At 67.4% G+C, this 55268-nt stretch carries 59 protein-coding genes and 1 tRNA gene (1 of these 60 running past the window's edge); 41 read left to right on the top strand and 19 right to left on the bottom strand.

Features of this window, described 5'->3' with window-relative positions; all coding sequences use genetic code 11:
- The 3 genes from U4012_RS24465 to mnmC all read right to left on the bottom strand — a co-directional run.
- Positions 1 to 323 carry the beginning of a YbdK family carboxylate-amine ligase gene (locus U4012_RS24465; RefSeq protein ID WP_006490006.1) on the bottom strand. 793 nt of this gene lie to the left of the window's left edge, so only the first 323 of its 1116 coding nucleotides appear in the window; its start codon is at positions 321 to 323; the stop codon falls past the left edge of the window.
- A 14-nt stretch (positions 324 to 337) separates the two neighbouring features.
- Positions 338 to 1552, bottom strand: a complete 1215-nt coding sequence (locus U4012_RS24460) for a cation:proton antiporter (protein ID WP_044845215.1) — start codon at positions 1550 to 1552, stop codon at positions 338 to 340.
- 675 nt (positions 1553 to 2227) lie between these two features.
- Positions 2228 to 4189 (bottom strand): bifunctional tRNA (5-methylaminomethyl-2-thiouridine)(34)-methyltransferase MnmD/FAD-dependent 5-carboxymethylaminomethyl-2-thiouridine(34) oxidoreductase MnmC, encoded by a 1962-nt coding sequence (mnmC, locus tag U4012_RS24455; RefSeq protein ID WP_124571499.1) that lies wholly within the window; start codon positions 4187 to 4189, stop codon positions 2228 to 2230.
- Between the two features lie 14 nt (positions 4190 to 4203).
- Here mnmC and U4012_RS24450 point away from each other — a divergent pair, with 14 nt between their 5' ends.
- Both U4012_RS24450 and U4012_RS24445 read left to right on the top strand, forming a co-directional pair.
- Positions 4204 to 4566 (top strand): hypothetical protein, encoded by a 363-nt coding sequence (locus tag U4012_RS24450; RefSeq protein ID WP_321802025.1) that lies wholly within the window; start codon positions 4204 to 4206, stop codon positions 4564 to 4566.
- A gap of 13 nt (positions 4567 to 4579) precedes the next feature.
- On the top strand, positions 4580 to 4858 hold the full coding sequence (locus U4012_RS24445; RefSeq protein WP_006401505.1) for an HU family DNA-binding protein: 279 nt from the start codon (positions 4580 to 4582) through the stop codon (positions 4856 to 4858).
- Between the two features lie 134 nt (positions 4859 to 4992).
- Here U4012_RS24445 and U4012_RS24440 read toward each other — a convergent pair whose 3' ends face one another.
- The gene (locus U4012_RS24440; protein ID WP_044845213.1) at positions 4993 to 6306 is read right to left on the bottom strand and encodes a GTP-binding protein; all 1314 of its coding nucleotides are present in this window, start codon (positions 6304 to 6306) and stop codon (positions 4993 to 4995) included.
- Positions 6307 to 6478: 172 nt separating this feature from the next.
- Positions 6479 to 6928: a lytic transglycosylase domain-containing protein gene (locus tag U4012_RS24435; RefSeq protein ID WP_044845212.1), complete on the bottom strand. Its 450-nt coding sequence runs from the start codon at positions 6926 to 6928 to the stop codon at positions 6479 to 6481.
- Between the two features lie 368 nt (positions 6929 to 7296).
- On the opposite strand from U4012_RS24435, the gene gspD reads away from it, so the two are divergent.
- From gspD to gspF, 3 genes are read left to right on the top strand one after another with little or no spacing between them, the layout of a single operon-like run.
- Positions 7297 to 9639, top strand: a complete 2343-nt coding sequence (gene gspD / locus U4012_RS24430; protein ID WP_044845211.1) for a type II secretion system secretin GspD — start codon at positions 7297 to 7299, stop codon at positions 9637 to 9639.
- Positions 9636 to 11135 carry a type II secretion system ATPase GspE gene (gene gspE, locus U4012_RS24425; RefSeq protein WP_321802024.1) on the top strand — a complete coding sequence of 500 codons (1500 nt, stop codon included), beginning with the start codon at positions 9636 to 9638 and terminating at the stop codon, positions 11133 to 11135. The genes gspD and gspE overlap by 4 nt, the downstream gene beginning before the upstream one ends.
- 4 nt (positions 11136 to 11139) lie before the next feature.
- Complete coding sequence (gene gspF, locus U4012_RS24420) at positions 11140 to 12357, top strand: type II secretion system inner membrane protein GspF (protein WP_321802023.1); 1218 nt, start codon at positions 11140 to 11142, stop codon at positions 12355 to 12357.
- A 30-nt stretch (positions 12358 to 12387) separates the two neighbouring features.
- Here gspF and U4012_RS24415 read toward each other — a convergent pair whose 3' ends face one another.
- Positions 12388 to 12798, bottom strand: a complete 411-nt coding sequence (locus U4012_RS24415) for a hypothetical protein (RefSeq protein WP_044845208.1) — start codon at positions 12796 to 12798, stop codon at positions 12388 to 12390.
- 177 nt (positions 12799 to 12975) lie between these two features.
- Here U4012_RS24415 and gspG point away from each other — a divergent pair, with 177 nt between their 5' ends.
- Genes gspG through U4012_RS24375 form a run of 8 tightly spaced genes read left to right on the top strand, consistent with a single transcriptional unit; the run spans position 12976 to position 19019 of the window.
- Positions 12976 to 13428, top strand: coding sequence for a type II secretion system major pseudopilin GspG (gspG, locus tag U4012_RS24410; protein ID WP_027783126.1), 453 nt, complete (start codon positions 12976 to 12978; stop codon positions 13426 to 13428).
- 42 nt (positions 13429 to 13470) lie between these two features.
- The gene (locus U4012_RS24405; protein WP_321802022.1) at positions 13471 to 14019 is read left to right on the top strand and encodes a GspH/FimT family pseudopilin; all 549 of its coding nucleotides are present in this window, start codon (positions 13471 to 13473) and stop codon (positions 14017 to 14019) included.
- Positions 14016 to 14501, top strand: coding sequence for a type II secretion system minor pseudopilin GspI (gspI, locus tag U4012_RS24400; protein WP_409364462.1), 486 nt, complete (start codon positions 14016 to 14018; stop codon positions 14499 to 14501). Before U4012_RS24405 ends, gspI begins: the two co-directional genes overlap by 4 nt.
- Complete coding sequence (locus tag U4012_RS24395) at positions 14479 to 15183, top strand: type II secretion system protein J (RefSeq protein ID WP_124486801.1); 705 nt, start codon at positions 14479 to 14481, stop codon at positions 15181 to 15183. Before gspI ends, U4012_RS24395 begins: the two co-directional genes overlap by 23 nt.
- A 2-nt stretch (positions 15184 to 15185) precedes the next feature.
- A complete protein-coding gene (gene gspK, locus U4012_RS24390; RefSeq protein ID WP_321802021.1) occupies positions 15186 to 16298 on the top strand; it encodes a type II secretion system minor pseudopilin GspK in 1113 nt (370 codons plus the stop codon).
- 24 nt (positions 16299 to 16322) lie between these two features.
- Entirely contained in the window at positions 16323 to 17696 is a 1374-nt protein-coding gene (gene gspL / locus U4012_RS24385) for a type II secretion system protein GspL (RefSeq protein ID WP_321802020.1), read from the top strand.
- Complete coding sequence (gene gspM, locus U4012_RS24380) at positions 17693 to 18199, top strand: type II secretion system protein GspM (protein ID WP_044845246.1); 507 nt, start codon at positions 17693 to 17695, stop codon at positions 18197 to 18199. Before gspL ends, gspM begins: the two co-directional genes overlap by 4 nt.
- 31 nt (positions 18200 to 18230) lie before the next feature.
- Positions 18231 to 19019: a type II secretion system protein N gene (locus tag U4012_RS24375; RefSeq protein WP_044845203.1), complete on the top strand. Its 789-nt coding sequence runs from the start codon at positions 18231 to 18233 to the stop codon at positions 19017 to 19019.
- Positions 19020 to 19044: 25 nt separating this feature from the next.
- Here U4012_RS24375 and U4012_RS24370 read toward each other — a convergent pair whose 3' ends face one another.
- A complete protein-coding gene (locus tag U4012_RS24370) occupies positions 19045 to 20592 on the bottom strand; it encodes an efflux transporter outer membrane subunit (RefSeq protein ID WP_321802019.1) in 1548 nt (515 codons plus the stop codon).
- A 273-nt stretch (positions 20593 to 20865) separates the two neighbouring features.
- Complete coding sequence (locus tag U4012_RS24365) at positions 20866 to 21150, bottom strand: multidrug ABC transporter ATPase (RefSeq protein WP_321802018.1); 285 nt, start codon at positions 21148 to 21150, stop codon at positions 20866 to 20868.
- Between the two features lie 175 nt (positions 21151 to 21325).
- On the opposite strand from U4012_RS24365, the gene U4012_RS24360 reads away from it, so the two are divergent.
- The 4 genes from U4012_RS24360 to U4012_RS24345 all read left to right on the top strand — a co-directional run bounded on the left by U4012_RS24360 (position 21326) and on the right by U4012_RS24345 (position 24290).
- A complete protein-coding gene (locus tag U4012_RS24360) occupies positions 21326 to 21814 on the top strand; it encodes a MarR family winged helix-turn-helix transcriptional regulator (protein WP_124486795.1) in 489 nt (162 codons plus the stop codon).
- Positions 21815 to 21989: 175 nt separating this feature from the next.
- A complete protein-coding gene (locus U4012_RS24355; protein WP_257775093.1) occupies positions 21990 to 23552 on the top strand; it encodes a DHA2 family efflux MFS transporter permease subunit in 1563 nt (520 codons plus the stop codon).
- A gap of 106 nt (positions 23553 to 23658) precedes the next feature.
- Positions 23659 to 23907 (top strand): type II toxin-antitoxin system Phd/YefM family antitoxin, encoded by a 249-nt coding sequence (locus tag U4012_RS24350; protein WP_044845198.1) that lies wholly within the window; start codon positions 23659 to 23661, stop codon positions 23905 to 23907.
- The gene (locus tag U4012_RS24345) at positions 23904 to 24290 is read left to right on the top strand and encodes a type II toxin-antitoxin system VapC family toxin (RefSeq protein WP_321802017.1); all 387 of its coding nucleotides are present in this window, start codon (positions 23904 to 23906) and stop codon (positions 24288 to 24290) included. The genes U4012_RS24350 and U4012_RS24345 overlap by 4 nt, the downstream gene beginning before the upstream one ends.
- A gap of 21 nt (positions 24291 to 24311) precedes the next feature.
- Here U4012_RS24345 and U4012_RS24340 read toward each other — a convergent pair whose 3' ends face one another.
- A complete protein-coding gene (locus U4012_RS24340; RefSeq protein ID WP_044845196.1) occupies positions 24312 to 25238 on the bottom strand; it encodes a LysR family transcriptional regulator in 927 nt (308 codons plus the stop codon).
- Positions 25239 to 25377: 139 nt separating this feature from the next.
- Between U4012_RS24340 and U4012_RS24335 the strand changes: the two genes are divergently transcribed.
- The 17 genes from U4012_RS24335 to U4012_RS24255 all read left to right on the top strand — a co-directional run bounded on the left by U4012_RS24335 (position 25378) and on the right by U4012_RS24255 (position 43259).
- Complete coding sequence (locus tag U4012_RS24335; protein WP_321802016.1) at positions 25378 to 25854, top strand: CidA/LrgA family protein; 477 nt, start codon at positions 25378 to 25380, stop codon at positions 25852 to 25854.
- A gap of 13 nt (positions 25855 to 25867) precedes the next feature.
- On the top strand, positions 25868 to 26590 hold the full coding sequence (locus tag U4012_RS24330) for an LrgB family protein (RefSeq protein WP_044845194.1): 723 nt from the start codon (positions 25868 to 25870) through the stop codon (positions 26588 to 26590).
- 200 nt (positions 26591 to 26790) lie between these two features.
- On the top strand, positions 26791 to 27327 hold the full coding sequence (gene fliL, locus U4012_RS24325) for a flagellar basal body-associated protein FliL (RefSeq protein WP_124486793.1): 537 nt from the start codon (positions 26791 to 26793) through the stop codon (positions 27325 to 27327).
- A gap of 22 nt (positions 27328 to 27349) precedes the next feature.
- A complete protein-coding gene (gene fliM / locus U4012_RS24320; RefSeq protein WP_124486792.1) occupies positions 27350 to 28348 on the top strand; it encodes a flagellar motor switch protein FliM in 999 nt (332 codons plus the stop codon).
- Positions 28341 to 28832 carry a flagellar motor switch protein FliN gene (gene fliN, locus U4012_RS24315; RefSeq protein ID WP_124486791.1) on the top strand — a complete coding sequence of 164 codons (492 nt, stop codon included), beginning with the start codon at positions 28341 to 28343 and terminating at the stop codon, positions 28830 to 28832. Before fliM ends, fliN begins: the two co-directional genes overlap by 8 nt.
- A complete protein-coding gene (gene fliO, locus U4012_RS24310; RefSeq protein ID WP_321802015.1) occupies positions 28829 to 29389 on the top strand; it encodes a flagellar biosynthetic protein FliO in 561 nt (186 codons plus the stop codon). Before fliN ends, fliO begins: the two co-directional genes overlap by 4 nt.
- Positions 29390 to 29425: 36 nt before the next feature.
- A complete protein-coding gene (fliP, locus tag U4012_RS24305) occupies positions 29426 to 30187 on the top strand; it encodes a flagellar type III secretion system pore protein FliP (protein ID WP_321802014.1) in 762 nt (253 codons plus the stop codon).
- Positions 30188 to 30203: 16 nt separating this feature from the next.
- Positions 30204 to 30476, top strand: coding sequence for a flagellar biosynthesis protein FliQ (gene fliQ, locus U4012_RS24300; RefSeq protein ID WP_006750427.1), 273 nt, complete (start codon positions 30204 to 30206; stop codon positions 30474 to 30476).
- Positions 30477 to 30505: 29 nt separating this feature from the next.
- Positions 30506 to 31297 (top strand): flagellar biosynthetic protein FliR, encoded by a 792-nt coding sequence (gene fliR / locus U4012_RS24295; protein WP_321802013.1) that lies wholly within the window; start codon positions 30506 to 30508, stop codon positions 31295 to 31297.
- Between the two features lie 134 nt (positions 31298 to 31431).
- Positions 31432 to 32436: an ABC transporter substrate-binding protein gene (locus U4012_RS24290; protein ID WP_044845245.1), complete on the top strand. Its 1005-nt coding sequence runs from the start codon at positions 31432 to 31434 to the stop codon at positions 32434 to 32436.
- Between the two features lie 115 nt (positions 32437 to 32551).
- On the top strand, positions 32552 to 33349 hold the full coding sequence (locus tag U4012_RS24285) for an ABC transporter ATP-binding protein (RefSeq protein WP_321802012.1): 798 nt from the start codon (positions 32552 to 32554) through the stop codon (positions 33347 to 33349).
- A gap of 24 nt (positions 33350 to 33373) precedes the next feature.
- Positions 33374 to 34231, top strand: coding sequence for an ABC transporter permease (locus tag U4012_RS24280; protein ID WP_124520428.1), 858 nt, complete (start codon positions 33374 to 33376; stop codon positions 34229 to 34231).
- A 76-nt stretch (positions 34232 to 34307) separates the two neighbouring features.
- Complete coding sequence (locus tag U4012_RS24275) at positions 34308 to 35675, top strand: sensor histidine kinase (protein WP_044845186.1); 1368 nt, start codon at positions 34308 to 34310, stop codon at positions 35673 to 35675.
- 106 nt (positions 35676 to 35781) lie between these two features.
- Positions 35782 to 36459 (top strand): response regulator, encoded by a 678-nt coding sequence (locus U4012_RS24270; RefSeq protein WP_321802011.1) that lies wholly within the window; start codon positions 35782 to 35784, stop codon positions 36457 to 36459.
- Positions 36460 to 36715: 256 nt separating this feature from the next.
- On the top strand, positions 36716 to 37846 hold the full coding sequence (locus U4012_RS24265) for a porin (RefSeq protein WP_321802010.1): 1131 nt from the start codon (positions 36716 to 36718) through the stop codon (positions 37844 to 37846).
- A gap of 359 nt (positions 37847 to 38205) precedes the next feature.
- The gene (locus U4012_RS24260; RefSeq protein WP_124667512.1) at positions 38206 to 40224 is read left to right on the top strand and encodes a site-specific DNA-methyltransferase; all 2019 of its coding nucleotides are present in this window, start codon (positions 38206 to 38208) and stop codon (positions 40222 to 40224) included.
- Entirely contained in the window at positions 40224 to 43259 is a 3036-nt protein-coding gene (locus U4012_RS24255; RefSeq protein ID WP_321802009.1) for a type III restriction-modification system endonuclease, read from the top strand. Before U4012_RS24260 ends, U4012_RS24255 begins: the two co-directional genes overlap by 1 nt.
- Positions 43260 to 43519: 260 nt before the next feature.
- On the opposite strand, the gene U4012_RS24250 is transcribed toward U4012_RS24255, so the two are convergent.
- The 6 genes from U4012_RS24250 to U4012_RS24225 all read right to left on the bottom strand — a co-directional run bounded on the left by U4012_RS24250 (position 43520) and on the right by U4012_RS24225 (position 47573).
- A complete protein-coding gene (locus U4012_RS24250; RefSeq protein WP_321802008.1) occupies positions 43520 to 43924 on the bottom strand; it encodes a hypothetical protein in 405 nt (134 codons plus the stop codon).
- 222 nt (positions 43925 to 44146) lie between these two features.
- The gene (locus tag U4012_RS24245; protein ID WP_044845180.1) at positions 44147 to 44401 is read right to left on the bottom strand and encodes a glycine zipper 2TM domain protein; all 255 of its coding nucleotides are present in this window, start codon (positions 44399 to 44401) and stop codon (positions 44147 to 44149) included.
- A gap of 56 nt (positions 44402 to 44457) precedes the next feature.
- A complete protein-coding gene (locus U4012_RS24240) occupies positions 44458 to 44760 on the bottom strand; it encodes a hypothetical protein (RefSeq protein ID WP_044845179.1) in 303 nt (100 codons plus the stop codon).
- A 290-nt stretch (positions 44761 to 45050) separates the two neighbouring features.
- On the bottom strand, positions 45051 to 46064 hold the full coding sequence (gene egtD / locus U4012_RS24235) for an L-histidine N(alpha)-methyltransferase (protein ID WP_321802007.1): 1014 nt from the start codon (positions 46062 to 46064) through the stop codon (positions 45051 to 45053).
- A complete protein-coding gene (gene egtB, locus U4012_RS24230) occupies positions 46048 to 47286 on the bottom strand; it encodes an ergothioneine biosynthesis protein EgtB (protein ID WP_321802006.1) in 1239 nt (412 codons plus the stop codon). Before egtB ends, egtD begins: the two co-directional genes overlap by 17 nt.
- Before the next feature lie 11 nt (positions 47287 to 47297).
- Positions 47298 to 47573, bottom strand: a complete 276-nt coding sequence (locus U4012_RS24225; protein ID WP_321802005.1) for a hypothetical protein — start codon at positions 47571 to 47573, stop codon at positions 47298 to 47300.
- Between the two features lie 299 nt (positions 47574 to 47872).
- Between U4012_RS24225 and U4012_RS24220 the strand changes: the two genes are divergently transcribed.
- Both U4012_RS24220 and U4012_RS24215 read left to right on the top strand, forming a co-directional pair.
- Positions 47873 to 48349 carry a carboxymuconolactone decarboxylase family protein gene (locus U4012_RS24220; protein WP_321802004.1) on the top strand — a complete coding sequence of 159 codons (477 nt, stop codon included), beginning with the start codon at positions 47873 to 47875 and terminating at the stop codon, positions 48347 to 48349.
- A complete protein-coding gene (locus tag U4012_RS24215; RefSeq protein WP_321802003.1) occupies positions 48349 to 49230 on the top strand; it encodes a sigma-70 family RNA polymerase sigma factor in 882 nt (293 codons plus the stop codon). The genes U4012_RS24220 and U4012_RS24215 overlap by 1 nt, the downstream gene beginning before the upstream one ends.
- A gap of 230 nt (positions 49231 to 49460) precedes the next feature.
- Here U4012_RS24215 and U4012_RS24210 read toward each other — a convergent pair.
- Positions 49461 to 49537 (bottom strand) — tRNA-Val (locus U4012_RS24210).
- A 693-nt stretch (positions 49538 to 50230) separates the two neighbouring features.
- Here U4012_RS24210 and U4012_RS24205 point away from each other — a divergent pair.
- Genes U4012_RS24205 through U4012_RS24195 form a run of 3 tightly spaced genes read left to right on the top strand, consistent with a single transcriptional unit; the run spans position 50231 to position 51267 of the window.
- Complete coding sequence (locus U4012_RS24205; RefSeq protein ID WP_321802002.1) at positions 50231 to 50608, top strand: Imm71 family immunity protein; 378 nt, start codon at positions 50231 to 50233, stop codon at positions 50606 to 50608.
- Positions 50599 to 50922 carry a hypothetical protein gene (locus U4012_RS24200; protein ID WP_321802001.1) on the top strand — a complete coding sequence of 108 codons (324 nt, stop codon included), beginning with the start codon at positions 50599 to 50601 and terminating at the stop codon, positions 50920 to 50922. The genes U4012_RS24205 and U4012_RS24200 overlap by 10 nt, the downstream gene beginning before the upstream one ends.
- 27 nt (positions 50923 to 50949) lie before the next feature.
- A complete protein-coding gene (locus U4012_RS24195) occupies positions 50950 to 51267 on the top strand; it encodes a hypothetical protein (RefSeq protein ID WP_321802000.1) in 318 nt (105 codons plus the stop codon).
- 498 nt (positions 51268 to 51765) lie between these two features.
- On the opposite strand, the gene U4012_RS24190 is transcribed toward U4012_RS24195, so the two are convergent.
- Both U4012_RS24190 and U4012_RS24185 read right to left on the bottom strand, forming a co-directional pair.
- Positions 51766 to 52527 carry an anti-sigma factor gene (locus tag U4012_RS24190; RefSeq protein ID WP_321801999.1) on the bottom strand — a complete coding sequence of 254 codons (762 nt, stop codon included), beginning with the start codon at positions 52525 to 52527 and terminating at the stop codon, positions 51766 to 51768.
- Positions 52524 to 53042 carry a sigma-70 family RNA polymerase sigma factor gene (locus tag U4012_RS24185; protein WP_321801998.1) on the bottom strand — a complete coding sequence of 173 codons (519 nt, stop codon included), beginning with the start codon at positions 53040 to 53042 and terminating at the stop codon, positions 52524 to 52526. The genes U4012_RS24190 and U4012_RS24185 overlap by 4 nt, the downstream gene beginning before the upstream one ends.
- 158 nt (positions 53043 to 53200) lie before the next feature.
- Here U4012_RS24185 and U4012_RS24180 point away from each other — a divergent pair, with 158 nt between their 5' ends.
- Positions 53201 to 54289: a catalase family peroxidase gene (locus tag U4012_RS24180; protein WP_124486768.1), complete on the top strand. Its 1089-nt coding sequence runs from the start codon at positions 53201 to 53203 to the stop codon at positions 54287 to 54289.
- Positions 54286 to 54819: a cytochrome b gene (locus tag U4012_RS24175; protein ID WP_321801997.1), complete on the top strand. Its 534-nt coding sequence runs from the start codon at positions 54286 to 54288 to the stop codon at positions 54817 to 54819. Before U4012_RS24180 ends, U4012_RS24175 begins: the two co-directional genes overlap by 4 nt.
- A gap of 261 nt (positions 54820 to 55080) precedes the next feature.
- Here the strand turns inward: U4012_RS24175 and U4012_RS24170 are convergent.
- On the bottom strand, positions 55081 to 55268 hold a 188-nt coding region (locus U4012_RS24170; protein ID WP_321801996.1), incomplete at its 5' end, for a hypothetical protein.

Here is a 55268-nt window from a genome sequence, read left to right as displayed (position 1 = left end):
CGGTCGCTCCATTGCTGGAACGCGTGCGTGCCGCCGCCGGCGAGCCCGACGTTGAGCTGGTCGGCCGCCTTCACGAGCACGTCGCGGATCGCGTGCAGCTCGGAGACCGCCTGCTCGTGCGAATGGCAGATGCCGGTCGACAGCTCGATCATGCTCTCGGTGATTTCCGGCGTGATGTTGCCGGGGAAGGTCTCGCCCTGGATCAGGCGCATCAGGTCGGATGCAGCCTTGGTGAGGTCGTAGTTGTGCGTGTTGACGACCTGGATCTCCAGTTCGACGCCGAACGTGAACGGTTCGGAATTGACGAAGGTTTCGAGTGCCATGGCAGGTTCCGGAATCAGTTTCTGTCGCTGCGTTCGCTGACCGCCGACAGGCAGCGGTAGACGACGAACGGGCTGACGAGCTGCAGGATCACGATCGTGCACATCACGATCGCGCGCAGGTGCGGGTCGAAATTCGGATAGAGCTGGTAGGTGTCGTCGACGAGCAGGTACGACAGCGCGGACATCGGTGTCAGCGCGATGCCGAGCGCGACGCCCTGCTTCATCCCGAGCCCGCTCGGCTTCGCGAACGCGACGACGCCGGCGAGCTTGGCGGCGAGCCGCGTGACGATCAGCGCGATCGCGAGCAGGCCGCCGAGCGCGATGTCGCCCCACGTGAACGACGTGAGCGTCAGCACGAACAGGATCACCGTCAGCAGCCAGCCGGCCGTGCCGAAATGCTCGGGCCACAGCTGCGGCCGCGCTTCGAGGTTCTTCACGATGATGCCGGCGAGCAGCAGCGTGAGCAGTGTCGACAGCTTCAGCGCCTGCGCGACCGCGATCGCGAGCATCACGAGCCCGAACAGCGCGACGAACGAATGCTCGTCACGCATCGTCGCGGTCATGTGACGGAACAGGTAATTGCACGCCCGCGCGACCAGGTACGCGACGATGAACGAACCGGCGATCAGGTAGGCGGGTTGCAGGATCGTCGCGAAAACGTTCCCGTACGCTTCCTGGTGGAGCCAGCTCGTGACGAGCTTGGTCAGCACGATTGCGTACACGCTGTTCAGCGCGGTCAGCGTGATGAGGCGCTGCGACACCTGCCCTTCCGCGCGCAGCTCGGTCTTGAGCTGGATCACCATCGACGGCGACGTCGCGATCGCGATCGCCGACAGCACGAGCGCGACCATGCCCGACACGCCGAGCGCGAGCATCACGAACAGCACGAGCACGAACGTCAGCGTCGCCTCGGCCAGGCTCGACGCAATGAGCCACGGATTGCGGCGGATCCATTTCAGGTCGAGGCGGCTGCCGAGCTCGAACAGCAGCAGGCCGAGCGCGACGTCGATCAGCAGCCGCGAGGTTTCGTCGGTGCTCGCGTCGATCACGCCGAATCCGAACGAACCGGCGATGAGACCGATCACCGCATACCCGGTGATGCGCGGCAGCCGCCATGCGCGATAGCACAGCTCGCCACACAGACCGGCCGCGAACAACGCGAGCCCGGCCCAGAACACGGCATCCGGCGCGAGCGGCCAATTGGGCAGGAATGAGAACGCCGACTTCATCGTGGTGACTTCTCCTTTGGAAGCAATCGCCAGCGGCGCGGGGTCAAGCGTCAGAAATGAGATGCGCGCCGGCTGGGTATCGCCCCGAGTGTGAATGTTGTGGTCGACGACGGCGGGACATGGGATCCGCCTCTTTCCGCCATCCGGCGGAACTGTCGTTCAGGCTGCCGATCTGGATTGTCGGCCTGGTGTGTGAACGGACTGCGCAGTCTCGATGATTCAGATTCGAAATCGAGCCGACCGTTCCATTGAAGCATGTCCGGCGCTTGGCCGAACGAACGCGAAGGAAACCGATTGTGCCACAGCTTTTTCGCTCCGGAACCGATTGAATCGACTCGCGGCGCTGTGAGGCGCCACAGGTCTTTGGTTTCAATGGTTTACTTGTATATATACGTAGTAGAAGTTAACAAGGCGCTCACAGTTCTGTGGATAACTTCGGTTTACGCAACAAGATCAAGGCGTTGGCGCGGCCATAAGTCGTTGCACAGGCTGTTTGCTCACAGAGGTTTGAGTTGGGCAACTTTCGGGCCGTTTCACAGCTGTGCCGAGTTGCCCAGTTTACGTCCACTGTGATTGCACACGAAGTGCGTGCGGATTCCGCGCGGTTATCCACAGCGTCGCGTGGATAACCTTGCGCGAAAAAATCGAAGGACTGTGAGGATTCGGCTGACGAGATCAGCCGATCTGGCGGCCGCGCAGCGCGCGGATCAGGAACCGGGCCGGGTCGACGGCATCGGCGAGTTCGCGCTCGAGCGGCAGCGGCTCGCCTTCCAGTTGCGACGCGATCAGTTCCGCGCCGAGCGCGGCCCACACGAGGCCGCGGGAACCGTAGCCGAATGCGCCGTACAGGCCAGCGGTGCGCGGCAGGTCGCGCGCCCTCGCACCGCTCAGCGCGCGTGCGTTCGCGACGGCCTGCGCTTCGTCGGCGAGCGGGCCGATCACCGGCACGCGATCGGCGACGACCCAGCGAAACGCGACGCGCCCGCGCAGCGTATCGACGTCCGGCAACTCGCCGATCAGGCCGGGCAGCAGATGCCGGACGCGCTCGATATTTTCGATATGCCCGGCGCCGCGCATCGCCGGATCGAGGTCGTCGGGTTCGAACGTCGCGCCGATCAGCAGCGTGCCGTCGTCGAGCGGTACCGCATAGCCGTCGCCGATCGCGGGGCACGGCAGCGGTGCCGTGCTGCCGGGCGGCAGCAGCGTGAGCTGGCCGCGCACCGGCTGCAGCGCGACGTGCCGCAGGCCCGCGAGACGCACGGCGTCGCCGGCGTTCGCGAGCACGACGACCGGCGCCTCGGCGAGCGTCGCGCCTGCCGCGTCGACGGCGCGCCACGTGTCGCCATCGCGCTCGAGTCGCGCGACTTCGGTGCCGGCGAGCAGTGTCACGCGTTCACCGGCCGCCGCGACTTGTGCGGCGCAGACCCCGGCCGGCCAGACGGCGCCGCCGTGCGGAAACAGCAGGCCGCCATGTGCGACCGGCAGGTTCAGATGCGCGCGCGCGGCGTCCGTGTCGAGCAGCGACACGTAGTCGGACGGTGCGCCGAGCGCGTCGAACGCATCGCGCATCCGCACGAAATCGTCGGCCGATTCCGCGAGATGGATCATTCCGCGCGTGCTGCGCGCGAACGCATGGCCCGCATGCTCGAGCGCGCGCCAGCGCGTCAGTGCATGCAGGAAACCGCTGCGCGTGAGGCGGCTCGCGACGTTGTCGTCGCGCGTCATCAGTGGATGGAATACGCCGGCCGGATTGCCCGATGCGTCGCTCGCGATCCGCGCGTGCCGCTCGATCAGCGTGACGTTCCAGCCGCGCGCGGCGAGCCGTTCGACGACCGCGCAGCCGGCCAGCCCCGCGCCGATCACGATCGCGTCGCGCGCGGCAACCGGCAACGCGCGCGGCGGTTCGTGCCGGCGCATCCGCCAGCGCGGTGCGTATTCGCCCGCGAGCATCGCGAACTTGCCGGCCAGGCCGGCCATCTTGCGATACGTGAAACCCGCTTCGAGGAGCGCTTGTTTCACCACGCCCGCGCTCGAATAGGTCGCAAAGGTCGCCTTCTCGGCGGCGATACGTGCGAGCGCGCGGAACACGTCGGCCGACCAGAGATCCGGGTTTTTCGCGGGCGCGAAACCGTCCAGATAGAACGCATCGGCGCGGGCGACCAGTTTCGGCAGCATCTCGCACGCGTCGCCCAGCGCGAGCGTGAGCACGACCCGGCCAGCGTCGAATTCGAGGCGATGAAAACCGGGAACGAGCATCGGCCACGCATCGGCGAGCATTTCTGCTTCCGTCGATATCGTTGTGTTAGCAACCATATGGGACAGTGCCCGGCGCAGGTCATCGCGCGAAAACGGATGCTTCTCGAACGACACGAAATGCAGCCGTTCGCAGCGCGCGGGATCGTCGCGCCAGGCGGCCCAGGTCGCGAGGAAGTTGACGCCCGCGCCGAACCCCGTCTCGACGATCGTGAACGTGCGCCGGCCTTGCCAGCGCCCGGGCAGCGCGTTGCCCGCGATGAACACGTAGTTCGCCTGCGCGAGCGCGCCCGCGACGTTGTGATAGATGTCGCCGTACGCGGGCGAGATGAGGGTGCCGTCGTCGCGGAACGCGAGCGTGGCGGGAACGAGTCGGTCGGGCATGCGAAACAAAAAACGTGGCAGCCAAGCCTGGCAAGGGATTGCGCGGAGGCGTCCGGCGGGTCGTTGGCAAAAACCAACGGCGTTGCGCGGCGGCGGACCCGGCTGCGTATCCCGTCCAGTTGGCGCAGGTCAAAAAACGGGCAATCGACGATTCATTCGGCGAAATACCGATGAAAATCTTTGAAACCCTTGTCGTTATTGGGTTTGCGCTGCGCTATCATAGCAACGCCGTACCGCGGGGTGGCCTTCCGGCAAACCGGACGGCACGTCGCGCGGGCCAGGATTCGGCGCTGTGCCGTCGAAGTCTGACTCTCGACGGCACGGTTCGCGCACGTATAATCGGCGCGTTCGCGCTGTTCGTGTCAAACCTAACCTGAAAAAGGAACCTTAATGAACAAACAGGAACTGATCGACGCCGTCGCCGCCCAAACGGGCGCCAGCAAGGCTCAAACCGGCGAAACGCTGGACACGCTGCTCGAAGTCATCAAGAAGGCCGTGTCGAAGGGTGATGCGGTTCAGCTGATCGGCTTCGGCAGCTTCGGTTCGGGCAAGCGCGCAGCACGTACGGGCCGCAACCCGAAGACCGGCGAAACCATCAAGATCCCGGCAGCCAAGACGGTCAAGTTCACGGCTGGCAAGGCGTTCAAGGACGCCGTCAACAAGCGTTAATCCAGCGCCTGTTCCAGGAAAAAAACCCGCCTTTCGGCGGGTTTTTTGTTGGGCGCGCGCGGCATTTTTGCCACAGTTCGCGCCACTCTTGCAAGATTTAACGGTTGTCTTTCGCAGGCCGTTTTTACCGCGTATTACGCGTGCACGATCTGCGTGTCGCCGGGATCGTCGTCGTCGTGCGCATCGACATCCCACACCGGAAACGGATCGTCGAACGCGCTCCATTGCGCCGCACCGAGCGCGAATTCCGCATCGGTGAGCAGGCATGCGTCGAGTTTCGCGCGCCATGCGTCGGCATCGAGCGCGATGCCGATCAGCACCAGTTCCTGACGGCGATCGCCGACCGAGCGGTCGTCGAGGTCGCCCTGCCACTCCGTGCGAATTTCGGCGAGCAACTCGTCGTCGTCCGGCCATTCCGCGCGATCCTGCGCGGCCCACCAGAGGCCCGCCGGACCATGCCGGCACACGCCGCCCGCCTGCGACAGCGAGCCCGCGATGTCGTTGCGCGTCGCGAGCCAGAAGAAGCCCTTGCTGCGCAGCACGCCCGGCCACTCCTGATGCAGCAGCGCCCAGAGCCGTGCCGGATGAAACGGCCGGCGCGCGCGGTAAACAAAATTGCCGATGCCGAATTCGTCGGCTTCGCCATGCACGTGCGCATGATGCGGATCGTGGCACTCGGGATCGTCGCAATGCGTGTGATCGTGATCGAGCGACGCGAGCCAGCCCGGCGCGTTCGCGGCCTCGTCGAAATCGAAGCGGCCGGTGTTCAGCACTTCCTCGAGCGGCACGTTGCCGAACGTCGACACGACCTGGTGCGCGCGCGGGTTGAGCCGCGCGAGGATGTGCTGCAGACGCGCGAGTTCTTCCGCGCCGACGAGGTCGGTCTTGTTGATCACGAGCACGTCGCAGAACTCGATCTGCTCGATCAGCAACTCGACGAGTGTGCGATCGTCTTCGTCCGATGCGGCGATGCCGCGCGTCGCGAGCGCGTCGTCGGAGCCGTAGTCGCGCAGGAAATTGTAGGCGTCGACCACGGTGACAAGCGTGTCGAGCCGCGCGACGTTCGACAGCGATGCGCCGTCGTCGTCGACGAACGTGAAGGTTTCGGCGATCGGCATCGGCTCCGCGATGCCGGTCGATTCGATTACGATCGCGTCGAAGCGGCCATCCGCCGCGAGATTGCGGATCTCGACGAGCAGGTCGTCGCGCAGCGTGCAGCAGATGCAGCCGTTCGACATCTCGACCAGGCGTTCCTCGACATGCGACAGCGCCTGCGCATCGCGTACGAGCGACGCGTCGATGTTGACCGCCGCGAGATCGTTGACGATCACGGCGACTTTCAGGCCCGCGCGGTTCGCGAGGATGTGATTGAGCAGCGTGGTCTTGCCGGCGCCGAGGAAACCGGACAGCACGGTGACGGGCAACGGCTGGTTCATTGCCGGATTCATAACGATTTGCACCAACGGAAAAGAGGGAAAAGCGGCCGCGGCGTCCTGACGGGGCGCGATCGGCCCGGAGCCGGTCGCCCGGGCCGGTCGAAACCGCGGCGTGAGATCCGCATTGTGCATCAAACGCGCGCCGGCCGAGCGGCACGGCGTCGGCAAGCGCCGCGGCGCGGCGTCACTGCTCGGGCGGCATCAGCTTCCACTGCGTCAGGATCCCGGCGATCTGCCGCGCATACTTGTCGCGCAGCGACGGCGTTTCCGAATGATAGGCGCCGACGGCCTGCCATGTGTTGCCGTAGCGATTCATCTTCTGGCGCAGGTGCCAAGCGGCGATGTAGACGTTCTTGCACGGCTGCATCAGCGTGTCGCGGCCGATGCCGTAGCGCGACAGCGCCGGCAGGTGGATCGAATTGATCTGCATCAGGCCGTAGTCGACCGAGCCGTTCGTATTCTTGTTCAGCGCGTCGGGCCGGTTGTGCGACTCCTGCCACGCGATCGCGCGCAGGATCAGCGGATTGACCTTCTGGTAGCGGGCGGCCTCGTCGAAACAATCCGCGCGTGCGCTTCCGCAGGCGAACCACACGCCGGCGGCGATCAACGCGATCGAAGCGAACCGTCTGTTCATGGTGCGGAAAACGAAAGAAATGGGCGCAAGGATCGGGAAAACCCGTGTCCGTTATTCGTGCGACTGGAAACGTGCCGCCCGTATCATACCGAGAGTCCGTCACGTGGCGACATGCGAACGACGGCTGCCCGTTTATACCGCATTTTCGTGTCGATTCATCGCAAAAACGACGGCGATGGACGGCGTGCCGGGGCGGCGCCGAAATCTTACATATTGCATACGGTGCGCCGGATACATGTCGTATGTGAGACAGTCCTCGGCTCAATGTGATATTCCGGACATGAAAAGCTGCTAATGTCGCCTCTTTCGGACCTGGATCCCAGCACTACCGCCGGAAGTGGCCTGAGCCGGCATCGACCCATTCATCCATGACAAGAAATCGCTTCGTTATGCGGCGCATCGCGACGACCCTGATCGTCGCCGGCATCATCGTCTCGCAGGCCGCCTACGCTCAGGTCACGCTCAATTTCGTGAATGCGGACATCGACCAGGTCGCCAAGGCGATCGGTGCCGCAACCGGCAAGACCATCATCGTCGACCCCCGCGTGAAGGGGCAGCTCAATCTCGTGGCTGAACGTCCGGTGCCGGAAGACCAGGCGCTGAAGACGCTGCAGTCGGCGCTGCGCATGCAGGGCTTCGCGCTCGTGCAGGATCACGGGGTGCTGAAGGTCGTGCCGGAAGCCGACGCGAAGCTGCAGGGCGTGCCGACCTATGTCGGCAATGCGCCGCAGGCGCGCGGCGACCAGGTCATCACGCAGGTGTTCGAGCTGCGCAACGAATCGGCGAACAACCTGCTGCCGGTGCTGCGGCCGCTGATCTCGCCGAACAACACGGTCACCGCCTACCCGGCGAACAACACGATCGTCGTCACCGACTACGCGGACAACGTGCGCCGCATCGCGCAGATCATCTCGGGCGTCGACAGCGCCGCGGGCGCGCAGGTCCAGGTCGTGCCGCTGCGCAATGCGAACGCGATCGACCTCGCCGCGCAGCTGCAGAAGATGCTCGACCCGGGCGCGATCGGCAACAGCGACGCGACGCTGAAGGTGTCGGTCACGGCCGACCCGCGCACCAACTCGCTGATGCTGCGCGCGTCGAGCGCGTCGCGCCTCGCGGCCGCGAAGCGCCTCGTGCAGCAGCTCGACGCGCCGAGCGCGGTGCCCGGCAACATGCACGTCGTGCCGCTGCGCAACGCCGACGCGGTGAAGCTCGCGAAGACGCTGCGCGGGATGCTCGGCAAGAGCAGCGGCGACAGCGGTTCGTCGGCGTCGTCCAACGACGCGAACAGCTTCAACCAGGGCGGCGGCTCGTCGCAGAGCGGCAACTTCTCGACCGGCACGTCGGGCACCCCGCCGCTGCCGTCGGGCGGCTTGGGCGGTTCGTCTTCTTCGTCGGCCTACGGCGGCAGCGGTTCGTCCGGCGGCGGCCTCGGCACGGGCGGCCTGCTCGGCGGCGACAAGGAAAAGGGCGACGACAACCAGCCGGGCGGGATGATCCAGGCCGACTCGGCGACCAACTCGCTGATCATCACCGCGTCCGACCCGGTCTACCGCAACCTGCGCTCGGTGATCGACCAGCTCGACGCACGGCGCGCGCAGGTCTATATCGAAGCGCTGATCGTCGAGCTGAACTCGACGACGCAGGGCAACCTCGGCATCCAGTGGCAGGTGGCGAGCGGCCAGTTTCTCGGCGGCACGAACCTGAACCCCGGGCTGGGCCTCGGCAACAGCATCATCAACCTGACGGCCGGCGGTGTGGCCAACGCGGCCGGCGGGATCACCGGAGGCGGGCTGGCCTCCAACCTCGGGCAGTTGTCCCAGGGGCTCAACATCGGCTGGCTGCACAACATGTTCGGCGTGCAGGGGCTCGGCGCGCTGCTGCAATACTTTGCGGGCGTGAGCGACGCGAACGTGCTGTCGACGCCGAACCTGATCACGCTCGACAACGAGGAAGCGAAGATCGTGGTCGGCCAGAACGTGCCGATCGCAACCGGTTCGTATTCGAACCTGACGAGCGGCACGACGAGCAACGCGTTCAACACCTACGACCGTCGCGACGTCGGCCTGACGCTGCACGTGAAGCCGCAGATCACCGACGGCGGGATCCTGAAGCTGCAGCTCTATACAGAGGATTCGGCGGTCGTCGCCGGCACGACCAGCGCGCAGACCGGCCCGACCTTCACGAAACGGTCGATCCAGTCGACGATCCTGGCCGACAACGGCGAGATCATCGTGCTCGGCGGCTTGATGCAGGACAACTATCAGGTATCGAACAGCAAGGTCCCGCTGCTCGGCGACATTCCGTGGATCGGCCAGCTGTTCCGTTCGGAATCGAAGGTGCGTGCGAAAACCAACCTGATGGTGTTCCTGCGCCCCGTGATCATTTCCGATCGCGGCACCGCGCAGGAAGTCACGGCCAACCGCTACGACTACATCCAGGGCGTGACGGGCGCGTACAAGTCGGACAACAACGTGATCCGCGACAAGGACGATCCGATCGTCCCGCCGATGCCGCTCGGCCCGAGCCAGGGCGGCACGCCGGCCGGGAACCTGTTCGATCTCGACAAGATGCGCCGTCAGCAGCTGCAACGCCAGGTGGCGCCGGTGCCGGCCCAGCCGCTGCCGGAGGCAACGCCCGCGCAGCCGCGGAGCGTACCGCAGCAGGCCGTGCCGCAACAGCCGCTGACCGCCACGCCGGGAGCTTCGCAGTGAGCGACGTGCGCGCGTCCTCCGCTCACGACGGCACGCCCGGCGAACGGCAGCCGCCGTCGCCGCTCGCCGCGCGCCTGTTGCCGTACGGCTTCGCGAAGAGCGGCCAGGTGCTGATCGCGCACCAGCTCGACGACACGCTCGAGGTGTGGATCAGCGAACGCACGAACGATGCGGCGCTCGCCGAAATCGCGCGCAACTTCGGCTCGATCTCCGTGCATCGCGTGCCGGCCGACGAGCTCGCGCAGGCGATCAACCAGGCCTACGCGCGCCAGGACGGCAGCGCGGCGCAGATCGTCGGCGAGGTCGAAGGCGAAGTCGACCTGTCGCGGCTGATGCAGGACATCCCCGAAGTCGAGGATCTGCTCGAATCGGAAGACGATGCGCCGATCATCCGGATGATCAACGCGCTGCTCACGCAAGCGGCGCGCGAACAGGCATCGGACATTCACATCGAGCCGTTCGAGAATGCCTCGGTCGTGCGGTTCCGCGTCGACGGCACGCTGCGCGACGTCGTGCGCCCGAAGAAGGCGCTGCACGGCGCGCTGATCTCGCGGATCAAGATCATGGCGCAGCTCGACATCGCCGAGAAACGCCTGCCGCAGGACGGCCGCATCACGCTGCGCGTCGGCGGCCGGCCGGTCGACGTGCGCGTGTCGACGCTGCCGACCGGGCACGGCGAGCGTGCGGTGCTGCGTCTGCTGGAAAAGGATGCGCAGCGCCTGAACCTCGAAGCGCTCGGGATGGGCCGCGACACGCTCGTCCAGTTCGACAAGCTGATCGGCCGCCCGCACGGCATCGTGCTGGTGACGGGCCCGACCGGTTCGGGCAAGACGACGACGCTGTATGCGTCGATGTCGCGGCTCGAAACGGCGACGACCAACATCATGACCGTCGAGGATCCGATCGAATACGACCTGTCCGGCATCGGCCAGACGCAGGTGAACGAGCGGATCGGGATGACCTTCGCCCGCGCGCTGCGTTCGATCCTGCGCCAGGACCCGGACGTGATCATGATCGGCGAAATCCGCGACCTCGAAACCGCGCAGATCGCGGTGCAGGCGTCGCTCACGGGCCACCTCGTGCTCGCGACGCTGCACACCAACGATGCGGCGTCCGCCGTCACGCGCCTGACCGACATGGGCGTCGAGCCGTACCTGCTCGCGTCGTCGCTGCTCGGCGTGCTCGCGCAGCGCCTGGTGCGGCAGCTCTGCCCGGCCTGCAAGGAAGAGCGGCAGGAGGAAGGCCGCACCGTGTGGCATCCGGTCGGCTGCGACAAGTGCGGGCATTCGGGCTACACGGGCCGGCGCGGCGTATACGAACTGCTGGTGGTCGACGATTCGATCCGTACGCTGATCCACCGCAACGCGGCCGATGCGGAGATTCTCGCCGCGGGCCGCGCGGAAGGGATGCGCACGCTGCGCGACGACGCCGAGCGCTGGCTCGCGGCCGGTGCGACGTCGCTCGAGGAAGTGCTGCGCGTGACGGGAGGCGCATAGCGCGATGTCGGCATTCCGTTTCGAAGCAATCGATTCGGCCGGGCGCGCGCAGAAGGGCGTGATCGATGCCGACAGCGCGCGCGCCGCGCGCGGCCAGCTGCGCACGCAGGGGCTCACGCCGCTGGTGGTCGAGCCGGCCGCCAGCGCGAGCCGCGGCGCGCGCTCGCAGCGCCTCGCGTTCGGCCGCAAGCTGTCGCAGCGCGAGCAGGCGATCCTCACGCGCCAGCTCGCGAGCCTGCTGATCGCGGGGCTGCCGCTCGACGAGGCGCTCGGCGTGCTCACCGAGCAGGCCGAGCGCGACTATATCCGCGAACTGATGGCCTCGATCCGCGCGGAAGTGCTCGGCGGCCACTCGCTCGCGAATGCGCTGGGCCAGCATCCGCGCGATTTCCCCGAAATCTATCGCGCGCTCGTCGCGGCGGGCGAGCACACCGGCAAGCTCGGCATCGTGCTGTCGCGCCTCGCCGACTACATCGAACAGAGCAACGCGCTGAAGCAGAAGATCCTGCTCGCGTTCACGTATCCGGGGATCGTCACGCTGATCGCGTTCGGCATCGTCACGTTCCTGCTGAGCTACGTCGTGCCGCAGGTCGTCAACGTGTTCGCGAGCACGAAGCAGCAGTTGCCGATCCTCACGGTCGTGATGATGGCGCTGTCGGATTTCGTGCGGCACTGGTGGTGGGCGATCCTGATCGCGGCCGCGCTCGTCGTGTGGGTCGTGAAGGCGACGCTGTCGCGCGACGGGCCCAGGCTCGCGTTCGACCGCTGGGTGCTGACCGCGCCGCTCGCGGGCAAGCTCGTGCGCGGCTACAACACGGTGCGCTTCGCGAGCACGCTCGCCATCCTGACCGCGGCCGGCGTGCCGATCCTGCGCGCGCTGCAGGCGGCCGGCGAGACGCTGTCGAACCGCGCGATGCGCGCGAACATCGACGACGCGATCGTGCGCGTGCGCGAAGGCTCCGCGCTGTCGCGCGCGCTGAACAACGTGAAGACGTTTCCGCCGGTGCTCGTGCACCTGATCCGCTCCGGCGAGGCGACGGGCGACGTGACGACGATGCTGGATCGCGCGGCGGAAGGTGAGGCACGCGAGCTCGAACGCCGCACGATGTTCCTGACGAGCCTGCTTGAGCCGCTCTTGATCCTGGCGATGGGCGGGATCGTGCTCGTGATCGTGCTGGCCGTGATGCTGCCGATCATCGAGCTGAACAACATGGTGCAGTGACGGCCTGACCGCCGGTCAGGCCACCGCCGTTCAACGCATGTAGATCGCGGGCGACGGCGTGTTCGCGGGGAGCTGGACTTCGGCGCGCGCGCCGTTGCGGTCGACGATGATCGAGCGGTTGCGCACTTCGGCGAGCTTCGCGCCGGGCGCGAGCTCCGCGCCGAGCGACACGGCGCGCGGCGGCTCGCCGCCGATGCCGACGATCGCGGCGCCGCCATGATCGAGCGCGAGAATGCCGAACAGGTGGATGTCCTGCACGGGATTCTTGTCGAGCTGTCCGCCGAAGAGCGCGGCGGCGTCCTCGGTGCGGATCGGCAACCGCGCGGCGGCGGCGGGCAGCGGCGCTTCGCGGGCCGACAGCGTGACGACCCAGTAGGTGGCCGTCGCGCACAAACCCGCGAAGAGGGCTAGGGAGAGGATCCGGATCGAGAGCGCGTTCATGCGCGCTATTGTACGGATGTATATGAAATTTGCGTTGGGTGAAAGCCCTCGGCAGTGCGCGCCTTACAATGCGTGCTCCGCGCCCGGGGGAAACGGAAGCTGGCCGTCAGGCAAACGTCCGGAATGCGCCGGGTGCGTCACTTAATCGACGACATTTTTTGGAAGAGGTAGTCAGTCATGCAAACGTGGATCACTCGCCGTAATGCGGCCGTGCGCCGTCAGCGCGGTTTCACGCTGATCGAGATCATGGTGGTGGTCGCGATCCTCGGGATCCTGGCGGCACTGATCGTGCCGAAGATCATGAGCCGTCCCGACGAGGCGCGCCGTATCGCGGCGAAGCAGGACATCGGCACGATCATGCAGGCGCTCAAGCTGTACCGGCTCGACAACGGCCGCTATCCGACCCAGGAACAGGGCCTGAACGCGCTGATCCAGAAGCCGACCACCGATCCGATCCCGAACAACTGGAAGGACGGCGGCTATCTCGAGCGCCTGCCGAACGATCCGTGGGGCAACGGGTACAAGTACCTGAACCCGGGCGTGCACGGCGAGATCGACGTGTTCAGCTACGGCGCCGACGGCAAGGAAGGCGGCGAGAGCAACGATTCCGACATCGGTTCGTGGCAGTAAGCCTGCGCTGACCGTCCCGACGTTCTCCCCGTTCTTCACTCCATGCCCGCCCCTCGCACGCCCTTGCGCTCCGCTCGCGCTCGCCGCGATGCCCGCGACGGCCGCGTGCGGCGCGGCGCGGCCGTGACCGTGGCACGTGCACGCGCACGCGGCTTCACGCTGCTCGAGATGCTGGTCGTGCTCGTAATCGCGGGCCTGCTGGTGTCGCTCGCGTCGCTGTCGCTGACGCGCAATCCGCGCACCGACCTGCGCGAGGAAGCGCAGCGCATCGCGCTGCTGTTCGAGACGGCCGGCGACGAAGCACAGGTGCGCGCGCGCCCGATCGCGTGGCAGCCGACCGCGCACGGTTTCCGCTTCGACGTGAGCTCGCCCGACGGCTGGCACACGCTGCGCGACGACGTGCTGCGCCCGCGCGACTGGGACGGCGGCGTCACGGGCGCCGATATCGACTATCCCGGGGCCGACACGCGCGCGAGCCGCGTCGTGTTCGGCACGGAAAGCATCGACATGCCGGTGCGCGTGACGCTGCATTCGGCGGTCGGCAGCGCGACGATCGTCGGCACCGGCAACGGCCGCTACGAGGTGCAATGACGATGCGTCGTCGCCTGCCCTTTCCGGCCGCTTCCCGCCCCCCAAGGGGACTCCCTTCGGGGCACCCCGGGCGTACTTCCTCCGGAGACCGGCCTGCGGCCGGCCTCGTCGGGGCGCGCGGCTTCACGATGATCGAGGTGCTGGTCGCGCTCGCGATCATCGCGGTCGCGCTCGCCGCGTCGATCCGCGCGGTCGGCACGATGGCGACCAATGCATCCGATCTCCACCGCCGGCTGCTCGCCGGCTGGAGTGCCGACAACGCGCTCGCGCAACTGCGCCTCACGCATGCGTGGCCGGAGGTCGGCGAACAGAGCTTCGACTGTTCGCAGGGCAACCTGCAGCTGGTCTGCACGCAGCGCGTGAGCACGACGCCGAACCCGGTGTTCCGGCGCGTGCAGATGTCGGTGAGCATGCCGGGGCGCGCCGGCGTGCTCGCGCAAATGGTGACGGTGGTCGCGAATGAAACCAGCCGTCCGCTCTGACGCGCCGATGCCGCGCCGGCCCCTGCGCGCCGCCGGCTCGCGCCGCGTACGCGGCTTCACGCTGATCGAACTGATGATCGCGATCGCGATCCTCGCGGTGGTCGCGATCCTGTCGTGGCGCGGGCTCGACCAGATCATGCGCGGCCGCGACAAGGTCGCGGCCGCGATGGAAGACGAGCGCGTGTTCGCGCAGATGTTCGACCAGATGCGCATCGACGCGCGGCTCGCCGCGACCGACGACGAAGCCGGCCAGCCGGCGATCGGCGTCGCGGGCAACACGCTGCAGATCGTCCGCGAACTCGACGTGCCGGGCGCCGCGCCGCGGCTGCAGGTGGTCCGCTACCGGATCGCCGGCGGGCGCGTCGTGCGCTATGCATCGCCGCCGCTCGACGACGCGAACCGCCTGCGCGACGTGCTGAAGGACAGCAGCGTCGACGGCTGGAGCTGGGTCGCGCTGATGGGCGGCGTCGGTGCGATCGACGCGAAGCTGTACGTGCCGCGCGTCGGCTGGACCACCAACCTGCAGACGGCCAACGACGCGCTCGCGCAGAACAACGATGCGTTGAAGGTGCCGCAGATCGGCAACGCGCCGCCGGCGCGGGCGGTGACGGGGCTGCAGGTGAGCATCGGCGCGACGTCGCTGCGCGTGCCCGTCACGCGCATCTTCCTCGTCGGGGAATGACGATGCGCGCGCGCCCTCACCGTACCCGGTTCGCCGCGCGTGGCGCCGCACGCGCCCGCCGCGAGCGCGGCGCGGCGATCATCACCGCGCTGCTCGTCGTCGCGCTGTCGGCGATCCTCGTGTCGGGGATGCTGTGGCGCCAGCAGGTGCAGATTCGCCGCATCGAGAACCAGCGCGTGATCGCGCAGGCGCAGTGGGTCGCGCGCGGCGCGCTCGACTGGACGCGCATGATCCTGCGCTCCGAGGGCGACACGGCGCCCGGCATCACCTATCTCGGCGGGATCTGGGCCGTGCCGATCGCGAAGACGAAGCTGTCGGATTTCCTCGGCCGGATCGGCGCGCCGAACGACAACGGCGGCGAAGATACCTACATCTCCGGATCGATCGAGGACGCGCAGGCGAAGTACAACCTGCGCAACCTCGTGTCGTCGCCGGCGCCCGGCGTGCTGCAGCTCAACGCGATGCAGCTCAAGGCGTTCCAGCGGCTGCTGACGACGCTCGGTTACGACGGCGCGCTCGCGAAGCGGATCGCGCTGCAGATGCGCGCGGGCCTGATGCACTCGGCGACGCGTTTCCAGACGCCGACGCTGCCCGGCGCCGGAACGGCCGCGACCGCGCCGGTGCCCGGCGGCGACACGGCCGGCAACTTCACCGACGAGCCGGGGATGTCCGACGGCGATCGCGGGCCCGCGCCGCTCGTGATGACCGGCGTCGACAGCCTGCTCGACGTCGACGGCGTCACGCCCGAAATGGTCGCGCGGCTGCGCCCGTTCGTCACCGTGCTGCCGACCACGACGCCGGTGAACATGAACACCGCGCCGGCCGAGGTGATCGCGGCGCTGATGCCGGGGATGAGCGTGTCGTCCGCGCAGGCGCTCGTAGCGCGGCGCGAGACCGTGTTTTTCCGCAACGTCGGCGACGTGCAGCTCGCGCTGCGCGGCGCCGGCGCGCCGAACGTGACGATCGACTCGAGCCTCGTCGACGTCAATTCGAGTTACTTCATCGTGCATGGCCGGATTCAGCACGATCGCGCGGAGGTCGATCGCACCTCGCTCGTGTATCGTGATCCGACCACGCACTCGACGCGGGTCGTGCGCATCCGCGACCAGCTATAACGACGCCATCCGGGAGAGGAGCTCTTGAGCACGCTGATTGTTTCTTTGCCGCCGCGCGAGCCGGCCGTGCCGTTGCAGGAATGGCAGTGGCCCGAGCTGCCGTTCACGCTCGTGGACAAGGCCGGCCAGGTGCAGCGCGCGGGCCGCGCCGCGCTCGCGCTGCTGCCGCGCGCGAACGCGACGGTGCTGATCATCGCCGCGCGCGACGTGCTGCTGCTGGCCGCGACCGTGCCACCGCTCAAGGGGCCGAAGCTGCGCCAGGCGCTGCCGAACATCGTCGAGGATCAGCTGATCCAGGATCCGCTCGGCTGCCATATCGCGCTCGATCCGGTCGCGCTGCCCGACGGCCGCCGCGTGCTGGCCGTCGTCGACCGCGCGTGGTTCCGCGCGATCTGTGATGCCTTCACCGCGGCCGGCCACCGGCACCTGAGCGCGGTGCCCGCGACGCGCTGCCTGCCCGCACCGCGCGCGCCGGCGGCGGAAGCTGCACCGGATGCGCATACCGACGGTGAGGCCACCCAAGCCGACGCGCTCACGGATGCGGTCGAGCCGCCTGCGCGCCCGACCGCGGTCGCCGCGGTGCTCGGCCTCACGACGGCGATCGAGCCGGTGCTCGTGGAAGCCGGCGCGCAGCCGGCCGCGGCCGGTGCGCCGCGTCTCGAGTTCGCTGTCGCGCGCGGCGCGCTCGGCGAAGGGTTCGCGGCGCCTGCGTCGCGCGCGGCCGGCACGCTCGCCGCGCTCGCGGGCGGCGGCGACGTCGAACTGTACGAACTCGGCGAACCGGGCGCGGAGCCGCGCCTCGCGTCGGTCGGACGCGCCGACGGCCCGCTGCTGCCGGGCGCGCAACCGCTGCCGTTCGATGCGTTCGCGCGGCGTGCGCTGACCGAGCGCTTCGATCTGTGCCAGTTCGAATTCGAATCGCAGCCGTGGCGCTTCGACCGCGCGACGCTGAAGCGCCTGCGCGTGCCGATCGCACTCGCCGCTGCTACGCTCGGCGTCGCGGTGATCGGGATGAACCTGCACTGGTGGAAGCTGTCGCGCGAGCGCGACGCGCTGTCCGCGCAGATCACCGAGACGCTGCTGTCGGCCTTCCCCAAGACGACGACGGTGCTCGATCCGCCCGCGCAGATGCAGCGTCAGCTCGACCAGCTGCGCCTCGCGGCGGGCGAGCTGTCGCCGAACGATTTCCTCGCGCTGTCGAGCGGGCTGTCGCGTTCGATGGGCGCGCTGCCGCTGAACGGTATCGCGTCGCTCGATTATCACGACCGGCGGCTCGACGTCGGCTTCAAGCCGGAGGTCAAGGTCGACCCCGATTTCCCGCAGCGTCTCGCGCGCAACGGGCTGACCGGCGAAGTCGACAGCAGCACCGGCAAATGGACGATCCGGAGCCGCTCATGAAGACGGAACAACTGACCCAGGCGCTGGCCCAGTTCTGGGGCGAGCGCACACCGCGCGAGCGGACGCTGCTCGGCTGGGGCGGCGCCGTGCTGGCCGTCGCGATCGCGTATTCGGTACTGTGGTCGCCCGCGGAGGAAGGCCGCGCGCGGATCCGGCGCGCGCTGCCGACGATGCGCCAGGAGCTCGCGCAGATGACCGCGCAGGCCAACGAGGCGAAGTCGTTGACGGCCGCCGCGCAAGGCGTCGCGCCGACCGGTCTTGCGCTGAAGGACGCGCTCACCGCGTCGCTGTCCGATCACGGGCTGCAGGGCGCGCAGGTGCAGGTCGTCGGCAACGGCGTGCAGATCCAGATGAAGAACGCCTCGTTTCCGGTGTGGACGCAGTGGCTCGACGACGCGCGCCGGCAGTTCAAGGTGCAGGTCGGCGAAGCGCACGTGACCGGACTGAAGGAAGACGGCCAGGTCGACCTGACGGCCGTGATGCAACCCTCGACGCAGAAATGACGCAGTGGATGAAACCAGCGACGGTCGGCCGATGAGGCCAGGGATCAGGCGGCTCGTCGCCGCATTGCCGTGGGTGGTGGCGGGTGGGTTCGCGACGGCGCTGACGCTCGTCGCGCTCGCGCCGGCCGCGTGGATCGCGCCGCAGTTCGCGCGCGCGAGCGGCGGCCACGTGAATCTCGTCGATCCGGACGGATCGCTGTGGCACGGCTCGGGCACGCTGATGCTCGCACCGGGCGCGGACCAGAGCGCGGCAACGCTGCTGCCGGGGCGGGTCGAATGGACCACGGGCTTCTGGCCGCTCCTGACCGGGCGCGTGCGGATGCGCATGCGGCAGACCGAGGCGATGCCCGACGCCGTCACGCTCGACGCGACGTGGCGCGGCGCCGTGCTGTCGGCGGGCACGATGGCCGTGCCCGCGTCGCTGCTTGCCGGGCTCGGCACGCCGTTCAACACGCTCGACCTGCAGGGCGACGTGCGGCTCGGCTGGACCGACTGGCGGATGATCGGCAACAGCGCGTTCGGCCAGCTGACGGTGACGATCGATTCGATGAGTTCGCGCGTGTCGCGCGTGAAGCCGCTCGGGTCGTATCGCGCAGTGCTGCAGGCGAAGGGCTCGGGCGCCGATCTCGACCTGTCGACGACGCAGGGCCCGCTGTTCCTCGACGGACACGGCAGCTTCGGTCCCGGCCAGGGTTCGTTTCGCGGCACCGCGCATGCGGCGCCCGAGCAGCAGGCGAACCTCGCGGGGCTGCTGAACCTGCTCGGCCATCCGATCGGCAACAACGAAGTGTCGCTGATCTTCGGCGACGCGACGCGCTGACGCGCGCCACCCTCTCCTTTCCGTCTTACTTCTGCGCGAGCGGCACGGCGGCCGACGGTGCGGTCGCGGCCGGCGCCGCCGCACCGGATGCCGGCGCCGGTGCCGTCATGTCGCCCGTTTCGCGCGCGAGGTCCGACGCATCCCAGCCGCCGCCGAGCGCCTTCACGAGCCCGACCGACGACACCATCCGCTGGCCGGCGATCGTCGCGAGCTTCTGCTGCGCGGTGAACGCGGTGGTCTGCGCGGTCAGCACGTTCAGGTAGGCGACCGTGCCGGCCTTGTACTGGTTCGTGACGATCGCGAGCGCGTGCTGGGCGCTGTCGACGGCCTGCCGCTGCACGTCGACTTCCTGCGCGAGGATGCGCTGCGACGCGAGGTTGTCCTCGACGTCCTGGAACGCGGTGAGCACCGCGAGGCGGTACGCGGCGACGTCCTGGTCGTAGGTCGCGCGCGCGGCATCCGTTTGCGCGGCGCGCAGGCCGGCGTCGAACAGCGTCGCCGCGAGCTGCGGGCCGACCGTCCAGAACCGCGCGGGCAGCGTGAACAGTTGCGACCACACCGAGCTCTGGAAGCCGCCGGTGGCCGACAGGGTGAGTGTCGGGAAGAACGCGGCGATCGCGACGCCGATCTGCTCGTTCGCGGCCGCCGCGCGGCGCTCGGCCGCCGCGATGTCGGGCCGGCGCTCGAGCAGCGCGGACGGCACGTCGACCGGCGTGATCGGCGGCTCCGCCGCGAGCGGGTTCGGCGCCAGCGAGAACGTCGATGCCGGTTCGCCGATCAGTGTCGCGATCGCATGCTCGTACTGCGCGCGCGCGACGCCGTTGTCGATCGACGCGGCCTGCGCGCTCTGCAGCTGCGTCTGCGCCTGGATCACGTCCGCGCGCGCGGCGACGCCCTGCGCGTACTGGTTCTGCGTGAGCTTCAGCGATTCGCCGTACGACTTCACGGTGTCGTCGAGCAGCTTCTGCAGCGCGTCGGACGTGCGCAGCTGGAAGTAGGTCTGCGCGAGCAGCGCCTGCTGCGAGAGCCGCGCGTTCGCGAGATCGGCCGCGGCGGCCGCTTCGCCGGCGCGCTGCGCGCTGACGGTGCGGCTCACCTTGCCCCACAGGTCGGGTTCCCAGCTCGCGTCGAGGCCGACGCTGTAGCTGTTGCTGATCGACGAACTGCTGCCGAAGCTCGACGAAGACGACGTACGCCCCGTCCGGGAGCGCGAGCCCGATGCGGTCAGCCCGACGGTCGGGAAGTACGCGGCACGCGCTTCGGCGACGAGCGCGCGGGCCTGCCGGTACGCGGCGGCCGATTGCGCGATGGTCTGGTTCGATGCGTTGAGCTTGCCGACCAGTGCGTCGAGCTGCGGGTCGTGGTAGACGCTCCACCACGGGCCGCGGTCGGTCCGGTCGGCGGGCTGCGCGACTTTCCAGCCGGCCGGCGCTTCCTTGAAGGCGGCGGGGATCGACGTGTCGGGCCGGTGATAGTCGGGCCCGACGGCGCAGCCGGCGAGCAGCACGGCCGTCGCGACGGCGACGGCGGCGCTCAGCGGGCGAAGGGCGCGCGGGAGGGGAGCGTACGGCATGGTGGTTTTCCTGTCGGGATGCTGCGGCCGGCGAGCGGCGTCGCGCGATGCGGTCGTCGTGCCGCTGGCGGACAAATGGTAACTGACGGCGGGAAAGCCGCGCAGCCCTAAGGGTACGGTGCGCGGCGACACGAATGTGTTACCGGCGCGGCCGGCCGGTTTACCGGTCATTACGGATCGCTTGCGCTCGAGGCAGGCGACGAATGCGGCGCAGGCGACGCCGGGACGCGGGGTGCGGCCGGCATTCGGTCGGGATGACGGGAGCGGGCGGTGTCAGTGGCAGCGCGCGGGCAGAGGGACGGGATCGGCGGCGGACCGCCATGTCGACGGCTCCGTGGCCGCCGGCCGGCTCGTGCGGCGGGCGGCGCCCTTCGCGTTGCGCTGCCGGCGGTGATCGAACCAGGCAAACCCGAGCGCCGCGAGCGACCCGCCCGGCACCACCAGCATCGTCACGTACAGCGCGATCTTCCAGCCGCGGTGCGGCCCGGAGAACACATGATGAGCGGTATCGGTCAGGTTGCGGCGCAGCGCGCCGGCGGCATTTTTCAGGAACAGCATTGCGAACATCCTCGGGTGCCCGGCAGCGCGGGCTGAGCGGTCAGAACATCGTCTCCGGCAGTGCGGCATGCACGTCGTAACTGGTTGCCTGAAATAATATTGACTAAGCAATCATTTTTCAAGATACTGGGCGCGTTTTGACCTGAAACGCACTGTTGCTGCGCGCGCAATTCGCATGAACGGCGGCCTCTACGATCCCGACACCATTGCACTGGAAACGAGCCTCGGTTATTACCTGACCAAGGCCCGGCAGGCGCTCGTCGAGAGAATGGACCGCGCACTCGAGCCGTACGACCTCACCGCGCAGCAGATCGGCGTGATCCTGCTGCTGTCGCGCGGTTATGCGCGCACGCCGTTCGAGCTGTCGCGCAAGATGTCGTACGACAGCGGTTCGATGACCCGGATGCTCGACCGCCTCGAGCGCAAGGGCCTGGTCGCGCGCTCGCGCAGCGAACAGGACCGCCGCGTGATCGAGCTGACGCTGACCGAGCGCGGCGCCGACGCGGCCCGCGCGCTGCCGTCGCTGATCGCGACCGCGTTGAACGCGCAGCTCGCCGGTTTCTCGGCCGACGAACTTGCGCTGCTCACCGGCCTGCTGCAGCGGTTCATCGCCAACGGGCCCGGCGACGCCGGCTGCCCGAAGCCCGACGAACCGGATTGCTGAGCGCGGGAGGCCCGATGTCTAGGTTAAGCATTCGCTTATTTCTCTGTCTGGGCAGAAGATGACGAGGCACGTGCTCCATCTCTCCCCTCACCCGTTCCACCCGTCCGGGCCGCGCGATAGGGTGCGCCCGTGTGTTGTGCCGGCGCGCTGCGCGCGCCGCGTCTAGGAGATTCCGATGTCCGCCACCACGGCATCTGCCGCGCCACCTGCCGCCCAACCCGCGCCGCTCACCGGCGGCGCGCTCGCGCTCCTCACCGTCGGGCTCGCGCTCGGCACCTTCATGGAAGTGCTCGACACGTCGATCGCGAACGTCGCGGTGCCGACCATCTCGGGCAGCCTCGGCGTCGCGACGAGCGAAGGCACGTGGGTGATCTCGTCGTATTCGGTCGCGTCCGCGATCGCGGTGCCGCTGACCGGCTGGCTCGCACGGCGGGTCGGCGAGGTGCGCCTGTTCACGCTGTCGGTGCTCGCGTTCACGATCGCGTCGGCGCTGTGCGGCCTCGCGGAGAACTTCGAGACGCTGATCGCGTTCCGGCTGCTGCAGGGCCTCGTGTCCGGGCCGATGGTGCCGCTGTCGCAGACGATCCTGATGCGCAGCTATCCGCCCGCGAAGCGCGGGCTCGCGCTCGGGCTATGGGCGATGACGGTGATCGTCGCGCCGATCTTCGGCCCGTTGCTGGGCGGCTGGATCAGCGACAACTACACGTGGCCGTGGATCTTCTATATCAACCTGCCGATCGGCATCTTCTCCGCGGCCTGCGCATACTTCCTGCTGCGCGGCCGCGAGACGAAGACGACGAAGCAGCGGATCGACGCGATCGGCCTCGCGCTGCTCGTGATCGGCGTGTCGTGCCTGCAGATGATGCTGGACCTCGGCAAGGACCGCGACTGGTTCAACTCGAGCTTCATCGTCGCGCTCGCGCTGATCGCGGTCGTGTCGATCGCGTTCATGCTCGTGTGGGAGGCGACCGAGAAGGAACCGGTGGTCGACCTGTCGCTGTTCAAGGACCGCAACTTCGCGCTCGGCGCGCTGATCATCTCGTTCGGCTTCATGGCGTTCTTCGGCTCGGTCGTGATCTTCCCGCTGTGGCTGCAGACGGTGATGGGCTACACGGCCGGCAAGGCCGGCCTCGCGACCGCGCCGGTCGGGCTGCTCGCGCTGGTGCTGTCGCCGCTGATCGGGCGCAACATGCACCGGCTCGACCTGCGGATGGTCGCGAGCTTCGCGTTCATCGTGTTCGCGGGTGTATCGGTCTGGAATTCGACGTTTACGCTCGACGTGCCGTTCAACCACGTGATCCTGCCGCGGCTCGTGCAGGGGATCGGCGTCGCCTGCTTCTTCGTGCCGATGACGACGATCACGCTGTCGAGCATCTCCGACGAGCGGCTTGCGAGCGCGTCCGGGCTGTCGAACTTCCTGCGCACGCTGTCCGGCGCGATCGGCACCGCGGCCAGCTCGACGTTCTGGGAGAACGATGCGATCTATCACCACGCGCGGCTGTCGGAATCGGTGAGCATCTACGCGCAGAGCACGACCGACTACCAGGGCGCGCTCGCACAGCTCGGGATCGTCGGGCAGACGGCCAACGCGCAGCTCAACCAGCTCGTCACGCAGCAGGGCTTCATGATGGCGACCAACGACTTCTTCCATCTGTCGGCGGGCGTGTTCATCGCGCTCGCGGCGCTCGTGTGGATCACGAAGCCGAGGAAAGGCGCGGGGCCGGCGATGGGGCATTGAACGCGGAGGCTGGACCGTTTTCGCTGCACCTTGTTCGTCTTGCAAGCCCCTTCCGTTCGGACTAAGCTAAGTAAATTACTGAACTTAGTTCACATGGGATGAGGTAATGCAGACCTACAACATGCATGACGCGAAGACGAATCTATCGCGTTTGATTGACGAAGCCGTCCACGCGGGCGAACCGTTCGTGATTGCGAAAGCCGGCAAGCCGCTCGTCAAGGTGGTGCCGATCAATGCGCCTGAAGCCGTTCCCCCGGCTCGGATCGGCTTCATGAAGGGACAGATTCAGGTTCCCGACGATTTCGACACGATGGGTGACGAGGCCATTCGGAGGCTGTTCGAGGGCGACGCGTGAAAGTCCTGCTCGACACCCATCTGCTCCTTTGGGCGGCGGCCGACGCTGCGGAACTACCGAGCAGCGCCCGGTCGATCATTCAGGATCCGGCTCATACCCTGCTTTTCAGTGTCGTGAGTCTCTGGGAAATCGTGATCAAGCGCGGACTGGATCGGGACGATTTCCAGGTCGATCCCCATCTGCTCCGTCGCAACCTGCTCGATGTCGGCTACGTGGAATTGCCGATCACGAGCGCGCACGTTCTCTGCGTCGAGCAGTTGCCGGCGGTCCATCGCGATCCGTTCGATCGGCTGTTGATCGCGCAGGCAATTTCGGAAGGTGTATCGCTGCTCACGCACGACCACACCGTTGCGCGGTACGCGGGCCCGATTCAGCACGTCTGAATTCTGCCCGCGCCGCGCGCCTCACTCCCGCGCCCGCAACCCGCCGAAGGCCAGATCGTCGCCCGACGCGATCGGCAGCGTCGCCCGCGCGACGTCGAGCCACGCCCGCGCCGCGTGCGACAGGTAACCCTTCTTCAGCCAGCCGAGCGCGATCGCCCAGGTGATCTCCGGCTCGACGATCGGCCGGCACGTGAACTGCCGCGCATCGAGCCGCCGGCAATACGGCTCCGGCAACAGCGCGATGCCGACGCCCGCGTGCACCAGCGCGGCCATGAAATCCCAATGACCGCTGCGGCTCACGATCGACGGCGTGAAGCCGGCCTGCCGGCACGCGTCGAGCACCGCGTCGTGCAGCGCGAGGCTTTCCGCGTAGAACACGAACGACTCGCGCGCCAGATCGGCGAGCGGCACGGCCGTGTGATCCTCCCAGCGCGACTCGCGCGGTGCGACCAGCCACAGCGGCGCGCGCACCATCGGCAGTCGCTCGAACGTGGCCGGATCGACCGGCTCCAGCAGCCCGCCGAGCTCGAGCTCGCCCGACATCAGCGCGGCCTCGATCATCCGCGCGCCCTGCTCGAACAGCTTCAGCTCGATGTTCGGATAACGCTGCTTGTACGCGGCGATGATCGGCGTGAACAGCGACCCGCCGAGCGGCGGAATGCCGATCGTCAGCTCGCCGCGCCCGAGCGTGCCCAGATCCTTCAGCTCCGACTGCAGCTGCGCCTGCGCGGCGAGCACGTCCTGGCCTCGCTGGAACACGATCCGCCCCGCGTCGGTCAGCACCATCTGCCGGCCGTCGCGCAGCAACAGCGGCGAGCCGATCTCGTCCTCGAGCGCCTTCACCATCTTGCTGATGGTCGGCTGCGTGACGAACAACCGGTCGGCGGCCGCCGTGAAGCTCTGCTGACGGACCACCTCGACGAAGTACCGCAGCGCGCGCAATTCCATCGATGACTCCCCAAGTTGGTGCAACGAACCAAGCTGAATTCCGAATTGGAATGACAAGGATAGAGACAAGTCATTTTATTTATGGTTAGGGGAAACCCTATACTCACACCATCAACGCAATATCTGTAGGGAGCCCGCCATGACCAAGCCGACCGCCACTGCCGCCGCCCGCCCCGCCGCCGCGGGCAACGTTGCGCGTACGGGCCGGATCGTGCTGCAGGCCGCCGCGCTCGGCGTGCTGTGGATGGCGGTCGACTGGGCCGTGCGCGCGGTCGGGCTGCCGGTGCCGTCCGGCGTGGTCGGCCTCGCGGTGCTGCTCGCGCTGCTGTTCTCGGGCCGCGTCGCGCCCGCGTGGGTGAAGGACGGCGCGAACTGGCTCCTGTCCGACATGCTGCTGTTCTTCGTGCCGGCCGCTGTCGCGGCCGTCCAGTATGGCGGGCTGTTCCGCGAGGACGGCTGGCGCATCGCGCTGGTCATGCTCGCCGGCACCGCGTTCGTGATGGTCGCGGTGGCGGTGGCGGTCGACCTCGCCGCGAAGCTCGAGCGCCGGCTCGCCGCGCAGCGCGTGTTCGCCGAGCGCCGCCGTGCGCGCCTCGCGACCGCGTCGGCCCACTGAGCCGGAGCCTGCGATGCTTGCGCTGCTGTCGAACCTGTCCGCCGACCGCGTGAATACCGCGATCTCCGTCGGCTGCTTCGTGCTGACGGTCGTCCTGTATTTCGTGTCGAAGCGGCTCTACGCATACAGGAAGACGCTGCTGTTCTCGCCGCTCGTGTTCGTGCCGGGCGTGCTGGCGCTGCTCGTCGTGCTGACCGGCATCCCGTATTCGGTCTACTTCCGCGACACGCGCTGGCTGATGTGGCTGCTCGGCCCGGCGACGATCGCGTTCGCGGTGCCGATCTACGAGTATCGCGACCTGATCCGCCGCCACTGGCTGTCGCTGTCGGTCGGCGTCGCGGTCGGGATCGGTGCCGGCGTGTGCGGATCGCTGCTGCTCGCGAAGCTGCTGCACCTGTCGCCCGAGCTGCAGCGCTCGCTGATGACACGCTCGGTGTCGACCCCGTTCGCGCTCGCCGTGTCCGACAAGATCCACGCGCCGAAGGATCTCACCGCGCTGTTCGTGATCGCGACCGGCATCTGCGGGATGCTGCTCGGCGAGATCGTGCTCGCGCTGGTGCCGATGCGCACGCGGCTCGCGCGCGGCGCGCTGTTCGGCGCGGCCGCCCACGGCGTGGGCACGGCGAAGGCGCGCGAGATCGGCAGCGAGGAAGGCGTCGTGTCGAGCCTCACGATGATGATCGCGGGCGTGGCGATGGTGCTGATCGCGCCGCTGCTGTCGCTGCTGCCGATCTGACGATGCGCGGGCGGGTGCCGCCGCCCGCCCTTCCCGCCCGAAGGCCCGGATGCCCGCCGGTCGCCTGCCTCACCGCTCGCAGACGCCGTTTTCCCGCCGCTCGTACCCTGCATCGAGCCGACACGCGGCCGACAATCGGCTGAGATAGCCGCAATTCCCCCCTCTTTTCCGCCCATCGGGCTCGGCCCGGATGCCGAACAATGCATGCTACGAGACATCACGCACGCATTCACATGGCCTCCACGACCGCAAACCCGACTGCCGACAAGCCGGCCTCGTCCGGCAAGTTCAAGCGCATCGCGCTCATCGCCGTCATCGCGCTGGGCGCAGCGGCCGCCGCCGCGGGCGGCATGTACGTGTTCCTGAGCAAGACCGGGGTCGGCCATGCGAGCGCGCCCGCCGAACCGGCGCCGCTGGCCGCTCCGGTGTTCTTCCCGCTCGACCCGCTGACCGTCAACCTGCAGTCGGACGACGGCGTGCAGCACTACCTGCGCGTCGGCCTGTCGCTGAAGCTCACCGACCCGAAGGCGCAGGAGCAGCTGACCGCGCGCATGCCGGAGACCCGCAGCCGGATCCTGCTCGCGCTGTCGAACAAGCATCCCGAGGATCTCGCGACGCCGGACGGCAAGCGTTCGCTCGCGAAGGAGCTGCGCGAGCTGATCGAACAGCCGACGCAGCCGGGCAACCAGCGCGCGAAGGTCGACGACGTGCTGTTCACCGAATTCGTCGTCCAGTAACGCGGCCGGAAAAGGAGCGCGCATGGGCCACCAGGAGTTCATGTCCCAGGAGGAGGTCGATGCCCTCCTCAAGGGCGTCACGGGCGAAACCGACGCAATCGACGAGCAGCGCGATACGTCGGGCGTCCGCCCCTACAACATCGCGACGCAGGAGCGGATCGTCCGCGGCCGGATGCCCGGCCTCGAGATCATCAACGACCGCTTCGCGCGCCTCTTGCGGATCGGCATCTTCAACTTCATGCGGCGCACGGCGGAAATCTCCGTGAGCCAGGTGAAGGTACAGAAGTACAGCGAGTTCACCCGCAACCTGCCGATCCCGACGAACCTGAACCTGGTGCACGTGAAGCCGCTGCGCGGCACGTCGCTGTTCGTGTTCGACCCGAACCTCGTGTTCTTCGTCGTCGACAACCTGTTCGGCGGCGACGGGCGTTTCCACACGCGCGTCGAGGGCCGCGACTTCACGGCCACCGAGCAGCGGATCATCGGCAAGCTGCTGAACCTCGTGTTCGAGCACTACACGACCGCGTGGAAGAGCGTGCGGCCGCTGCAGTTCGAATTCGTGCGCTCGGAGATGCACACGCAGTTCGCGAACGTCGCGACGCCGAACGAGATCGTGATCGTCACGCAGTTCTCGATCGAGTTCGGGCCGACCGGCGGCACGCTGCACATCTGCATGCCGTATTCGATGGTCGAACCGATCCGCGACGTGCTCGCGTCGCCGATCCAGGGCGAGGCGCTCGAAGTCGACCGCCGCTGGGTGCGCGTGCTGTCGCAGCAGGTGCAGTCGGCCGAGGTCGAGCTGAGCGCGGATCTCGCCGAGATCCCGTCGACGTTCGAGAAGATCCTGAACCTGCGCGCGGGCGACGTGCTGCCGCTGGAGATCGCGGACACGATCACCGCGAAGGTCGACGGCGTGCCGGTGATGGAGTGCGGCTACGGCATTTTCAATGGTCAATATGCGTTGCGCGTACAGAAGATGATCAGCGCGGGCGACACGATGAAGGAAGGTGGATATGAGTGAGCTGAACCCGACGACCGAACTCGACCCGCAGGCACTCGCCGACGCGGCCCTCGCGGAATCGGCCGCGGCCGTGCAGGCAGCGCCCGCCGCCGCGGAAGAGGATTCGGGCATTGACGACTGGGCTGCCGCGCTCGCCGAGCAGAACCAGCAGCCGGTGCAGGCGGGCGCGACCGGCGCCGGCGTGTTCCAGCCGCTGTCGAAGGCCGCGGCCAGCTCGACGCACAACGACATCGAGATGATTCTCGACATCCCGGTCAAGATGACCGTGGAGCTCGGCCGCACCAAGATCGCGATCCGCAACCTGCTGCAGCTCGCGCAGGGGTCGGTCGTCGAGCTCGACGGCCTCGCCGGCGAGCCGATGGACGTGCTCGTGAACGGCTGCCTGATCGCGCAGGGCGAGGTCGTGGTGGTCAACGACAAGTTTGGCATCCGGCTGACCGACATCATCACGCCGGCCGAACGGATCCGGAAGCTGAATCGATGAAAGTCGTGACGTCCGGCCGCCGCGCGCGCCTGTTCGCGATCGCGGCGGCGGCTGCCGTTGCCGCGTCGCTTGCGTGCGCGCCGGCCGGCGCCGCCGACATGAACGCGGTGAACAACGCCGGCGCCATCGCATCGAGCGTGACGGTCGGCTCGGCCGTGCCGTCGCTCGGCGTCGGCGCGGTGCTGCAGACGCTCGTCGGGCTCGCGGTCGTGATCGGCCTCGTATTCGGCTGCGCGTGGCTCGCGCGCCGCTTCGGGTTCCAGCCCGCGCGGCGCGGCGGCCCGCTGAAGGTCGTGTCGAGCGTCGGGCTCGGCGCGAAGGAAAGCGCGACGATCGTCGAGATCGGCGACACCTGGCTCGTGCTCGGCGTCGCGCCGGGCAACGTGCGGCTGCTGCATACGCTGCCGGCCGGCTCGGCGGCGGCCACCGCGACGGTCGAGGCTCCTGCCGGCGGCCCCGCAACCGGCGGCGGCCAGCCAGGCACGTTCGGCGCGCGGTTTCGCGACGCGCTCGCGGGCGAAGCCGCGAAGCGCTTCGGACGCGGCAAGGACCGCTGACATGGCGTCGCGCCCTCTTTCCGTACTCGCATTCCGATGAAACACGAATTCCTGCGTCGCGCGGCGCGCGTCGCGCCCGTGCTAATCCTCTGCGTCGCCCCGGCGCTCGCGTGCGCGCAGGCGGCCGGCCTGCCCGCGTTCAACACGAGCCCGGGCCCGAACGGCGGCACCACCTATTCGCTGAGCGTGCAGACGATGCTGCTGCTCACGATGCTGTCGTTCCTGCCGGCGATGCTGCTGATGATGACGAGCTTCACGCGCATCATCATCGTGCTGTCGCTGCTGCGCCAGGCGCTCGGCACCGCGACGACGCCGCCGAACCAGGTGCTGGTCGGCCTCGCGATGTTCCTCACCTTCTTCGTGATGTCGCCGGTGCTCGACCGCGCGTACGCCGACGGCTACAAGCCGTTTTCCGACGGCTCGATGCCGATGGAGCAGGCCGTGCAGCGCGGCGTCGCGCCGTTCAAGACCTTCATGCTGAAGCAGACCCGCGAGACCGATCTCGCGCTGTTCGCGAAGATCTCGAAGGCCGCGCCGATGCAGGGCCCGGAAGACGTGCCGCTGTCGCTGCTGGTGCCCGCGTTCGTCACGAGCGAGCTGAAGACCGGCTTCCAGATCGGCTTCACGATCTTCATCCCGTTCCTGATCATCGACATGGTCGTCGCGAGCGTGCTGATGTCGATGGGGATGATGATGGTGTCGCCGTCCACCGTGTCGCTGCCGTTCAAGCTGATGCTGTTCGTGCTGGTCGACGGCTGGCAGCTGCTGATCGGCTCGCTCGCGCAGAGCTTCACGTAAGCGGAGGACGCGCACGATGACACCCGAACAGGTGATGACGCTGGCGCACCAGGCGATGATGGTCGGCCTGCTGCTGGCCGCCCCGCTGCTGCTGGTCGCGCTCGCGGTCGGCCTCGTCGTGAGCCTGTTCCAGGCCGCGACGCAGATCAACGAATCGACGCTGTCGTTCATCCCGAAGCTGCTCGCGGTGGCCGCGACGCTCGTGATCGCCGGCCCGTGGATGCTGACGACGATGCTCGACTACCTGCGGCAGACGCTGCTGCACGTCGCGACGCTCGGCGCCGGCTGAGCGGCGCGTCCGGCTTTCGTTCCCCGCCGATGTTCTCGGTTACCTACGCGCAGCTCAACGGCTGGCTGACGGCCTTCCTGTGGCCGTTCGTGCGGATGCTCGCGCTCGTCGCGACGGCACCCGTGGTCGGCCATGCGGCCGTGCCGGTGCGCGTGAAGATCGGCATCGCCGCGTTCCTGGCGCTGGTCGTCGCGCCGACGCTCGGCGCGATGCCGGGCGTCACGGTGTTCTCCGCGCAGGGCATCTGGATCGTCGTCACGCAGTTCCTGATCGGCGTCGCGATGGGCTTCACGATGCAGATCGTGTTCGCGGCCGTCGAGGCGGCCGGCGACTTCATCGGCCTGTCGATGGGGCTCGGCTTCGCGACCTTCTTCGACCCGCATTCGAACGGCGCGACGCCGGCGATGGGCCGCTTCCTGAACGCGATCGCGATGCTCGCGTTTCTCGCGGTGGACGGCCACCTGCAGGTGTTCGCGGCGCTGGCCGCGTCGTTCCAGACGCTGCCGGTGTCGGCCGACCTGCTGCACGCGCCGGGCTGGCGCACGCTCGCCGCGTTCGGCGCGACCGTGTTCGAGATGGGGCTGCTGCTCGCGCTGCCGGTCGTCGCGGCGCTGCTGATCGCGAACCTCGCGCTCGGGATCCTGAACCGCGCGGCGCCGCAGATCGGCATCTTCCAGATCGGCTTTCCGGTCACGATGCTGGTCGGGCTGTTGCTCGTGCAACTGATGATCCCGAACCTCGTGCCGTTCGTGTCGCATCTGTTCGACATGGGGCTGGATGCGATGGGGCGGGTGTTGATCGGGTGGCGCCAGGTCGCTTGAGCCGCCGATTGCTGGAAAACCCCTAAAGGAATCGCCCGCCCGCGAAAGGTACCGGAAGGTTTCGCCTCCCTATACTCGTCAGGACGATGCAGCAAGCATCGCGCCATACGAATACAACGAAGGAGACGACCCCGATGCGACCCATCCTGCGCACCCTCGCCGTGGCAGCCAGCCTGAGCTGCGCGCTCGCCGCTCACCCCGCTTTCGCCGACGACGGCGGCAAGATCACGATCATGGTCGGCGGGATCGCGAAGCTGATCTACCTGCCCGCGCGGCTCACGCAGGAGCTCGGCAACTTCAAGGCCGAAGGGCTCGACGTCGAGCTGCTGTCGCAGCCGGCCGGCGTCGACGCCGAGAACGAGCTGCTGGCGGGCGCCGTGCAGGGCGTCGTCGGCTTCTACGACCACACGATCGACCTGCAGAGCAAGGGCAAGGACGTAAAGGCAATCGCCGTGTTCGGCCAGGTGCCGGGCGAGGTCGAGATGGTGTCGACCAAGGCGGCACCCACCTTCAAGTCGATGGCCGACGCGAAGGGCAAGACGCTCGGCGTGACCGGCCTCGGCTCGTCGACGAGCTTCCTCACGCAATATCTCGCGCTGCAGCACGGCGTGCCGTCGACGCAGTACACGATGCTGCCGGTCGGCGCGGACGCGAGCTTCATCGCCGCGATCAAGCAGGGCCGCATCGACGCCGGGATGACGACCGAGCCGACGGTGTCCGCGCTCGAGAAGATGGGCGACGCGAAGGTCCTGGTCGACCTGCGCACGCTGGAAGGCACGCGCGCCGCGCTCGGCGGCACCTATCCGGCGGCGAGCCTGTACGTGCAGTCGGCGTGGGCCGATTCGCACAAGGCCGAAGCCACCAAGCTCGCGCACGCGTTCGCGAAGACGATGCAGTTCATCCACACGCACAGCGCCGAGGAGATCGCCGCGAAGATGCCGGCCGACTACCAGAAGGACAAGGCGCTGTACGTGTCCGCGCTGAAGGCATCGCTGCCGATGTACACCGCCGACGCGAAGATGCCGGCCGACGGCCCGGCGACCGTGCTGAAGGTGCTGTCGGCGTTCAACCCGTCGGTGAAGGGCAAGCACATCGACCTGGCGCGCACCTACACCAACGATTTCGTGAACGCGAAGTAATCGATCTCGGCGCCGGCGGCGGCGATCCCGCCGCCGCGCGTTCCCCGTTCCGGCCCGGCTGACCGGCCCGGCGCCGCCACGATGCGGCGCCCTCATCACCCGCAGGACGAATGCGATGACCCAGGCAGTTTCTCCGAGCACACCGGCGATCGAGTTTCGCAATGTGTCGTGCCGCTTCATTTCGCCGGAAGGCAAGGCCACCGTCGCGCTGCGCGACTTCAGCATGAGCGTCGCGCGCGGCGAGTTCATCGCGATCGTCGGGCCGACCGGCTGCGGCAAGTCGACCACGCTGAACCTGATCACCGGGCTGTTGAAGCCGGCTTCCGGCGAGGTGCGCGTGATGGGCCGCCCGGTCGACGGGATCGATCCGCGCATCGGCTTCGTGTTCCAGGCCGACGCGGTGTTCCCGTGGCGCAACGTGATCGACAACGTCGCGGCAGGCCCGCTGTTTCGCGGCCGCTCGAAGGACGTCGTCTACGCGCAGGCCGAGGAATGGATCCGCAAGGTCGGCCTCGACAAGTTCACGAAACACTACCCGCACCAGCTCTCCGGCGGGATGCGGAAGCGCGTCGCGCTCGCGCAGACCTTCATCAACCAGCCGGAAATCCTGCTGATGGACGAGCCGTTCTCCGCGCTCGACATGCAGACGCGCACGCTGATGCAGGACGAGCTGCTGCAGCTGTGGTCCGCGAACAAGGGCTCGGTCGTGTTCGTCACGCACGATCTCGAGGAGGCGATCGCGCTCGCCGACCGCGTGTTCGTGCTGACCGCGCGCCCCGCGACGCTCAAGCGCGTGTACGAGATCGACCTGCCGCGCCCGCGCGTCACGTCGGAGATTCGCTACGACACGCGCTTCATCGAAATTTCCAAGGACATCTGGCACGACCTGCGCGAAGAAGTGCAGATCGGCTGACAGCAGCAAGGACAGGACAGGAGCATGACCGACATGACGCTTCCCCCCACCGCCATTCCGGCAACGTCGCTCGAGGACGAGTCGCGTGCCGCTCAAACCCGGCTGCGCCGCCGCCGGCAACTGATCATCGGCCTGCGGATCGCCGTGCTCGTCGTCGTGCTGGGCGGCTGGGAACTCGCCGCACGCCTGAAGTGGATCGATCCGTTCTTCTTCTCGCAGCCGACGCTGATCTTCGCGCAGCTCCAGGACTGGTTCGCGAACGGCACGTCGCAAGGGCCGCTGCTTACGCAGGTCTGGGTGACGCTCGAGGAAACCACGATCGGCTTCCTGATCGGCTCGGTCGCCGGCGTGCTCTGCGGGATCGTGCTCGGCCGCAACAAGCTGATGTCCGACGTGTTCGGCCTCTATATCCAGATCGCGAACTCGATCCCGCGCGTCGTGCTCGGCTCGATTTTCGTGATCGCGCTCGGCCTCGGCATGGCGTCGAAGATCGCGCTGGCCGTCGTGATGGTGTTCTTCGTCGTGTTCGGCAATGCGTTCCAGGGCGTGCGCGAAGCGGACCGCTACCTCATCGCGAACGCGCAGATCCTCGGCGCGTCGCGCCGGCAGATCACCACGTCGGTCGTGATTCCGTCCGCGCTGTCGTGGATTCTCGCGAGCCTGCACGTGAGCTTCGGCTTCGCGCTGGTCGGTGCGGTCGTCGGCGAATTCCTGGGTTCCAAGCAGGGCATCGGCCTGCTAATCTCCACCGCCCAGGGCGCGTTCAACGCGAGCGGCGTGTTCGCGGCGATGATCGTGCTGGCCGTGGTCGCGCTGGCCGCCGACTACCTGCTGACCTGGCTCGAGAAGCGCTTGCTCAAGTGGCGCCCCGCCGCGTTCTGAGCAACGCACGCATCATCGAATGACACGCCCGAACCGCGCCGGTTGCCCCGGCGCGGTTCGGCATTGAGGAGACGGAATGGCGCACAGCCTGCGCGGGCGGCTCTTGTGGTGGCTGCTGCTGCCGCTCGCGGCTTTCGTGCTGATCGCGGGCGCGATGTCGTACGACACCGCGCGGCGCACGGCCGGGCTCGTGCAGGACAGCGCGCTCGTCGCGTCCGCGCGCACGATCGGCGAGGACGTCGAATGGCGCAACGGGCGGCCGGCGGCCGACGTGCCGCCGGCCGCGCTGGAGATCTTCGAATCGCCGTCGGGCGATTCGGTGTTCTACAAGGTGATCGACGGCCACGACCGGCTGCTCGCAGGCAACCCGGCGCTCGCGGTGCCCGGGCGGCACGGGGTCGAGCCGACGCTGTACGACACGTCGCTCGACGGCGTGCGGCTGCGCGCGGCCGCCTACGACCGCCAGCTGTACGACGAGGGGCAGATCGAGACGGTCACGGTGATCGTCGCGAAGACGACGCGCTCGTACGACGCGATGGTCGCGACGATCTGGCGGCCGCAGCTCGTGCGCCTGTCGCTGATGCTGGTGCTCGCGATCGTGCTCGTCTATCTCGGCCTCACACTCGAGCTGCGCCCGCTGATGAAGCTGAAGGACGACGTCGCCGACCGCGGGCCGATGGAACTGGAGCCGATCCGCCCGGAGCGGCTGCAGCACGAGCTGCGGCCGATCGTCGACGCGATCAACCAGTGCATCGCGCGGCTCAATACGCACACGGCCACGCAGCGTCGCTTCATCGCCGACGCCGCGCACCAGCTGCGCACGCCGATCGCGGTGCTCGACACGCAGATCCAGTACGCGCAGCAGCGCGACCATGACGATCGCGAGCTGGCGTCGGTGCTCGACAGCATGCAGCGCAGCAGCCGCAAGATGGCCGACGTGACCGACAAGCTGCTGCTGCTCGCGCACGCGGAAGCGACGCCGTCGACGCTGCTCACGCATCGCGTTGATCTCGCGGCCGTCGTGTCGAGCGTGCTCGAGGAAACGATCGTGCTCGCGCAGCAGCGCGACATCGACCTCGGCGCCGATCTCGGGGAACGGCTCGACGTCGCGGGCAGCGACAGCCTGCTGACCGCGCTGGTGATGAACCTCGTCGACAACGCGGTGCGCTATACGCAGCCGGGCGGCTGCGTGACGGTCGCGGCACGGCGCGACGGCGCCGCGGTCGTGCTGGAGGTGGTCGACAACGGCCCCGGCATTCCGGCCGAAGCGCGGCCGCACGTGTTCAAGCGGTTCTACCGCGTGTCGGCCGACACCGAAGGCTCGGGCCTGGGCCTCGCGATCGTCCGCGAGATCGCGCAGGCGCACGGCGGCAGCGCGTCGCTCGCGCCGGGCCCCGGCAATCGCGGTATCGTCGTTACCGTGCGGCTGCCCGCGTACGATTGAAGAGCGCGCCCAAACCTGTCGCTGCGCGCCAGGCCCCCCAAGGGGACTTCCTGCCGGGCGGGAAACTTGGGGCGGCCCGACGTTTCCTTGAAGAGATGAAGTCGCCATGAAACTCCTGCTGGTCGAAGACAACGCCGAACTCGCGCACTGGATCGTGAACCTGCTGCGCGGCGAGGATTTCGCGGTCGACTGCGTCGGTGACGGCGAGCGCGCGGATACGGTGCTGAAAACGGAGCGGTACGACGCGGTGCTGCTCGACATGCGGCTGCCTGGCATCAGCGGCAAGGAGGTGCTCGCGCGATTGCGGCGCCGCAACGACAACGTGCCGGTGCTGATGCTGACCGCGCACGGCTCGGTCGACGACAAGGTCGACTGCTTCGGCGCGGGCGCCGACGACTACGTGGTCAAGCCGTTCGAATCGCGCGAGCTGGTCGCGCGGATCCGCGCGCTGATCCGCCGGCAGGCCGGCGTGGGCACGACGCAGCTCGTGTGCGGCGATCTCGTCTATGCGTTCGGCACGCGTGAATTCCGCTGCGGCGACACGGTGCTCGCGCTGCGCCGCCGCGAGCATGCGATTCTCGAAACGCTGATGCTGCAACAGAACAAGACGGTATCGAAAGCGCGGCTGATGGACAGCGTGTTCGCGCTCGACGACGAGCCGAGCGCGGATGCGATCGACATCTACATCCACCGGCTGCGCAAGCAGCTCGCGCTCAGCACGGCCGAGATCATCACGCTGCGCGGGCTCGGCTATATCCTGCGCGCGAAGACCGCGCAGGACTGACGGCGCGGCCCGCGGCATCGATTCGCAGCACGTAATGTTGTTTTGGCAGCCCGTGGGCTGCCGGCTTGCCCGATTCCCGATTATTGCGATTTCGGTGTTTTCACCGATCCGATTCTTTCCTCCGGGAAAGCGGCGTGAAGGATTGCCCCCTCTACGATGCTATGCGTCGGCCCTCTCGCTGTGGTCGGCAACAATCGGCATACATTACGTACTGCCAACAAACAGATTTCAATGCGGCAGCTCGGAGGAGACGATCTTGAAACGAAAAACCCTTGCCCTTTCCATCGCGGCGGCAGGCCTGTGCGCCGGCACCCAGGCGCAGGCGCAGTCGAGCGTGCAGCTTTACGGCCTGATGGACCTGAGCTTTCCGACCTACCGGACCCACGCCGACGCCAACGGCAACCATGTGATCGGCATGGGCAACGAAGGCGAGCCGTGGTTCAGCGGCAGCCGCTGGGGCCTGAAAGGCGCCGAGGACATCGGTGGCGGCACGAAGATCATCTTCCGCCTCGAAAGCGAATTCGTGGTCGCGAACGGCCAGATGGAAGACGAGGGCCAGATCTTCGACCGTGACGCCTGGGTCGGCGTCGAGGACGGGCGCTTCGGCAAGCTGACGGCCGGCTTCCAGAACACGATCGCGCGCGACGCGTCGGCGATCTACGGCGACGCGTACGGCTCCGCGAAGCTGACGACCGAGGAAGGCGGCTGGACCAACTCGAACAACTTCAAGCAGATGATCTTCTACGCGGCCGGCCCGACCGGCACGCGCTACAACAACGGCGTCGCGTGGAAGAAGCTGTTCAGCAACGGCATCTTCGCGAGCGCCGGCTACCAGTTCAGCAACTCGACCTCGTTCGCGACCGGCTCCGCATACCAGGTCGCGCTCGGCTACAACGGCGGGCCGTTCGCCGTGTCGGGCTTCTACAACCACGTGAACCACAACGGCTTCAGGAACCAGACGTTCTCGGTCGGCGGCGACTACTCGTTCAGCATCGTGCGCCTGAACGCCGGCTACTTCCGCTACAACGGCGACCAGGGCGCGCTCGGCCAGCGCCACGACGATTCGTGGACCGTGTCGATGAAGATCGCGCCGAAGGGCGCGCTCGACTACGAGCTCGGTTATCAGCAGATGCGCATCAAGAACGCCGCGTACAACGCCGACGGCTTCACGCCGAACGCGAACCTCGGCGCGTTCAGCCTGACCAACGGCGTCGGCAACGGCTTCAAGGAGACGATCTACGGGTCGGTGTTCTACCACCTGAGCAAGCGCACCGAGGTGTATCTGGCCGGCGACTACATGAAGCTGCATGGCGGCTACAAGGTGTCGTCGACGTTCGGCGCGAAGAACCAGCTCGAACTGACGTCGGGCATCCGCACGCGCTTCTGACCCGAGGGCCGGTCATCCGGGCGGGGCCCGCCGGGCTCCGCCACACCCTCCATCCGGGATTCTCCATGCTGGCACGGCGGCGCATCGCGCTGACCGTGCCCTTTTTTTCGCCGTTTTTTCGTCGTTTTCGGCTTGCGCAGAGCCCTCGGGGAGCGCCCGTCGACCGCCGCCGCGAGCACCGGCCCGAAGCCGCTTGCGGCCCGTCCGGCGGGCGATCGCGGCCGATGCGCGCACGATCGCCCCACATCGGTGCTTGACCTGCGCCGACCGACTCGCTAGCGTTTCGGGTTTGCCCGGGTGGCCATTGCCGCCGGAGCCGTGAGTGCGCCCGACGTCCTGGCGCACGCGGCCGGGCTCCGATGGAAAAAACGATGCAGAAACTCGATGCGGCGAGCCCGCAGGCGATGTCGACGGATTTCACCGCCGACAACGTCGCGCGCCTGAAGGCGCTGTTCCCCGAACTCGTGACCGAAGGCCCGGACGGCGCGTCGGTCGACGTCGACGTGCTCAAGGCGCTGGTCGGCGAGCGTACCGTCGGCGACGCCGACGAGCGCTACGGCTTCCACTGGCACGGCAAGCGCAGCGCGCGCCAGGCCGCGCTCACGCCGTCGACGGGCACGCTGCGTCCGTGCCCTGCCGACAGCGTCGCATGGGACGACACGCGCCACCTCGTGATCGAGGGCGACAACCTCGACGTGATGAAGCTGCTGCACAAGAGCTACGCGGGCAAGGTGAAGCTCGTCTACATCGACCCGCCGTACAACACCGGCAGCGATTTCGTCTATCCGGACGACTTCAGCGACAGCATCCGCCACTACCTGGCGATGACGGGTCAGACCGAAGGCGGCGTGAAGCGCAGCACCAACACCGAGGCGAACGGCCGGTTCCACACCGACTGGCTGAACATGATGTATCCGCGCCTGAAGCTCGCGCACGCGCTGCTGTCCGACGAAGGGCTGATCGCCGTGCACATCGACGAGCACGAGGTGCATGCGCTCGTGCTGATGCTGCGCGAGATCTTCGGCGAGGAGAACGAGCTCGGCGTGGCCGTGTGGGACAAGCGCAATCCGAAGGGCGACGCGCGCGGCGTCGCGTACCAGCACGAATCGCTGGTGCTGTTCGCGCGCAACGCCGAGACGCTGCTCGAGCAGGCGCCGCTGAAGCGCCCGAAGCGCAACGCGCAGCGCATGCTGGATGCCGCGCACGACGCGGTGTACCGCAGCGGCAACGCGAAGGACGCGCAGAAGGCCTACCGCGCGTGGATGAAGGCGCAGACCAACCTGTCCGGCGGCGAGGTGATGTACGACCGGCTGTCGGCCGACGGGCGCGTGTACCGCCTCGTGTCGATGGCGTGGCCGAACAAGAAGAAGGCGCCGGACGAGTATTTCACGCCGCTGATCCACCCGGTCACCGGCAAGCCGTGCGCGATGCCGGCGCGCGGCTGGCGCAACCCGCCCGCGACGATGCAGGCTCTGATCGAGCGCGGCCAGATCGAATTCGGTCCGGATGAAACCACGCAGCCGCAGCGGATCTACTACCTCGACGAGAACATGTACGAGAACGTGCCGTCGGTGCTGCCGTTCGCCGGCTCCGACGACGCGCTGCTGAAGACGCTCGGCATCCCGTTCGACCAGCCGAAGCCGGTCGACTTCGCGGCAGCCGTGATCGGCTGGTGCACGCGCGGCGACGACATCGTGCTCGACTGCTTCGCCGGCTCCGGCTCGACCGGCCACGCGGTGATGCAGGTGAACGCGACCGACGGCGGCGCGCGCCGCTACATCCTCGTGCAGTTGCCCGAGGCGCTCGACCGCCGCGACAAGACGCAGCTCGCAGCCGCCGATTTCTGCGCGAAGCTGAAGAAGCCGCTGACGCTCGCGGAAATCACGAAGGAACGCCTGCGCCGCGCCGCGCAGCAGGTCGCGCGCGACTACCCGGAAAGCTATGGCGACCTCGGTTTCCGCGTGTACCGGCTCGACACGACCAACGTGATCGAATGGGATCCGCGCCGCGACGACTTCGACCACGCGCTGTTCGCCTCCGTCGAGCACGTGAAGACCGGCCGCAGCGAGGACGACCTGCTCGCCGAACTCACGTTGAAGCTCGGCCTCGATCTGTGCACGCCGGTCGAGCATCACCCGGTCGCGGGCAAGACGGTGCACCTGATCGGCCGCTCGATCGTCGCGTGCTTCGACGCGCGCATCGCACGCGACGACGCGGGCCCGCTCGCCGACGGCATCGTCGAGCTGCTCGACGCGACGGGTGCCACGCGCGACGTCACGTGCCTGTTCCGCGACAGCGGCTTCGTCGACGACGTCGCGAAGCTCAATCTCGCCGCGCTGCTCGAGCAGCACGGCGTGAAGCGCGTGCGGAGCCTGTGATGCGGCTGCATTTCGAAGCGGATCTCGACTACCAGCGCGAGGCGATCGACGCCGTCTGCGACCTGTTTCGCGGCCAGGAATCGTATCGCGGCGACTTCAGCGTGCTCGCGAACGCCGCGCCCGGCACGACGGCCGCGGCGCAAGGCTCGCTCGGCTTCGCGGTGTCGGAGCAAGGCGTCGGCAACCGGCTGTCGCTGACCGACGACGCGCTCGCGCGCAACCTCGCCGACGTGCAGCTGCGCGGCGGGCTGCCGCCGTCCGGCCAGCCCGGCTCGCGCGACTTCACCGTCGAGATGGAGACCGGCACCGGCAAGACCTACGTGTACCTGCGCACGATCTTCGAGCTGAACCGCCGCTACGGCTTCACGAAGTTCGTGATCGTCGTGCCGTCGATCGCGATCAAGGAAGGCGTGCACAAGACGCTCTCGATCACCGAGGATCATTTCCGCGCGCTGTACGCGGGCGTGCCGTACGACTACTTCCTGTACGACTCCGCGAAGCTCGGCCAGGTGCGCCACTTCGCGGCGAGCGCGGCGATCCAGATCATGGTGATGACGGTCGCCGCGATCAACAAGAAAGAGATCAACAACCTTTACAAGGACAGCGAGAAGACCGGCGGCGAGAAGCCGATCGACCTGATCCGCGCGACGCGGCCGATCGTGATCGTCGACGAGCCGCAGAGCGTCGACGGCGGGCTCGAAGGGCGCGGCCGCGAAGCGCTCGCCGCGATGGCGCCGCTCTGCACGCTGCGCTATTCGGCCACGCACGTCGACCGTCACCACATGGTGTACCGGCTCGACGCGGTCGACGCGTACGAACGCAAGCTCGTCAAGCAGATCGAGATCGCGTCGGCGATCGTCGAGGATGCGCACAACAAGCCTTACGTGCGGCTCGTCGGCGTGTCGAACCGGCGCGGTGCGATCAGCGCACGCATCGAGCTCGACGTCGCGACCGCGGCCGGCGTGAAGCGCCAGATCGTGACGGCGACCGACGGCGACGACCTCGAACGCCTGACCAAGCGCGCGCTGTATTCAGGGCTGCGGGTCGGCGAAGTGCATGCGGTGAAGGGCGCCGAGTACGTCGAGCTGCGCCATCCGGAAGGCGAGGCATTCCTGTCGCTCGGCGAGGCGTTCGGCGACATCGACACGCTCGCCGTGCAGCGCGAGATGATCCGCCGCACGATCCGCGAGCATCTCGACAAGGAATTGCGCCTCGCCGAGCGCGGCGTGAAGGTACTGTCGCTGTTCTTCGTCGATTCGGTCGAACGCTATCGCCGCTACGACGAGCACGGGATGCCGGTGAAGGGCGACTACGCGCTGATCTTCGAAGAAGAATATGCGCGCGCGGCGCGTGTGCCGGCCTACCGTGCGCTGTTCGACGGCGTCGACGTCGCGCTCGAAGTCGAGCGCGCGCACAACGGTTACTTCTCGATCGACCGCAAGGGCGGCTGGACCGACACGAGCGAAAGCAGCGCCGCGGCCCGCGAGAACGCGGAGCGCGCGTACGGCCTCATCATGCGCGAGAAGGAAGCGCTGCTGTCGTTCGACACGCCGCTGAAGTTCATCTTCTCGCACTCGGCGCTGAAGGAAGGCTGGGACAACCCGAACGTGTTTCAGATCTGCACGCTGCGCGACATCCAGACCGAACGCGAGCGCCGCCAGACGCTCGGCCGCGGGCTGCGCCTCGCGGTCGACCAGGACGGCGAACGCGTGCGCGATCCGGGCGTAAACACGCTCACCGTGATCGCGACCGAGCGCTACGAGTCGTTCGCCGAGAACCTGCAGAAGGAAATCGAGGCCGACACGGGCATCCGTTTCGGGATCGTCGAGGAACACCAGTTCGCGGCGCTGCCGGTGCAGGAAGGCGACGGGCCCGCGCACGCGCTCGGCATCGAGCTGTCGCGCGTGCTGTGGACGCACCTGCACGAGCAGGGCTACGTCGACGCGCAAGGCAAGGTGCTCGACCGGCTGAAGGACGCGCTGCGCCAGAGCGCGCTCGTGCTGCCCGCGGCGTTCGAGACGCTGCGCGCGCCGATCGTCGCGACGCTGCGCAAGCTGTCGGGCCGCTTCGCGGTGCGCAATGCGGACGAGCGGCGCGCGATCGCGTTGCGGCGCGACGCGTCGGGCAAGGCCGTCGTGTTCGGCGACGACTTCCGCGCGTTGTGGGACCGCATCCGCCATCGCACCGTGTACAGCGTCGAGTTCGACAACGCGAAGCTCGTGCGCGACTGCACGGCCGCGCTGCGCGACGCGCCGGACATCGCGCGCGCGCGGCTGCAGTGGCGCAAGGCCGAGATCGACATCGGCAAGGCCGGCATCGAGGCGATCGAGGTGGCCGGCGCCGGCACGGTGCTGATCGACGAAGGCGAGCTGCCGCTGCCCGACCTGCTCACCGAACTGCAGGACCGCACGCAGCTCACGCGCCGCTCGCTCGCGACGATCCTGGCCGACAGCGGCCGGCTCGACGATTTCCGCGTGAATCCGCAGCAGTTCATCGCGCTGGCCGCCGATGCGATCAACCGCTGCAAGCGGCTCGCGCTGGTTGCCGGCATCGCGTACCGGAAGCTCGGCGAGCGCCACGTGCATGCGCTCGAGTCGTTCGAAAGCGAGGCGCTGACCGGTTATCTGCGCAACCTGCGGCCGGATGCGCGGAAGTCGATCCACGAGGCCGTCGTGTGCGAGACCGACGCCGAGCGCGCGTTCGCCGATGCGCTGGAAGCGCACGACGGCGTGAAGCTGTACGCGAAGCTGCCCGCATGGTTCCGCGTGCCGACGCCGCTCGGCAGCTATCACCCCGACTGGGCGGTGCTCGCGGAGCAGGATGGCGGCGAGCGGCTGTACTTCGTCGTCGATACGCCGAATGCCGACGGCGACGTGACGAGCGAGCACGATCGCGCGAAGCTCGCGTGCGGCGAAGCGCATTTCCGGGCGCTGGTGGACGGCGGAGCGGCCGCGCGGTTCGTGCGCGTCAGGCAGGCCGACGCGTTGTTCGAGCCTGTTGCAGCCGTCGCGCCGCTGGCGGGCGCGGGACGCTGAAACGAAGGGCGGCGACGAGCCGCCCTTTTTTCATGGCGCGGGCCGCGATGCTGCTGCGATGCCCGCGTATGGGGGCGCGAATCCGCCTGTCATTCGCGTGAAAGCGGTTCGTATTCTGGCGCGTTCGTGCGTGCGGTTACGGCTGGTTGCAAATCGGGGTCGATGCGCGACGAGCAACGCGACACACCGCGGCGCCCCTTGGTCCGCTGGCAATGAAAAAGGGCGCCGAAGCGCCCTTCTTCCGCATGCGTGCGCCGCGCTTACAGCGTGTGGCCGAATGCGTTCCGATGCGCGTGGCGCGTGGACTTCGATGCATGCGCGGTGTGCCCGTGCGAGCGCCCGTGACCGCTGCCCGGCTGCGCGCCGGCACGATCGGCGATCGAATCGGAGCGATCGGCTGCGCGCGACAGGCCCTTGTCGCGGTCGCCCGCGTGCATGCCGTTCGAGTTGCTCAGCGCTTCACCGCTCATGTGGCCGGCGGACATGCCGCCCGCATTGGCACCCATGCCGCCCATCCCGCCGGCGCCATGGCCGCCGCCGTTGCCACCACCACCACCGCCACCGCCACCACCCCCATTGCCGCCGCCCGCCGCCTGCGCGGAAACGGCGCCGAGAGCGAGCAGCGCAGCTGCGAGCACGGAGGACAGATATCGTTGCGTTTTCATTGTTTGCTCCCTGGAGCGCGTTCGAGTGACTGCATTCTAGGTACGCGCGCGATTCGTGCGGCGCGGCGTTGTAAATGATCGTAACGGCGCGCGCGGCGCGGTTTCGTCGGATCAATCCGCCGGCGTTCGGCACGCTTGATGAATCGGCCGGTCGGCCGCCACCCGACAAGGGAAACGAAAGGCGGAGACGGCGCGATCGCGCCGTTCCGCCGGTGGCTACGCTTACTGCGCCGGCTGCACGCCCTGCGCGGCGGCCTTGCGCTGCGCGGCCAGTTCCTGCTCGTGCTTCTTCGCCATGTGGCGGCCCACGATACAGCCGCCGACCGCGCCGACCACGGCGTGATGTCCCGCGTAGTGGCCGGCGACGCCGCCCACCACCGCGCCCTTCATGCAGCCCGCCGCGTGCGCGCTGCCGATCGTTGCGAGCGCGACGACGGCGGCCGCCGCGCTATACCTGATGTGTCGAATGGGCATCATGCGATCACGCTCCTCTCGTCGTCGTACTCGGTGTCCTCGTGAACCGGTTGCCCGGTTCAGTTCCAGCGGCCGCGCCAGCCGTCGCCGTCACGCCAGCCGCGCTCGCGCCACTCGTGCTCGCGCCATTCACGACGGCGCCATTCGTGTTCGCGCCATTGACGCTCACGCCAGTCGTCATCGCGATAGTAGCCAACCGGCGCGTACGTCACCGGCGGCGGCGCGACGTAGACCGGCGCCGGCGCCGCATAGACGCCCGGCACACCGATGCCGACCGACAGGTCGACGTGGGCCGATGCGACGCCCGAAGCTGCCAGCGCCGCTACGCCGAGAACTGCACCGAGAATAAGTTTCTTGCTCATTTCGCGACTCCCTGCACGTGTCGTGCGTCATGTGACTACGGTTCGGAGTCTAGGCACCACGGGCGGACACAGGTGAAACCGGTGTGCGAGACCGGTAACGGACGTTTACGGAGGGGCTCGAAGCCTTGCGGGACAAGGGTGACGAGCGATTCGACGCGCCGTTGCAACGACGCATCGAATCGGGAGAGTCGGGAAATTTTGCCGGCGCGCGGGCCGGCGATGCAGACCGCACGCGTCCGCGCACACGCCGCGCACGCCGTGCGAGCGGATCGCGACGACTCGCGACGACGTTACGCGCGGATATCGTCGACGCTGCGCAGCCAGTGCACGCTGAACAGGTGGTCCGCGTCGGTCCACACGGTGTCGGGCTCGAAGCCCGCACGCCGCGCGATCGCCTGGAAGCCGTCGATCGTGAACTTGTGCGAGTTCTCCGTATGGATGCGTTCGCCGGCCTCGAAGCGGAACGCGTGGCCGCGCACGTGCACCGTCTGCGCGATATCGCTGACGAGATGCATCTCGATGCGCTGCAGCTCACGGTCGTAGAACGCGCAATGCGAGAACGCGTCGAGATCGAAATCCGCGCCGAGCTCCGCGTTCGCGCGGGCGAGCAGGTTCAGGTTGAACTGGGCGGTCACGCCCTGCGCGTCGTTGTACGCGTGATGCAGCGTGCGTTCGTCCTTCACGAGATCCGCACCGACCAGCAGGCCGCCGCCGCGCAACAGCCGCGCGGCGTCGCGCAGGAACGTATCGGCTTCCTCCGGCGAGAAGTTACCGATCGTCGAGCCGGGAAAGAAGCCGATGCGCCGGCGTGGCGTGCCGGTCAGCTCGGCCAGCTGCTCGGCCTTCGTGTAGTCGGCCGCGAGCGGCGCGACGTCGAGCCACGGATACGCGGCACGCAGCCGCGCGGCCGCGCCGTGCAGGTAGTCGGCCGAGATGTCGATCGGCACGTAGCGCGCCGGCGCGTTCGCGTAGTTGTCCGCGCACGCGTCGAGCAGCACGCGGATCTTCTCGAGCGAGCCCGCGCCGAATTCGACGATGTCCGCATGCGGGCCGACGCGCCGCACGATCTCGGCCGCGCGATCGCGCAGGATCCCGAGTTCGGTCCGCGTCGGGTAATACTCCGGCAGTTCGCAGATGCGATCGAACAGCGCGGAGCCGGCCGCATCGTAGAAGTATTTCGGCGGAATGCTGCGCGGCGTGCGCGACAGCCCGTCGATCAGGTCGCGCTCGAACGCGCTCGGCCGCGCATCGCGGGCGGGTTGCAGGCCACCGCTCGTGGCCGTCAGATCAGACGTCTCGCGCAAGTCGCACTCCCGTGAATTGCCAGCGCGCGGCCGGCGGAAAGAAATTGCGGTATGTCGGCCGTTCGTGCCCCGGCGGGGTCGCGACGCTGCTGCCGCGCAGGACTTGCTGGCCGACCATGAACTTGCCGTTGTATTCCGCAGCGACGCCCGCGAGCGGCCGAAAGCCCGGATACGGCTCGTAGGACGAACGCGTCCACTGCCAGACGTGCCCGAGCATCTGCGCGATGCCATCCGCGCCGAACGCGGCCTCCCATTCGAATTCCGTCGGCAGGCGTGCGCCGGCCCATTCTGCATACGCCGCCGCCTCGTAGAAGCTCACGTGACACACGGGCGCATCGGGCGCGAGCGGCTCCACGCCGTGCAGGCCGAACGCGCGCCAGGCGTGTGCGGCTGCCGGATCGCCGTCGTCGCCGGGAATCCAGTACGCGGGCCCTTGCCACCCTTCCCGCTGCACCGTCGCCCAGCCGTCGGACAGCCAGTATTCGGGGCGTGCATAGCCGCCGTCCGCGATGAAGGCCGCGAATTCGGCATTCGTCACGAGACGGTTCGCGATTTCGCACGGACGCACGAGCGCGGTATGGCGCGGCCGTTCGTTGTCGAACGAGAACGCGTCGCCATCGTGGCCGATCTCGACGAGCCCGCCCGGCTGATGCAGCCAGCGCAACGGGCCGGCGTCGCCCGCGGCCAAGGCGGCGTGCCCGGCGTGCGCATTGGCGCCGTTGCGCGGCCGGAACGCGGGCTTCAGCGGGTTGCACGAGAACGCGTGCAGCATGTCCGTGACGATCAGTTCCTGATGCTGCTGTTCGTGATGCAGGCCGAGCTCGATCTCGGGCGCGATCGTGGCGAGCAACGCCGGATCGGCACCGTCGAGCGCGCGCAGCATCGCATCGTCGACGTACTGCCGGTACGCGTGCACCTCATCGAGCGACGGACGCGTGAGCAGCCCGCGCTGCGGCCGCGGATGACGCGGGCCGAGCGCTTCGTAATAGGAATTGAAGAGGAACTGGAACGCGTCGTCGAACGGCGCGTAGCCGCGCACGCGACGCATCAGTACGACGGTTTCGAAAAACCAGGTCGTATGCGCGAGATGCCATTTCACCGGACTCGCGTCGGGCATCGACTGCACGGCCTGGTCTTCGGCGGACAGCGTCGCGGTCAACGCGATGCTATGGGCGCGCACGTCCTTGTAACGGCGCTGAAGCTGGGATGCAAGGAGGCTCATCGGTTTACCGTTCACGTCGCGATTCGCTGCGTTGCGTTGCCGGAAAAAGGAAAGCCTTGCGCTCGGATGCGCGCGGCTGACGTGCGACCTTCATTGCTGCGTCGTCGGGCAGCCGGCGCGCGCGCCGGGCCGCTGGTACGGCGTGACTTCATCTGCCCGTGCAGAACAGTATGGGCCAGAAATGTGAACGTCGCGAATCGGATTTCTGGTGAAACGAGCGCGAAAGAAAAATGAAAGCATTGATCATGCGCGGGGCGGCGGCATGACAAACCGTCGATGCCCGTCATGACGGCGGCTCGGAGGGTGAACGCAATGTGTATGCCCGCGGGTTCTCCATGCCGACGCCTCATGACATCCACGCCGGCGTCATGAAAGATCGGATGACACGGGTTCGCCATGGGAGAGGCGCCATGGAATTGAAATCGGCACGGGTCCGCGCGTCGGTGTCGCGGACCTCGACACCGCCGTTCAATCGCTCTGCCTTCCGCGCGCTTCCCTGTTTTTGAAAATTTTTTTGCGTCGATGTCACAGGCGCAGGGTGCTCGCTCGTCATATCGCCGGAACCCACACGAAAGGAGAAGGAACCATGACTGCGAAACTCAATCCGTTTGCCGCCGCGCCCGCATTGATGAAGAACTGGATGGCCGTCTCGGTCGCCGCTGCCGGGAGCCTCGAGCCGACACTGATCGAGTTGGTCAAGATCCGCGCGTCGCAAATCAACGCGTGCGCGAACTGCCTTAACATGCACACCGTCGCGGCGCGCGAGCAAGGCGAGACCGAGCAGCGCATCAACCTGCTGGCCGCGTGGCGTGAAGCGCCCTGCTACACCGACCGCGAACGCGCGGCGCTCGGCTGGACCGACGCGCTCACGCGGCTGTCGGAAGGCCATGGCGCGCACGAGGCCGCGTATGCGGCGCTGAACGACCACTTCAGCCAGGAGGAACAGGTGAAACTCACGGTGATGATCAACGTGATCAACGGCTGGAACCGGCTGGCCGTCGGCTTCGGGCTGTGGATCGATCCCGCCGAGGCGAAGGCCGCTACCGCGAAGATGGTGGCGTGATGACCCACCTCGATCCGGCCGCCGGCGGCGCCGCAGACCGGGCCGACGCAGCGGCGAGCTTCGACCCGCTGCATCGGACGCTGATGCGCGTCGCGTACCGGATGCTCGGTTCCGTCGCGGACGCCGAGGACATCGTGCAGGAGGCGTTCATCCGCTGGATGGACGTCGATCGCACCGAGGTGCGCGTGCCCGAGGCGTTCCTGCGCCGCATGGTGATGCGCATGTGCCTCGACCAGCTGAAGTCCGCGCGGCACCAGCGCGAGACCTACATCGGCCCGTGGCTGCCCGAGCCGGTCGTCGAGGAAGATGAGCAGGAGGACGTCACGCTGCCGCTGATGCTCGCGCTCGAACGGTTGTCGCCGCTCGAACGTGCGGCGTTCCTGCTGCACGACGTGTTCGGCCTCGCGTTCGACGAGATCGCGACGACGATCCAGCGTGACCCGGCCGCCTGCCGGCAACTCGCCGCGCGGGCGCGCACGCATGTGCGCGAGGCGCGGCCGCGGTTTCATGTCGAGAAGCAGCGCGGGATCGAGCTGGCCGAGGCGTTTTTCGCGGCGTCACGCAGCGGCGACATGCGCACGCTCGGCGCGATGCTCGCCGAGGACGTGAGCCTGCATTCGGACGGCGGCGGCAAGCGCTCGGCCGCGGGCAAGCCGGTGTTCGGCTTCGAGCGAGTGATGAAGGTGCACGCGTACCTCGCCGAGCTGTTCGCCACGCATGCGTCGAAGCTCGTGCGCGCGGGGTTCATCAACGGGCTGCCGGGGTTCGTCACACTGGAAGCGGATGGCGAGCTGCAGACGACGGCTCTCGAGATCGAGGGCGGGAAGGTCGTCGCGATCTATGTCGTGCGGAATCCTGACAAGTTGAGGCATCTGCATTGATGCGTAACGAGCGGGGGCTTTGCGACCGCTTTTCGTGCTCTGCGCCCTGCTTTTACCCACTGCCGGCTGCCTGTCGTGCATGGATCGCACACGATGCATCTGCACATGCCTGCGCAGTTTCGACCGCAAAAAGAAAAACGCCACGCGATGTTGCCGCGTGGCGTTTGTATGTTGGCGAGCCGGATTGCCTGTAGGCAATGCGAGCTGCCAGACCCCTTCATTTTGTTCGTTGGTAGGCTCGATTGGATTCGAACCAACGACCCCCACCATGTCAAGGTGGTGCTCTAACCAACTGAGCTACGAGCCTAAGAAGCCGCGAATTATAGAGAGGGTTTTGGAGGTGCGCAAGCCCCTTCGTGAAAATTTTTTGAATCGGGGCGTGCGGACGATGACGATCGATGGTGCCTGGCGATGCGGGATACGTTCGCTTCACCACTTTGCCTCACAGCAAAACGTGTCGATGCGCTGTGGTGTTATCCACATTCCCCTCTGGATAACCGTCCGGCAAGCCTCTGGATTCACAGTGGAACGATTGAGGATATGTCGGCGCGGCTGTGAATCGACGAAAAGTTGTTCTGTGCTTCACAGAGTTTTGCGTGTGCATCGCCTGTGGTTATGCGTTCCGATTCGTCTTGGAAATTCATGGCGTTACGGAGGTTATCCACTGTGAGGCACCGAGCTTGTTAACTATCACTACGTATGTATACGAACTCTGTTAACACCTTTGGATAAGCACAGTCCGTCGACTGTGATCCGGGCGGGATATGCACTGCGTGCGGTGGATGGATCAAGCGACGTCGAAGCCGGTGACCAGTTCGAACGCTCGTATCTGTAGAATCGCCGGGGTTCAGGATCGTTGTCGGTTCAAAGGCCGACGATTCAACATCAGGTTCGATCCGATCGATGAGGGTACCCGTCGATGAGACCCTGGTAACGGATATCGCTGGCCGCGTTGCGAGTGCTCATGACCGATGTGGCCGCGGTTGTATGAGGATCCCTTATGATGAACACGCCATCGTCGTACGACATGACGGACGACACGACGCGGCGCAGGATGTTCTGGCTGCTTCGACGGCTGACCAGTCTTGCGCTCTGGAAAGCCAAATGCGATGCCTTCAAGATATTCGCAGACGCGTACCAAGTCGCTATCAAGACATGGCCGGCTAACGATCCGGAAGTAATGGAAGCTGACCGCCTCAGGACGATTTTCGAAATCCTGAGCGACTACGACACGGGCGTAGCCGAACTCGGGAAGAGGCGGCGCTTCGTATGGTGCGCAGGCCAAGCAGCTCCTTACCCGCCCAAGGTCGATGCACTTCACCAACTGACGCGTGCGTCTCAATTTCATTCGGGGAAACAGGTGACGCGATGCCGCTGATGAATTGCCCGTCCCACGGACATGTAGGCGGCGAGCTCGTGACGCGGACCGTATCCGACCTCATCAACGACCACAGCAACTGGAAAGGCGGACGTCGGATCGTCCCGCTGCTGCTCGTGCGGCACGAAATCGAGTATCCCGGCTACATGCTGGAATCCGAAGAGGCGAAAGTGCGTGAGCTGGGCGGTACGCGTGAAGGAGGGGGTGTCTACCGCTTTGACGACGACGAGTCGATGGAAGCAGCCATCGGACTACTGACGGCAACGTGTGCTGATTGCCTAAGGGAATTGATGGCCGTGCAGAAAGAAGGGTGAGGTGAACGGGATGTCTCAGGAGGACGGATGGCCAAGCTGAATTTCGGGGCCATCGGCCGGTGTTCCGTCGATCTCGATACCGCGGCGCTGCTCGGTCTGAGGGCTGCCTATGAGGAGTTTGCAAAGACCGGGCAGGATCTGAAAAACTTCAGGATCTGTATCACCGACGAAAGTGCGGCCAGAATGGATCCCGGGCCTGAGGACCACGTAATCAGCGTGACCTTCGTGGCGAAGATGCCTCCCGGCATGCGTGGGCTCGGCAATGCAAGCCCGCTCGGGACGTCGATCAAGTACGTGATCTCCCCGGAAACCGGCGAGATTCTCGGGGCTTACTCGCCCAAGTGATGTCCGTGCGGCCGTAGCGCCCGATTGTCGCGTGTGGACAACCGGCACGCAAAACAATCAGGAACGCTGTGTGCCCCCCTCGGGAACACATTGATTCGAAGCGCTCACGCGCATGCGAACAACCCGTGAGCGGCCGAATCGAAATCCTGTGTACTAGCTCGGCGAGGGCGATGTGGATATCGCGACCCAAAAACACTCGAAATGCTGTGCGGGTCGAAGGTGAGTGATTCAACCAGAGACGGCATGCCGAGCCGCTGCGGCCGATGTGGATATCCTGCGTCCAGAAGACGCCAAACCCTGTGACGTCGGAACCGAAGTGGGTCTACCCATCCGGGAACGCACCGCGACGAGCTTCGCGGTGTGGACAACCACCACGAAAGCGAATTTAAACGCTGTGACCCCGAACGGTGAACGTGAGCGCTTTCAGGCTTGTCGAACCGCATCGGCCGGACCGCAGTCAGCGCACAACGGCCACCAACGGACAGCATATCGTCCAGCTCAAATCTGCTGATCGAGCGCCCTCACGACCGCGTGCTCACCAAGACTATCCACAGGCCCGACCACCGCGAAGTTGAGCCCATTCACCGACCCATACCGCGCCAGCAACGACCCATCCACGCGTTGCCCGGCCGGCAGCAGCCGATGTTTCGATTCCGCGGGCCGCAGATAGAAGCTCAGCGTCCGCCCGGCGTCGTCCTCATAGAGCACCATCGCGGCCGTGGCCCCACTGTCCGTCGTAAACAACCGTCCGCCGACCGGCCTGAACCCCGCCGCACTCAAATCCGGCAGCCTGGCCGATGCCCCGACGCGGCGGGTGAGCCACCCCTGCAAATCGCCCGCACCGTTCGGCCGGAAATCCACCTTCGCGGCCTGATCGACCACCATCATCCGGTAAGCCTCGACCGCATCGCTCATCGGCGCAATCGGCGGCGCCGCGTTCCACCCACGCGCCTGCCACCCGCCAAACGTCCCGAGCCCGATACAGAACACGAACGAAGCCGCCATCGCGAACCGCACCCGCGAGCGCTCCGCACGCTTCGCACGAATCGCCGCCGGATCCAGCGCAGGATTCTCGCCGGGCATCCGCACGCCTTCGAGCGCGGCCCGCAACCGCTGCGCATCCTGCTGCCATTGCTTCACCTGTTCCGCACTCTCCGGATGCAGCGCGAGATATCGCTCGACCGCGGCGCGCGCATCGTCGTCGAGCTGGCCGTCGACATAGGCCTGGAGATCGTGTTCGTCGGGACGGAGCGTATTCATTTCATCAAACGGAGAGAAGGAGCGGGAAGCTCGCCGTCGCTGAGCTGGCGCAGCGCCTGGCGGGCGCGGGAGAGTCGCGACATCACGGTGCCGATCGGCACGTCGAGCAGGTCGGCGACTTCCCGGTACGTGAAGCCCTCGACCGCGACGAGCAGCAGCAGGCTGCGCTGCTCGTCGGACAAACGGCCGAACGCTTCGAGCGTCGCGCGCGCGGCCACCTCGCGTTCGGCGGACGGCCAGTGCGCTTCGTCGTCGTCGCGAATGCGGCCGAGCAGCCACACATAGCGCTTCGCGCTGCGTTTGCCGTCGAGAAACTGCCGGTAAAGGATCGTGAAGAGCCAGCTGCGCAGCGACGCGTCGTCGCGGCGGCTCGCCCAGCGCGACAGCGCGCGCTCGAGCGTCGACTGGACGAGATCGTCGGCCGCGTGGACATCACGTGCCAGCCAGAGCGCGAAGCGTCGCAGCCTGGGGATGAGTTCGCGCAATGCGTCGTCGTCGGGGGCGTTTGAGGGCATGGCCGGGGGCGCGAGCCGATGAGCGTGGAGATGCCGCGTAGGACGCCGGTCGGCGCCGCTTATTCCGTCAGCATACGAAAAATTTCTTCATGGAATAAAGCGGCGCGGGTGGCGTCCTACACGCGTTCGACAATGATCTGACGATCGGGAGTGCATCCATGAAGCAATCATCCTCTTCTTCACCGCCGCGCGAGCCTGGGCGCGGATGGTGGCGCTGGGCCGTGATCGGCGGCGCGGTGGCCGGCGTGGCCGTGGCGTTCGGGTATGTCGGCGGCTGGCTCGCGCCGGCGCGTCTGACCCCGCACCGGCTCGTCGACGCGCTGCAGACGGCCGGCGGCGAGCATCCGGGTTTCCGGCGCAATCACGCGAAGGGCGTGTGCGTGACCGGCTATTTCGAAGGCAACGGCGCCGCGAGCGCGTATTCGGTCGCGCCGTTCTTCAAGGCGGTGCGCACGCCGGTGGTCGGCCGCTTTGCGCTGCCGGGCGGGAATCCGTATGCGCCCGACAGCAGCGTGCCGATCCGCAGCCTCGCGCTGAAGCTCACCGCACCGGACGGCCAGCAATGGCGGACCGGGATGAACGCGATGCCGGTGTTTCCGGTGGCGACGCCGAAGGCGTTCTACGCGCAGCTGCTGGCGACCCGGCCGGATCCGGCGACGGGCAAGCCCGATCCGGCGAAGGTGAAGGCGTTTTTCGGCGCGCATCCGGAGACGGCCGCGTTCCGCGCCTGGGTAAAGGGTGCGAAGCCGAGCGCGAGCTACGTCACCGAAAGCTATTACGGGCTGAACGCGTTCTACTTCGTCGATGCGGCCGGCAAGCGCCAGGCGGTGCGTTGGCGCGTCGTGCCGGAGCAGACGGCGGGCGCCGGGGACGTCGCGACGGCCGCGGATCCGAACGTTTTGCAGCAGGACCTGACGCGGCGCATCGCGGACGGCGCGCAGAAGTGGAAGCTGCTGGTCACGCTGGCGGAACCCGGCGACCCGGTGGACGACGCGACGAAGACCTGGCCCGCGCAGCGGATGACGATCGACGCGGGCACGCTCGTGCTCGATCGCGTGGAGCCGCAGGACAGCGGGCCGTGCCGGGACGTGAACTACGACCCGACGGTGCTGCCGCAGGGGATTCAGGTGTCGGGGGATCCGTTGCTGGCGGCGCGGTCGGCGGCGTATGCGGATTCGTATCTGCGCAGGACGAGTGAAGAGGCCGGCGTGGCTGGCGCGGCGCGATTGAGTGCGGAGGGACGATGATGAAGGCTGCTACGACGTTTGGCTTGCCGGCGAGGCTGCTGCATTGGGTGATGGCCGCGATGATCGTCGCGATGCTGTTCATCGGGGTAGGCATGGTGGCGTCGGTTTCCGGGCGGCACGATTTCCTGGTGGCGTTGCACAAGCCGCTGGGGATTGCCGTGCTGGTGCTGGTGTGTGTGCGGATCGTGGTGCGGCTGTCGTCGAAGCCGCCGGCGTTGCCTGAGGATTTGCCTTGGTGGCAGAAGGTTGCCGCGCATGGGTCGCATCTGGTGCTGTATGCGCTGATGCTGGCGATGCCGCTGATCGGGTGGGCGATGCTGTCGGCTGGCGGGTATCCGGTGACCTTGGGCGGCGGCGTGCAGTTGCCGGCGATCGTTGCGGCTGATCCGGTTGCGTTCGCCTGGCTCCGGGTTGCGCATCGCGTGCTGGCCTATCTGTTCTTCTTGACGTTCCTCGCGCACTTCGCGGCGGCGCTGTATCACGGACTGATTCGACGGGACGGCGTGGTGAGGGCGATGGTTGGGCGGTAATCGACAGAAGATTGAGTTCGCTGCGGCGGGGCGGTTCACGGGCGACCGAGGCTGCTCCTGCCGTGTTGCTTATATATGACCGCGGCGGCGGCGCAGCGCGCTCTCGGCGTAGCATGTCAAAAATATTTCACAAAAGGGGTTGCGGAGACCGGGGCAGGTGCTTAGAATCACGCCTCTTTCGCGCTAACGGAAACGCGGCGCGGGGGAAGAAGGGAAGCGGTGCTGTTGAAGTCGGTTTTATCGACTCCAGTGCATACGAAATTAAACCGCAGTCGTCGCAACGAAGTAGTTAAAAAAGTTGTTGACGAGTTTTAAAAAACGGTTGATAATCTCGCTTCTCTGCTGCTGAAAACGCAGCGCTGCTGAGAAAACCTTCGGGTTCTCGCAGAAATGCTCTTTAAAAATTAACAGCCGATAAGTGTGGGCGCTTGATGGACGCGAGCTGATCT

It is taken from the genome of Burkholderia sp. BCC1988 (assembly GCF_905339895.1).
Taxonomy (GTDB): domain Bacteria; phylum Pseudomonadota; class Gammaproteobacteria; order Burkholderiales; family Burkholderiaceae; genus Burkholderia.
The sequence above is the reverse complement of the archived record's forward strand: the minus strand, read 5'-3'. Positions and strand labels throughout refer to the sequence as shown.

Coding starts and splice junctions, on each gene's coding strand:
- U4012_RS24460 (WP_044845215.1), bottom strand. CDS start 1,552: ATGAAGTCGGCGTTCTCATTCCTGCCCAATTGGCCGCTCGCGCCGGAT.
- mnmC (WP_124571499.1), bottom strand. CDS start 4,189: ATGCCCGACCGACTCGTTCCCGCCACGCTCGCGTTCCGCGACGACGGC.
- U4012_RS24445 (WP_006401505.1), top strand. CDS start 4,580: ATGAACAAACAGGAACTGATCGACGCCGTCGCCGCCCAAACGGGCGCC.
- U4012_RS24440 (WP_044845213.1), bottom strand. CDS start 6,306: ATGAATCCGGCAATGAACCAGCCGTTGCCCGTCACCGTGCTGTCCGGT.
- U4012_RS24435 (WP_044845212.1), bottom strand. CDS start 6,928: ATGAACAGACGGTTCGCTTCGATCGCGTTGATCGCCGCCGGCGTGTGG.
- gspD (WP_044845211.1), top strand. CDS start 7,297: ATGACAAGAAATCGCTTCGTTATGCGGCGCATCGCGACGACCCTGATC.
- gspF (WP_321802023.1), top strand. CDS start 11,140: ATGTCGGCATTCCGTTTCGAAGCAATCGATTCGGCCGGGCGCGCGCAG.
- U4012_RS24415 (WP_044845208.1), bottom strand. CDS start 12,798: ATGAACGCGCTCTCGATCCGGATCCTCTCCCTAGCCCTCTTCGCGGGT.
- gspG (WP_027783126.1), top strand. CDS start 12,976: ATGCAAACGTGGATCACTCGCCGTAATGCGGCCGTGCGCCGTCAGCGC.
- U4012_RS24405 (WP_321802022.1), top strand. CDS start 13,471: ATGCCCGCCCCTCGCACGCCCTTGCGCTCCGCTCGCGCTCGCCGCGAT.
- gspI (WP_409364462.1), top strand. CDS start 14,016: ATGACGATGCGTCGTCGCCTGCCCTTTCCGGCCGCTTCCCGCCCCCCA.
- U4012_RS24395 (WP_124486801.1), top strand. CDS start 14,479: ATGAAACCAGCCGTCCGCTCTGACGCGCCGATGCCGCGCCGGCCCCTG.
- gspK (WP_321802021.1), top strand. CDS start 15,186: ATGCGCGCGCGCCCTCACCGTACCCGGTTCGCCGCGCGTGGCGCCGCA.
- gspM (WP_044845246.1), top strand. CDS start 17,693: ATGAAGACGGAACAACTGACCCAGGCGCTGGCCCAGTTCTGGGGCGAG.
- U4012_RS24375 (WP_044845203.1), top strand. CDS start 18,231: ATGAGGCCAGGGATCAGGCGGCTCGTCGCCGCATTGCCGTGGGTGGTG.
- U4012_RS24370 (WP_321802019.1), bottom strand. CDS start 20,592: ATGCCGTACGCTCCCCTCCCGCGCGCCCTTCGCCCGCTGAGCGCCGCC.
- U4012_RS24365 (WP_321802018.1), bottom strand. CDS start 21,150: ATGCTGTTCCTGAAAAATGCCGCCGGCGCGCTGCGCCGCAACCTGACC.
- U4012_RS24360 (WP_124486795.1), top strand. CDS start 21,326: ATGAACGGCGGCCTCTACGATCCCGACACCATTGCACTGGAAACGAGC.
- U4012_RS24355 (WP_257775093.1), top strand. CDS start 21,990: ATGTCCGCCACCACGGCATCTGCCGCGCCACCTGCCGCCCAACCCGCG.
- U4012_RS24350 (WP_044845198.1), top strand. CDS start 23,659: ATGCAGACCTACAACATGCATGACGCGAAGACGAATCTATCGCGTTTG.
- U4012_RS24340 (WP_044845196.1), bottom strand. CDS start 25,238: ATGGAATTGCGCGCGCTGCGGTACTTCGTCGAGGTGGTCCGTCAGCAG.
- U4012_RS24335 (WP_321802016.1), top strand. CDS start 25,378: ATGACCAAGCCGACCGCCACTGCCGCCGCCCGCCCCGCCGCCGCGGGC.
- U4012_RS24330 (WP_044845194.1), top strand. CDS start 25,868: ATGCTTGCGCTGCTGTCGAACCTGTCCGCCGACCGCGTGAATACCGCG.
- fliL (WP_124486793.1), top strand. CDS start 26,791: ATGCATGCTACGAGACATCACGCACGCATTCACATGGCCTCCACGACC.
- fliM (WP_124486792.1), top strand. CDS start 27,350: ATGGGCCACCAGGAGTTCATGTCCCAGGAGGAGGTCGATGCCCTCCTC.
- fliN (WP_124486791.1), top strand. CDS start 28,341: ATGAGTGAGCTGAACCCGACGACCGAACTCGACCCGCAGGCACTCGCC.
- fliO (WP_321802015.1), top strand. CDS start 28,829: ATGAAAGTCGTGACGTCCGGCCGCCGCGCGCGCCTGTTCGCGATCGCG.
- fliP (WP_321802014.1), top strand. CDS start 29,426: ATGAAACACGAATTCCTGCGTCGCGCGGCGCGCGTCGCGCCCGTGCTA.
- fliQ (WP_006750427.1), top strand. CDS start 30,204: ATGACACCCGAACAGGTGATGACGCTGGCGCACCAGGCGATGATGGTC.
- fliR (WP_321802013.1), top strand. CDS start 30,506: ATGTTCTCGGTTACCTACGCGCAGCTCAACGGCTGGCTGACGGCCTTC.
- U4012_RS24290 (WP_044845245.1), top strand. CDS start 31,432: ATGCGACCCATCCTGCGCACCCTCGCCGTGGCAGCCAGCCTGAGCTGC.
- U4012_RS24285 (WP_321802012.1), top strand. CDS start 32,552: ATGACCCAGGCAGTTTCTCCGAGCACACCGGCGATCGAGTTTCGCAAT.
- U4012_RS24280 (WP_124520428.1), top strand. CDS start 33,374: ATGACCGACATGACGCTTCCCCCCACCGCCATTCCGGCAACGTCGCTC.
- U4012_RS24275 (WP_044845186.1), top strand. CDS start 34,308: ATGGCGCACAGCCTGCGCGGGCGGCTCTTGTGGTGGCTGCTGCTGCCG.
- U4012_RS24270 (WP_321802011.1), top strand. CDS start 35,782: ATGAAACTCCTGCTGGTCGAAGACAACGCCGAACTCGCGCACTGGATC.
- U4012_RS24260 (WP_124667512.1), top strand. CDS start 38,206: ATGGAAAAAACGATGCAGAAACTCGATGCGGCGAGCCCGCAGGCGATG.
- U4012_RS24255 (WP_321802009.1), top strand. CDS start 40,224: ATGCGGCTGCATTTCGAAGCGGATCTCGACTACCAGCGCGAGGCGATC.
- U4012_RS24250 (WP_321802008.1), bottom strand. CDS start 43,924: ATGAAAACGCAACGATATCTGTCCTCCGTGCTCGCAGCTGCGCTGCTC.
- U4012_RS24245 (WP_044845180.1), bottom strand. CDS start 44,401: ATGATGCCCATTCGACACATCAGGTATAGCGCGGCGGCCGCCGTCGTC.
- U4012_RS24240 (WP_044845179.1), bottom strand. CDS start 44,760: ATGAGCAAGAAACTTATTCTCGGTGCAGTTCTCGGCGTAGCGGCGCTG.
- egtB (WP_321802006.1), bottom strand. CDS start 47,286: ATGAGCCTCCTTGCATCCCAGCTTCAGCGCCGTTACAAGGACGTGCGC.
- U4012_RS24225 (WP_321802005.1), bottom strand. CDS start 47,573: ATGACGGGCATCGACGGTTTGTCATGCCGCCGCCCCGCGCATGATCAA.
- U4012_RS24220 (WP_321802004.1), top strand. CDS start 47,873: ATGACTGCGAAACTCAATCCGTTTGCCGCCGCGCCCGCATTGATGAAG.
- U4012_RS24215 (WP_321802003.1), top strand. CDS start 48,349: ATGACCCACCTCGATCCGGCCGCCGGCGGCGCCGCAGACCGGGCCGAC.
- U4012_RS24205 (WP_321802002.1), top strand. CDS start 50,231: ATGATGAACACGCCATCGTCGTACGACATGACGGACGACACGACGCGG.
- U4012_RS24200 (WP_321802001.1), top strand. CDS start 50,599: ATGCCGCTGATGAATTGCCCGTCCCACGGACATGTAGGCGGCGAGCTC.
- U4012_RS24195 (WP_321802000.1), top strand. CDS start 50,950: ATGGCCAAGCTGAATTTCGGGGCCATCGGCCGGTGTTCCGTCGATCTC.
- U4012_RS24190 (WP_321801999.1), bottom strand. CDS start 52,527: ATGAATACGCTCCGTCCCGACGAACACGATCTCCAGGCCTATGTCGAC.
- U4012_RS24185 (WP_321801998.1), bottom strand. CDS start 53,042: ATGCCCTCAAACGCCCCCGACGACGACGCATTGCGCGAACTCATCCCC.
- U4012_RS24180 (WP_124486768.1), top strand. CDS start 53,201: ATGAAGCAATCATCCTCTTCTTCACCGCCGCGCGAGCCTGGGCGCGGA.
- U4012_RS24175 (WP_321801997.1), top strand. CDS start 54,286: ATGATGAAGGCTGCTACGACGTTTGGCTTGCCGGCGAGGCTGCTGCAT.